Genomic DNA, 53,587 nt, shown 5'->3' with positions numbered 1-53,587 from the left:
CAAATCCAGAAATGCGACATAGTGTTCCTGCAGGACGCGGAACAGGTTGTAGACGTCGCGCTGGGCATCATTGATGAACTCGGCTTTGGCCTGTTTGCGACGGCGCAGGAAGATGCCGCCCATGCCGACGAATGGTTCGGCGTAGGTCAGGTGCGGATCCGCGTCGATGATGGCGCAGATGCGTTTTGCCAGATTGCGCTTACCGCCCAACCAAGGGGCGACAGGATTGGTTTGGTTGATGTCATGCTTTGACATTTGTTCTCGAATCGTTCCATATGCCTACATCTCATGATCATGAGTGCGGGCGGCCTTGATGAGTGTCGGGTCGGCGGGGGTGAGTGAGACTATTCCCCGTGGTTATGGGTGGTGCCCGCCACCCGTGCCTCCGCTTTAGCGGTACGCCTCCAGCACCTCTTCGAGCGATGCATATTGGTCGCGATATTCAAAGCTGCCGAACTGCCCGCCAATGCGAACGGCGAGGTAGAAGAGCAGGCTTAGCACAGCAGCCTCAGATGCAAGAACCAGCCATACAACAGCGGGAGCAATAGGCCCTCCATCCTGTGTCACCGCATCGCGCAGCATGGCCTGCAGGAACTTCCAGTCACAGCGGGCGCGGTCCCAACGGTCGCCGCCGACGGCATAGCCAAAATCATGGTGCCGCCAACTGGCACTGCGAAAGAACCAACTGGCGGTTTTGGTGATCCAGCGGCGGGCACTGGCGGGCAACCAATATGGCCCCACGCCATTGCCGAAATTGCCCTGCTGCGCCGGGGTCAGATCGGAGAAAGACGGGCGACGCATCAGTTACTCTCACCAGTGATAGCTTTCAGTTGCTCCATTGCCTGCACTTGAAGGGACTGCAATTGCGCGACGGCAGCAGAGTACTGCTCGTCATTCTCGGCGGCTGGAATGATGGTCTCGGCCAAGCCTTCCATGCCCTCGACCAACTGAGTTGCGCGGAAAAACTTGGCGTTCTTCTCGATGGTGCGATCCCGCAGGGCGATGGCGGTTGTGCCCTTTACATCCGCCTCGATCTGGAACCCGGCTTGTGCTTCGGCAGCAATAGCGGCAAGCGGCCCGTTTTCGTCGCCACCGTCCTCATGCGCCTTCCACATCAGCGCATAGGGCACCTTGTTGACCCATGAAATCGCCCGCACGATGTGGACGTTTCTTGCAACTTGCTTGCGGATATCGATAGCGATGCCGAAGGCTTCGGAAATCGCAGCAGCCTTGCGTTCTTCAAGTGTCAGTGCGGGCATCGCTTCCAGTGCCCCATCCGGCAGTGGACCGAGATCAGTCACGACATGTTCGGAACGATCCGCGCGCCAGTAAGTCTCGCCCCGGTGATCTTCCACCATCGTCCAGGCGTCGTTCTCGCGCTTGGGCCACTTACCCTCTTCGGGTTCAGGCAAGGGGTCTGTTGTGGTGTTGCCGGGGATCACCCAGCGCTCAGGGTTGCGGGGATCGCGACGGGCTGCACGTTCGCCGAGGAATACGCCCTGCTGATCATACTCATAAATCTTCATAGTCACGCTCCTCAGTAAGCCCGGAAAACAGCCATGTAGGCTACGCTACGGGGACGGGTTTCATCGCCGCCAGCGGCACCAGAGTTCGTGTTGTACGTTCCCTTGTTGCCGGATTCTTCATTGGTGACGTCGTAAGACGCATTGTTACTGTTGGAGCGGACATAGGTGTGGGTGTGCGACCTGAACTCGTCAGCCTGCCATGAGCCAAGTAGTCGTCCAGCATCCACGCCGCGTCCATGATCCCAGAACCGCAGGAACTCACCGCGTGTTTCAGGCATGTCAAAACTGGTCGCCCCATCGCCTGGGCCGAACATATAGACAATTGCTCCAGTTGGATCGTACATCGCCGAGGTCTGAATATATGCCCAGAGCAAGGGGTAATCAGCGCGCAGATAGGTGGCTCGGTCCCCTTCAAGGCTGCCATATGGCGCGGTGTCATCGGTCCAGATTTTGACCTCGCCGATTGGCGATGCCTTTCTCAGTTCATCAAGGATGGTTGCTGCAAAGTTCGGATCATCGCCGAGCGCTTCAGCAAGTTCATTGAATGTGTCCAATGCACCCGGTGCACCATTCAGCATATCGTCAAGCAATGCCCGCAGTGCAGCCGGGTTAATCACCAGATCCGTAGCCAGACCGGCGCGGGCCTGAGCCAGAGAGGCGAAGTTAACAGCCAAAGTCCGGTCAGCAGCCAGATCACCACTACCAGTTAAACCTGTGCCCGCAATAATCTGACGTTCTACAGGCACGTAGGCATCAGTGCCCTGTACCTGAAGGACAAGATTCTGCAGATCCGAGAACACCACGTGGATGCGCACCAGAGCAGACACGGTGTCCTTTGGCTTGTTTACCGGCGGGTCGTAGTGAGCAATGGCAATCAGATCACCATCCTCGTCAAAGAGACCAGATTCCCGGATGATGAAGGGCCCTTCTTCCACATCGAGAAGGATCTCGAAGAAGGCGGTATTGAGAGCGTCGGCGACCGTACCGCTACCTTGAATTGTTTTGCGGCCTTGTTCGTTCTGCAATCTGGTCTCATTGCCGCCTGGAATACGGTCGCCGTCACCCCACGCGATCTCGGTGATGGACAATGTAGTGCCGCCCGCAAGAGCCGCAGCTTCCTTGTTGCGCCCGGTCTGGGTCATGATGGCGAATTGGGCCATGTGTGCGTTTCCTTACGCGGTGTTTACGATTGAAGTGATGCGGGTGATTGGGGCCACGGCCATCCGGGCGGCGGTATCCAGAACCGGCGGCGGGTCGAGCTGAGCGCTGGCAATCGCCTTGATATGCGTCAGAGCAAAAACACCGGCATAAACTGGCGGCCGTGCAGGAATGCCAATGCGGATTTCGCTGTCCTGTGACCAGCGCTTGGTTGCCTCGACCATCTTCAGCGTGGCGCGTGTCTGCCCCTCGGAGAAATACCCATCACCATCGGGATCAATGACGTCATCGATCATGATCGTCAGGCGGTGGGTATTAGGCGCTCCCATCGGTTGCTGCTGATACCACTGCTCGATGATTGCCGTCATGCCCAACAGGCTGAGCCCGAATTTGACGCCAGCATCATATCCTTCAAGCGACTGCAGGAGCCAAGCATTCTTCAGGATACGACGTTGGATGGCCTCGGGCAGATCGGGGTCGATGAACTCCTGCATTGAATATTCGGCGATCAGCGCAGGCAGCGCCTCGGTCGGGCAGGTTTCGGCATCCTTAACCTGAAAAGCGGTAATCGGCTGATCGCCGATGATCTCGTTTAACGCTCTTAGATAGGCCGAACCGCGTTCATCCAAGACTTGTGGCGGCGTGATGCGGTCAAGTTTGTTATCGGGCCAATATCGGGTCATCAGACTGTCACCACCACAACCTGCAGCGCTGTGCAGCTGCGCCAGGACGTTGCTGCAACCGTCGCAAAGTTCTGATTGGTCACATCGGCGTCAACTACGCCGATAATGTCGCGGGCGGCATCGGTCAGTTCGGACGGCGCAATGTAGCCACCCAAGCTGCGTTCCCATTCGTCCAAAACGCCCTGGACCGCTTCTTCGGCCTCAGTCGCGGCCTCCGGGTTTGAAACCACTAATGTCAGCTCAATGGTGAAATCGTGCGCTGTGGGCGGCTTTATCTGGATAAAATCACCCTGATGGGTGTTGCTCTCGTTGAAGACAGACAACAGGGATACGGTCTCTTCAGAGTTCGGCGCGCCAGTATCCATCAGCGGGTAGATATCGACATGACCAGGCTGAGGCCGGGCGACATGGACATCGATGCAGCGCGCATTCCAACCCAACACATCCGCCACATAGCGTTCCCGGTTCAATCCATCACCGATCCGCTCGAAAGCCAAGGGCAGGCGCTCACGGTACCGGGCGTCGCTTTCTGTCTCGGCACCGCCGCCGGTCTCCGTCAAGTTGGTGACTGCCGTGACCCCCGGCACCGGGTCCACTAATGTGGAAAGAGCCCCGGCAGCAAAACCGTTGGCCGCGACGCCGGACTGTGTGGCCGTTGCCGCGATATCCACGCTCGATTGTCCGATCTCGATGAACACGGCCGCCTGCGTGGCGAACTGAACGAGACCACCCGCGTCTGCAGCCCGCGCCCCTGCCGGAATTAGAATCTGGGTCGTCGCAGGTTGAGGCGTTGAAAACCGCAGTGTTGTTGTCGAGGGTGCGGCCTGCAGGCGCGGTGTTTTGCGATCCCCGCCGTGGACGTCCAGATATGAACCGCGCGCCCAGGCGACGAAACAGTTCTCAAAGGCCAGCTGTTCTTCGGTCCCGCGCAAAGCCAGCATGTAGGCGATGGTTTCAAGCAGGTACATTTCCTGCTGACTTTCGGACAGTGTGCGGCCTGTATCGGCCTCAAATTTGGCCTTGGCCAGATCCAGAAGTCTCTGGGCCTCGTAGGTCACGAAATCCGGTGCGCCAGCCTGGTTTAAAGCAGTGATCGGGGCGGTATCAGAAGACATAGGCGACCTCCGTCGTCTGGAAGTCATCCAGCACAGCCTCGATGGGCGACCAGGTTACGGTCAGCGAGATGGTTTCAAAGGTGTTGGCATAATTCAGTTCATGAACCAATACGCGTGGCACCCATAGACGCAGCGCTTCCCGCACTTCTGCCACCACAAACAAGCTGCGCACGTTCATGGGTCGGTCGCGGTATTGCTCCAGATCACATCCTTTTTCCGGATTCAGCGGCACTGATCCCTTGGGCGTGAGAATGCAATGGCGGATTTCCTGAGCCAGATCCTCAAGATCGGGCGCGATCTCCCCCCACACAGGCCCTTCAGCCGTGCGTTTGGACTGCCAATGTACATTTGTGATGGTGTTCCGATCCAGCATGGCATGGTGATGCCGGATCTGAGGCAGCGTAAGATACCTGAACTCAGTTCAGGGGAGCGTACAGCTACCCGAATATGATGGCCCTACCATTTCGACGCAGGACCATCACGTCAAGGGGTCAATCGCTGACCTGTCCGATACCGTTGATTGAGGTGTCTTTCAGGGTCGTATCTCCGCTGACCACCAAGTCGCCGGAGACCATCACGTTTCTCGTGATTTCCAGATCACCATCCACAACCAGTTTGCCACCCGCGATGGTCAACACGAGGCCACTGCTGTGATCGATTGTGAAAGCGTCGCCATCCCAAATTGCAGTAGATCCGTCCGGCATTTCAAAATGCATAGTGCCGTCTCCCCCAGTTGGGGCCGGATCTGCGTCTGAATAGAGTGCGCCCAGGACAACACCAGCCTCGCGATTGCCATCCATTGCGCATACCACCTGACTACCGGGTTTGGGGCGCGTGAACACCCGCATACCGGCCGAGCTGCGCTGCACGACATCGAGCCAGCCGGAAATGACCTGGTCATTATCCTCAAACCGAACTCGGACCTGCGATCCCCGACCGTCCACGACGATGCCACGTTTCATTTGCTCGCTCTGCATCGATTTTTTTCCTTCACTTGGTGCTGAGAACAAAGCGCCCGGCTGGGGTAACGACCATCCGAGTTGTTGATTTATTGATCATAACTAGTCCGCGCAGCGCCAACATGCGGGCAATCTGTTTCTGGTCTTTGCTTTTGAGCTTACTGCCCTTCGGGTCGGCGGCGGCTTCTGCCAGAAAATCGCGTTCTACATCTGAGAAAGGCGGCATCTGTCACCCAACCAGCTTGAGGTTAATGCTCGTCGTGTACCCATCCGCACTGAACAAGTGGCGCGCCATTGTGATCAACCAGCGGCCTGCATAGCGCCCATATCCCGGCCCAAGCGCTACAACCTGACCGGCTAGTAACAACGGGTCTCCGACGGTGGTGATCCGACCTGTGGCAATCTCGTCGTTCTCGCTGGCCAGACGGGCGATGCAATATCGCTCGGCATGCGCCTGCGTTTCGACACGGTCATCCAGCTTCAATGTGTCGCCTGAAGGAACACGCGGATCTTCGACCTCCGCCGACAGAACCGTCTTGCGAATGGGGTGCAGATAGCGCGCCACAGCTTTAGCGTAGAGCTTGTGGGTCGATTTGCGAAACGTGTAGCGTGTGATCGGATCACCTGCGATCAGGTCAAAGGTCCGCACCGGCGCTGCCTGTTCGATAACTTCGCGCCGAGTGAAGACCAGCTGATCGCCTTTCACCGAAAAATAGCAGCCCCAGTCTTCAGCCATTCGGGTCAGAAAGGCCAGGTCGCTCTGCTTATTCTGGCTGATGCGATCAAAGGACAAATCGGGAATCTCTCCGACCACTTTCAGCTGATGGCGATCCGCAACCTTCCGCACGATTCCGGCCAATGTCATCTGATCATAGGCGGCCGAGCGTTCGGTGCGCAGTTCCTTAGAGGTGAAGGCCGAGAGCGCTTTGAACGTCGCGACGTCGCCACCGCCATCACCAGAGGCTTCGGTTTCGTCCACGGCATAAAGACCGCAGGGCACACGCAAACCCAAGAGGCCGCCATAGCCCATCACGGCCGAGACCTCGGTGCCCTCGTCAATACCCCAGTCGCTGCGCCACAGGCCTTGACCGTCTGCCAGCGTAAATCTGATGTCATCAACCTCACCGTGATGTACATCACGATAGACAAAGCGCTTCAACTCTTTACCCAAAAACACACCAGCCGGAGATCCCGCGACCGAGATATCGACAACCGGTTGCTGTGGCCCGATCATGTCGCACCCTGTTTCCACGGCGGCAAACGCACCGCCTCTATCTGAGCCTGCTCAAGCACAGGGATACGCAGAGTGATGCCCGGTTCCAGAATGAGCGGTACAGGACGGTCAGGATTGCACAGCATGTTCGGGTTTGCCTTCAGAATATGATGCAACAATTTGGCGTTGCCGTAATACCGATAGGCGATCAAATCCCACCGCTCACCTGGCTTGGTTATGTGTTCCAGATAGGCTTGGGTCATCTCGGCCTCCGGAGCGCGGGGTTGAATGCCGCACGGGCCGCACCAGCGGCTGCGTCCAAAATGCCGCCGGGGCGAATGACACTTTCGATCAACTCAACCTCGATCTCAACACGGACCAACCGACCCTTTGGCGAAGTTTTCTGGCGTCGGATACGCAGACGCTCGATGATGAACACTCCGACCTCGAAGCCCCTCAGGTCGAAAAACAGCTTCATCGGGACACGTGCCTCAAACGCAGCCTCGATCTTGCTAAGTTCAGCCTCGGCATCACAAAATGTCTCATCGAAGAAAAAGCGCAGCTGCTTGGTTCCGGCGTCATTGCCAAGATCCTGCAGAACAGGCTTGCCACGCAGAACAGAATGCTGGACCAGCCGAGCCGATTTGGCCTCCGAGTCGGCGGTGGGTCCGGTCAGGTGATCGGTGCCAATGATTGAATCACCAAATAAGCCTAACATCAGTCGTGGCTCCTTCGATTGGCATCTCGGACCTCTTCGGCCAATTCTTCCTTGAATTGTTCCAGCGCGGCCTTGAGTTCGGCAATACCTTCTGAATCGACACTGCCGTCTACCCGCACACTCATCGGGGCAGAGATAGAAATCTGATTTCCTGTTCTTGGTGTCAGGTATTGCGAGCCATCAGGGGAAGGGGTTTCCGCAGCCAGAGGTCCACCCACCGCCAACACGCTGGATACAGCGGCGACACGGGCCGCTTTGGCTGCAGTTGCTGCATTGCGTTGAGCATTGATGCCAAACGGTCCACCTTGACGCCCCGCTGGAGCCGGACGGGCGGCAAGCTGTGCGATACGATCCCGCTGCGCAGCTTCGTTGCCCTGCGCCCACTCCCATGCCGATTTCAGCCAGGCGACAACCTCTCCGAGTTTACCAAGCAGCTCGATCACATAGTTCACGACCGCGCCGACAGCCTCACCTGCGGTCTCTCCCCAACGGGTCCAGGCTGTGGCACTGGCGTCGATAGGCCCGACCAGTTTGCCCATCCAATCCCAGAGCGATGCGGCGGCATCGACGATGCCCTGCACAAGCGGGCGGGCCGGACCAAGGCTGGCCATAAAAGCTTCACCAAAGCCCTTGAAGAACGACACCAGACCGGACCAGTTGTTGTAGATCCACGTCCCAGCCATAGCGAGGCCGACCACCAGCGCGCCGATCCCGGTGGAGATGATGGCAAGACGGATAGCGATAAAGGCGGCGCGAACCAGTTTCAGTGGGTTCAGCATAGCGAGCATGACAGAGCCAAGGCGCAATGCGCCGCCCGCAGCGGAGGCGAGACCTATGGTGGCTAGAGAGCGGGCAGCCAACACAGCACCCCAGGCGAATTGGACTAGCCCGGCCGCCGCGCCCAGGATGAACCCGCGCAGCGGAATGGCCAGTACAGCAAGCGCAAGATTGCGCCAACCGCCCAGCGCGTCGGCGGCGGATTGCATGACCGGATAAAGCGCCTGCCAGAATTCGACAGCGGAAGATCCAAAACTCCAGATGGCCTCGAGCCCGACCAGAATATGATCGGCAATGCGTTTAGCCCAAAGCTCCAGCTCTCCGGAGGCTTCCAGCCGGTTGATTTCGTCCAGGACAAGTTTCAGCTTGCTCTTCATCCAATCAAAGACGCCAAAGCCCATGATCATCCGCTGAAACTTGGTCCACTGATCCAGCAGGTTGGCCCCCATGCCGTCAAAAGTCAGGGACAGGCGCTCCATCGCGCCACCATATTTCTCATCGAAAATGCCGAGAATAGCGGCCTGAATGGCCTGCCGGTCGCTGGCCAGAGCGCGGACGATCTTGGTGGTTCCGTCTTTGCCGGTATAGGAATATTCAAAGTGTTTTCCGACCTTGGCGGCTTTGATGCCCAGTTCCTTCAGGCGCTCATTCTCGCCCGTCACCGCGTCCGCCATCGCCTCAACCGATTGCATAAGCGGCTTGTTCATTGCGGCAGACGCATTTCCCAGCTTCTGCAGCATACCGTTGGTCGGATCGAGACCATAGGCACGCAACTGCACAAACGATGCCATGACCTGGTCAAGCTCGTAAGGCGTCCGCGTGGCGAAATCTTCGACCCAACCCATGGCCTTCTTGGCGGCCTGTGCAGATCCTTCGGTCGTAGTCAAAACAGTCTCGAATTTCTCGAATTGGCGGGCCGGGCTCAGCATCGCAATACCTGCGGCCGAGACCGTTCCGCTGTAGGCAGTCCAGAGGCCACCAGCCACAACGGCGGCGCGGCCGAACCCGGCGATTCCGCTGCGCATCATGGCTCCGGAGGACCGCAATCGGGCTGTCTGGGTCGCGATCACCTGATTGGTGCGCCGGACACCTGCGCGAAGCGTGTCCTGGGCGCGATCCAGTCTGCGCACGGCTCCGGCGTAGAGATCAGTTGCCCGCTTTGCTGCCTGTGCTGACCGCGCCGAAACCCGGTTGGCCAGCTCGGCCGCGCGCCCCATGCGTTTTTGCAGGGAGATGAACCGCCGTGCCGGGCGCGTGGCCTTATCGACCAGCTTCAGCACCATTTCGGCTTTGCGGCGGCTCATGTGTCGTCCTTTGGCTTGGTCTGTTTCTTGATGGCCTCAGCGACCAGCTGATCGTATTGGAGGCGCTCATCACGCCAAAAGCAGAACTCCTCCTCGGACATCGCCATCAGTTCGGTGTGGGTGAATCCGCAGTCGACCAGATGGATGTGATCGAGGGGGGTGCTCAGCCTTGGTCGTTTCCCGCGTCATTCTCAAGTTCATCATCACCCATAACCTCGCCGGTCAGGTGCAGCGCATCGCCGGTGGGAACAAGTTCCTTGAACTCGTCAATGGTCAGGCGTTCACCGTTAAACTTGCACAACAGCGCAACGTAGATATCGGCGGTGCCGAACGGATTTTTCCTGGCCAGACGCTGCGCCTTGGTCCAGACATGGTGCGGCTGAAACTTCGGCCAGGTCACCGTGACGCCGGTCTCAGGCAGCGTGGTCTCGTTCACGCCATCCGATTCAGCTTTGTATTTCTTCAGAAGGGCGACAACGCCACCGTCTTCACTCGGTGTTTCGGTTTTGGTTTCCATGTTCGGGATCTCCGTGGGCATGTCATGGGCAAGGGTGGCAGGTTCCGTCGAATGCCCAAAAACGGAACCTGCCGGGGATTGGTGGCGTCCGGAACACACGCCACCAATTCGAAATTAATCGGGCCAGACGTCCTCGCCGTTGACCTTGTAAATGTTGGCGAAAAGATCGATCTCGACCAACGGCACCTCGGAGCTGGACAGGCGTTGCATCAGATAAGTGGCCGAGAATTCACCCGTTGCTTCCTGTGCCTCCCCCTTCTTCACCTCTGCAAAGGCGCTCTTGTTGAAGAGAGCTTTGACATGGGTGACGAGCGTGGTGGATTTCTCTTCGTTCAGGCCATCTGCATCAAAGACATCGATCTTCTGATGCACCTGAAACTTCGCGGCCTTGTTGGGGCGCGAGAAGATCGACACCATCTCCGGTTCCGGGAACATCAGCTTGATGCTGCCCGTGAGACCGGCAAGGCTGCGCCCTGGCAACATCAGCACGCCGACCGATCCCAACGTGTCATGTTCAATCGTCCGGCTTTCCATCTCCGGGATGGTGAACCCATTGCAGATGCCCAGCAGTTCCTTGTCATCAAGGTAGGTCGGAGCGTCCGTGACCTGTCCGTATTGCAACATTACTCAGGTTCCTTTCTTAAGCAGCCAGCTGAAGCGCGTTGCCCAGCAGGTTCAGATCGATGTTGCGGTCGACAGTGATACGCTCCATTACGCCGATGGGCGCGTAGGTCAGACGCCAATAGTACTGCCCCTGCGCCACCGATGCGTTGGTTGTCCTGGTGCGATCAAAGCGGAACTGGCCACCGGACAGGATGGGGTCATCACCGATCATCAGCGACTTGAGCCAGTCGTTGATGCCATCTTCGATGAATTCGATCCGAGCCGGATTGCCATTGCGATCCTTGAACTGGTCAAGGAATGCGATAACGCCTTCATCCAGCACATCCTCGGTCAGTTGCACGTGCAGAAAATTGCGCATGTCGGTATCGGTTGGCCACGCACTCGAACGGTTACCCGAAACATGAGGCCCCTTGCCCCAGCGCTCTTCGACCGTGACGATACCCGCGTCGCGCAAACCCTGTACGTCCGAGGTCGCATCGCCAGGGATGTAGAGAACCGGCGTTTCCGAGTCCTCGATGCCCAGAATCGGACGATTTGACGGGGAATGGTGGTAACCATATTCCATGATGCTCTTGAGCCAGACACCAGCAAAGCGCGCAGAATAGGGGTCCAGACGGGTTTGACCCGCGTTGGCGGTATCCGCCACACGCATGTGGGGCCAGACCGGGACAAGGCGACGGTTCGAAAACTGCAGATCAAAGCTGCCGGATGGGCCACGCGCCTCGCGTACCTGTTGTGGAGTCACACCTGTCGGCGTGTCCAGGATCGCGCGGGCGCGGATCCGGTTGCAGATCGTTTCCAGCTCGGCACGAATACCAGTCAGGCCGGTGAAGCCTGGAGCCAGCAGGATTTTGGAGAACCGGCCAAACCGCTGATAGCTGTCATAGGCCAGCTTCAGGCCGCTGGGTTGTCCAGAAGGCGAGAATGCACCGATGATATCAACATTGGTGACATCTCCGACGCCGCCAGTGTGGACAACCGGATCGTAGACATTGACCACCTCGATCTCGCCGACACCCTTGGGGCCTGCCTGATCGAAGATCGCATCCAGCGCCGAAGGGATTGTGAAACCGGTTTTGTGCGCACCGAAGGCGGCGGCGGCTTCTTCCCGCGTTTTGATGATGATAGGCTTCTGAATGTAGTTGGCCCGTTCTTCGACCGTACCATGCACGTCGTCAATCGGTGCCGTCCCAATCAGGAAAGCCGTTGCCACAGGCTGTATGCGAACTGTCGCCGAGCCGGGGCCTGTTTCAATGACTTCAACGCCATAATAGGGGGCAGGAGGCATCGGTTATCCTTTCTTCGCGGATCTGGTGGCGGGTTTTGCAGGCGCGGGGTCATCCACCTCCTGCAGCAGCTTGGCATCGAGCATGCCAACAACAACGGGGCTGTCAGACGGCAACTCGACCGGTTCGGCGTCGGGGATCAGAGCGACATCCTTGAATTCGGACTGCATCTCCCCCTCGGGGCCTTTGATCTGCCCGACAGCAATCGAGATGTGCTGCACCGGGCCGTGATAGCTGTATCGGGCCATATCAGGCTCCTTCTATCTGGAAGTTGGTCATGAGAGGTGCAGGCGCGTTCTGCGGTCGCGGTACCGCCGGGATTGTGCAGGCGACCTCGATGACATAGCGCCAGTAGTCATTGTCCTGCTCGGCGATGCCATCGCGCACGAGGCGTAGCTCTGCCCCTTCGATGCGAACGGCCTGCAGCGCGAAACGGATTTGCTCGACCTCGCGCGTGCCGCGCATGGTGTGCCCCAAGGTGCGGAGCTGCAGGTGGATAGCAAAATTCGGACTACGCTGCTGCCAACCTGAGCGGGTGCCGTCTGGAGCAGCGTATGTCGATCCGGTGTATTGGACCAGAACAGCCTTTGTGGCCTTGCCCATGTCGAACTCACCAGGGCGGTCAGGAAACAGGTCAATCAGGCAATCGGAGCCGAGATGCTCTTTCAGCGTGGCAACGATGCCGGCCTCGATCTTCTCAAGATGTGTGGGCTTCAGTTTGGTGGGCACGTCAGTATCCTTTCAGGATGGTATCGGCCAGCGGCGCGGCACCTGTGATGGCAGGAAAGTCATCGTTTTCGGCCGGAACCTCGGGTGTGGCCTGCCCGTCATTGCTTTCGCGGATCAGATCCAGCGTCCCGGACTGGATGGCCTCCAGACGCTTCAGGGCGTCCTTGTAGCGGGTCTCCACGGTGTCGCTTATCTGACCCTTACTGCCCTTCTTGTCGCGTAGCCGGTACCGGACGATGTCACCGCCCAGGCCCTTCAGCAGGCGCGGGATATCCTCGACCCAGAGCCGGGCCAGCCAGCCATGACGCGCCAGCACGTAACCGGCGATCAGTTCATCGACAAAGGCGATCTCCGACTCGATCAGCTCCGCGTCGATCTGGCTGCCTTCGAGGCTGTTGAACGCCCCATTGCCCGCGATCAACTGGGCCTCGGCCTCGCCGAATTGGGCGATGAAGTCGTCAGAGGTCAGGAAACGGCCCATGGGAGATTACTCGGCAGCCGGTTTGAAAATGGCGACGGCTGCGGCGGTGGTTTCAAAGCCGAGATGGTCGTTAAGCGCTTTGAGCGCATCCGCACGAATGTCGCCATCTTTCTTGAAGGCGCTTTCCGGCAACTCACTGAGGGCCTTCTTCAACGCCTCGACCTTCGCGTCATCGGTCGGCACCGCGTCTTGGTCATCGGCATCGTCTTCGGGATCCGCCTCACGCACAGCGCCGTCGGGCAGATCAGTCAGTTCATCTTCGGTCAGGTCGATGCGCTCGTCTGCCGCATAGTATTTGCCACCCTTCTTGATGCGGTGGTTGGCAATGTGGGACATCTCAGATCTCCATTGATTGGGGTTTGGGCAGTTTGGCGTCGTGCCCAGGACGTTGTTGGCGAGGTTGCTTCCTCGCTCTTGCTCTCGAGGGGGTAGGCTTAGATCGGGTTGGGGAACAGGAAGCCCGCGTCCGCGCCGGTCAGCTCGGGCGACCACTCTTCCTTGATTTTGTAGACCCAGCTGTCACAGCTATCGTCCGAGTAGGGTTTCATGATCTGCGGGTGACCGCGCAGGCGGTAGGTGTACCCGAAGGACGGAACCATGTAGTTCGTGCCCATCGGCCTGAACGACAGGATCGCATCGTTGCCCCAGATGTCCTGTGCATCGGCGTCATCGGAGGCACCTTCTTCCAGATACACGGCCTTACCAACGATGACCTTGTCGATGTCGAAATACTTGGCCAACATCTCAACCGTGATCGAGTCGGAGCTGGTGTATTTGAACTGCTCCTTGATCTTCGGGTGCTGCTTCAGGACGTTGAAGGTCGGAGCCCCAATCGTCAGCTGGTTCGGATAGCGCCCGATACGGCGACGCACCTGTTCCTTGCCCTCGTTGATATCGGCGGCCGGATCACTGTTGGGATCAGACCACTTGTCAGACCCGGTCAGCGACATCTTGTTGTTGGCGGCATAGTTGTTCGGGTTCCGAACCAAATCCGCAATGTCGGCCTCGCGACCAAGCGCAATGATGTCGAGAACCATTTCGACGCTGCCACGCGCCAGGTCAACACCAGGCACTTTGGATGCCTCTTCCATGTTCTCCCACGGCACCTTGGCGGCCAAGGCTTCCTGCTGCAGTGCGACGGCATTGGACGCATAGCCATACTGCACCGTCTGGTATTGCGCGCCGGGTGCGCGGCGTGTGTTCATCTTGCGGAAGCTGTCCTTGCCAAAGCGCAGGACGCGCACACCGCGTGTCGGAATGTCGGCAACCGGCAGGAGCAGGTGACCGATCATCTCGGAATTGCGATAGCCCTGGGCGTGAGTGGACAGGATCGGGTCAATGACACGGGCCTGAGTGGTGTTCATATTGCGAGACATAGCGGCCCCTTACTTGATCAGAATTTTGACGATATCGCCGGGGTTGGCTGCGGCGGTCAGAGCGCGGCCGGCAGCTGTTCCGGCGGCCCGGGTGATCGGTTGCCCGTTGGCATCCGACTGGACTTCGACACCTTGGGCGATTGCGGCCCCGGCAATCATGTCGCGCACGCCGATCACATCGACCGCAACCGCACGACCGGACACTTCGTCGTTGTGGGACACGCCGAGAACGGCATCGCCGTCACCAGCCTGTGCGCCCGCAACCGTCACGAAGCGGTGCGCGCTGACATCCCCGGTCAGGGTTACGGTGATGGGCAGAATGGAAATCGAAGACAGAAGCGGCCCCATGGATCAGGCTCCCTCTACTGCGACAACGGCGTCGATATAGGCCGTGCCGGGGTTGGCTTTTTGGAAGGCAACAGCCTTGCCGTGAACTGCAAGCCCTTCGGGATCCACGGACAAACCGTCGGTCGAGGCAAAGGACACGTTGCCCGTGCCCGGAGCATTCTCCAGATCGGTTTCGCCCTGGGGAACGATCTCGGGCTGCGCGTTCAGGATGTCCTTCAGCAGGTCGGACGGGTTGGTGGTTTTGTCGGTGCCGTCATCCGAGAAGGAAATCTCGGTCTCGGTCAGACCGCCCAGCTCATCGAGCAGGGCCGCCACACCGTCGCGCTGGACCGGCAACAGCTTGCCTTTGGCGATCAGATCGTCGGCAAAAGCAACGCTTACGTTGTGACGCAAAGCGCGCTCGCGCTTGGCCAGATTAGCCTCGCGCGCAACGAGGTCTTTGGGATCTCCGGGCATGGAGGTCTCCTTTGGTTCGGGTTGGGAAAAGCCGGGGTTGACAGACTCAGGCTCATCGCCCGCCTGTTCGATCCAGCGGATGTGATATTCGGGGACGGCTTCGTTGGCAGCGTCCAGGCCATATTTCTCGATGAAAAACTCACGGATGCGCCGAAAAAGCGAGCCGCTGCTTTCAGCAACGTCTGGCAGCGAGAATGCGACCTCAACCAGTTCATCATCACCGCTCTCGGCGAACTCGACCGGGGTCAGACCGCTGACGGCCGGGGCTGCACCACCCAGAAAACCGAGATGCCGGGGATAGTAACTGCCTGGCACCGGGTTGTTCGACGCATCAGGCGAGAAAAACTTCATCGACACCTTGCGGTATCGGCCCTCTTCTACGGCCGAGACGAACTCGGGGGCCAACCTGTCCAGCTCAGCCACCAATGTACCGCTCTCGTTGACCTCAAAGCCCTGGACCCAGCCAAAAGCCGGATCGTCATGCTTGGGGTGGCCAACAACAACCGGAGCTGGCGCGGCGTCGGGATCGTACCCGGATGCCATAGCTGCCACGTCAGCCTCGGTGAACGCATATTCCTGGCCGTTCATCGCCCGGAAGGTGCCCGGCCGGAACACCTCCACCTTGCGTGTCGTCGCTACATTGCTCTGCCCCGTGGATTTAGTGGACATGGATAATTTGCTCCATCGCATAACTCGTGGAGGCAAATTAACCGGCTGAATTTTGGGGAAATACCTGAACTGAGTTCAGGGGAGCGACCCTGGAGGAGCTGCCCCGATCATGGCGAAGATCGAGGCATTCGCAAGCAATTTGTGTAATTGCGCCCGAGGAGAAGATATCAGGATCGCCACACAGCGTTTTTAACGGTGGGTTTAACGCAGGTAACGGGGCTTCAGGCGTCACGATAGCCGCAAAGCGACTTTAGCACCTCAGTAGCGTGTTTTCGCAACCCGGTTACTCGTCCATGAAATACCCGATGGCCTCCTCTTCAATCAGCTCCATGTCAGCATCCGAGAAACCAAGATACGGGCGCGCCGGGATCACCGCCGTCAGACCTCGACCGGCCTCGCCACCAAACTGGTGGATGGCGGCGTAATCCTCGACCACCTTGCCAGTGCCGATTTTAAGACTGCCGCCAGAGACCTGATAATTGATCGAGCCCGCCAGATGACCCCGCATCCGCAGGATGGTCATCGGGGCGTTGCCGTATTTCTTCTGGCGGCGGCGGATCTGGGACTCTGAGAGCGGTGCCCAGGGCTTTCCGTCCGGACCTTTTTCAGCCTTGAAGCGTTGATTGATGACGCCACCGGCCCCCGCAAACTCTTCACCGATGGATTTCAGGAAGGGATCGGGATTTTCCAGCTTGGTAAGGCGCGAACGCAGATCCGCACGCAGGCGCTTGTCGTTGAAGCTGAATTCCATGCGGGTGCCGGTCATATCAGGCTCCTATGTTTTGTCTTTCATCATCTCAATGCACGAGCGCGCACGACCGAAGTTGGGCCATCCCTGCACTTTGCTGGAGTAGTATTTTCGCTCATTGTCCAAAAGCCGGCGCCACACCCCGTGATACCGACGCCCGTCGACACGATCTCCATCAAGCATCATTCGGATCAAAGCACTTGCATCATTGCAAAGGCTTGCGATTCTTCGATCACGTGAGCGCCAGTACGAAGCGTGAGCCAACATGTCATTAGCGACCTCAGCAGGTGATGCCATCAACCCTCCTCCTATCCATTTCAACAGTCAGGTCGGCCGCGATGGGCACGAAGCTGTGCCGGCGTCACGATATCGCCGTTCATGGCCAGCCAGGACAGCGACCCGTTCTCCCAGCTGAAGGTGTCATAGTGGTCCATGACCGTCTTTGACGGGTTGTCCAGGAAAGCCGGTATCAGCTCGGGATGAGCGCTCAGCACGGATACCACCATGCCCGCGAGTTCGCAGGCACCAACCCCAGCATGGCTGGCGGTGACGGCGCTGTATTCGGCGACGATCCGGAACACCTGTTCCGTTGTATAGATCATGACATCACCCCAGGGATGCACGGACGATGCAATCCTTGGCCTCGAGCAGCTTGCGCAGCCCGACACTCTTTTCAGGCCCGTCATAGGTGTCGGTATCGATCTGACGCGCGAGATCCCCGAAGGGCTTGCTGACTGCCTGCAGATGCTCCGGCAGGTGTTCGTAGTCGAAGTATTTCAGGATGGGATTGGGCGTTTTCATGGATTTTCCCTTTGGTTGAATTTCTGCCCGACCGAGCTTATATTGGTTGGCGTTCAGACGAGAACCGTTGCGGGTCCACCTGCTCGTCTGGCGAAGGGCTGAAGCGCAACATTCGCCCTTTACTCCTCCCTTCGATAGATCAACGCACCGCGCCGGTTCTTCTCGAGATAGGTTCGTGACGGCTTGTTGCGCTTGCCCGCGCGGGGGTCGAAGCTGGTCAGACCGTGCCACCCCGACGAGGACCAGATGAAGGACGAGTATCCGGCAAGGTCCGGCTCCCACCGCAGATAGCGGCGCACCAGGCGTGTGTATCCGGAGCGCTCGGTTTCCCAATCCACCCAAATCTCATCGGGGTCGAATACCGTTTCCGCAAGCCGTTCCATCTGCACGGCCCGCGAGCGTTTCATGGCTTTCCATGCGCCATCCGCATTGCGGAACAACTGATCGGATATCACCACAGCTTGCCCGGCCTTATCCCGATACAGAACACCCCGGCCGAGATCAGCACCAAACCGATGCAGGAACCGCTGGACATAGAATTCCTCATCCCGGCCTTCAGGCAACACAGGCGCGGAAAACGGTCGACCAAGATCCGAAAGCGGTGGTGAGACCGGTAAAGGCAATTCCGGCTGGGTTGGACTTAACGGTTTCTGCAGCTCACGCGGCACGATCCCGCGCTCCCAAGTGTCTCCCGGCTGATAGCCCCAGCCGAAATCGATCCCCTCTGGCACCCAGATTGTCTTGCCAGTCGTCGGGTCCTGAACCTTCCGCATCTCCAGTGTCGGCGGCGTATCCGGGCCGTCCCTACCCAGGCGTTTCAACCCGGCCGCGCTGATTGCACGAACGCCGCAGGAGCATTTCCAACCGTTGGGCGGGTAAATCTGGTCCCAGATCGGGTCATCATGCATGAAGACCTTGCCGTCCCATGCCAGGTGTTCTTCGCGGGGCTGCTTCGGTTCGCGGTTCTCGGCGTGGACATACAGCCAGTAGGGTTTGTTTTTCACCACGTCCGGATCGCGCATCTGTTTCAGACGACCTGCCTGATGCGCCGTGCGCAGGTTGGTGTCATAGATCACCCGCGTGCGCCAATTGCGCCCGCCGTTGTAATCCCAGCCGTGCCGCGTGACGATCTCATCAAAGCCTTTGCGGAACGCCTCCAGGCCGCCTCCGTCATTCACGGCCTTGTCCAGCGCTCCGCGCAGATCCTCGACCAACGATACGGAATCTGCCCCTGCGACGACAAAGGCGCGGTCATGTGCCTGGTGCAACGTATCGGTCCAAACCCGACTAGGCAGGCTGACTTTCTGACGGTAGAACTCCTGCGCTTCTTTGAACGTGACAGTGCCAACCTTTGGCTCCGCCAGCGCGGGTCCATCTTCGCCCAGGATTTCACCGCGGCCGATCAGTCCCGCCAGCGCGAAAGCATCACCCAGAGCTTCGACATAGGGATTTTCACCCACCAACCGAGTCTGCCAGTCCACCAGCGCCTGCCTTACCTCGTCCACGGTATCCGGCAGGCCAGTGGTGGTTTTCAGTTCGTGTATCCAAGCCTCATGCGTCGGGCGGATCGCCGCCTCGGTGGCCGCGATCAGATCCTCGATCGACAACGTACCATCATCGGCAAAGGCTATGTCAGGACTTTTTTTTTGAGCGTCCGGATCTGCCACAGGTGCAACTTCCTGCATCGCGCAGCCAAAGACATCGTCCATATGGGCACCGATATCTTTGGGCTCATATCCGGCATCCCGTGCAGCTTTGAGCGCGTCCATGTCTTTGATACGGCGTTCAGCCCGTTTGCGCTTCAGCTCCTCTTGCGCAATCTCGTTGGCAGGGCGCGGACGCCAGACCTTCGGTAGTGTTACATTGGGATAATTGAACTCGCAGAGCCACCGAATGAAGGTGTTGTTCAGCGTACCCGACAAAAGATCACTGTCGCTGTCGATCAAGGCGTCAAGGATGTCTGCATGGGTTTCGGACGCAGCCCGTGCACCGTTGTCACCCATCTCGGTTGTGAGCGTTTCGCCCAAAACCGCCTTGGACATTTCTGCATTCCAAAACTTGCCCCAGACCGAATAATCCACCGTGCCCGACCGCTTCGCCTCAAAACTATCCAGCTCAGTGCCGATGGGCACAGTGATCGCCGAGCTGTTGTTCATCTTTTTGAGAACCCGCATCAGTTCTTGCTGATGCTGAGACCCGCGTCCCTCTACATATTTGCCAACCGGGATCGGAGCCGAGAAACGCTCGAGATAATGCATCCAGTAGCCGACGCCATTGCGTTTGAACAAAACCGGCCAGAACAAACGGGTGCCCATACCAAGGCCATAGGGATTGTTGCCCTTCACCCCAACGCGGTGGACGACAAACTTGCGCTGCGGCAGTTTTTCTCCCAGCGCGGGCGATGACCAGGTCAAAAGCCGGGGCTGCCATTTCCGATCAAAGACAAAGCGGCGTTGCTCCAGCGCGTTGACATACTCAGGACGGATGTGGCGGCCGTCGCGCGTATAAACGTTCTCGGCGATGGCAAAGCCCTTGTTGGTGGCATCCAGCAGGTCCATACAGATCTGATCGAACGGCAGGCTGCTTAGAACATCCCGAATGAAATCGGCGGCGGCAATGTCCTGTTTGCCCTCACCGCCTGGTTCAACGACCCAATCCCGCCCGATCAGCTTGTGTTTACGTTTCTGCAGGACGGACCAGGCATGTGTGTCGCGCTCGATGGCGTCATAGATCTTCAGGCCTTCGCCGCCGCCGCGCTCGATCAGGGTGTCATCCAGCGGATGCAGTACGTCCGAGTAGTTGGCGATGGTGATGTCATTGGCGACCGTTGCGACGGCGCTGCCTGTGTTGAGGCGTCGGGCTTTCTTTGCCTTTTTCTCTACCATGGTCAGTATCCCGCCGTTGGATCATTGCTTGCGGCCGCAACCGCGATCTGGGTGCTGCCGGATGCAGCACCACCGAATTTGAGCGCGTTGGAATAGAGCATTTCCAGACAGTCCGGCCCGTCATCATGGGGTGCTGTCGGCCATTGCTGCAGTTGGTCGATCAGGGTGCGCTGGTCTTTGTGCAGGCGGATCAGCCCGGCCGCGATGGGGGGCTGCAGGCGCTCGATCCGCAACTCCTTATCGGCGAAGGGCTGGATCGGATAACACGGCATCGCCAGCCCGGCCTTGGCTGCGCGCTTCATGGCCTCGGTCCTGAAGAACTCCTGAAACTGGATGCTTTCCACGAACCACAGCGTACATTCATATTCGCGCTGCATGGCAAGCGCGTCTTCGATGATCACATCCGGCAGACGCTTGCGGATCGACGCCTCGATGACGTCAAGGACGCCGGTCTCGGGTGAATAACCCCCGACCAGAATGGCGCTCGGGTCGCGGCCTTTCTTCTTTTTGCCAAGTGACGGGTCGATGGCCCCGAAATACAGCCAGTCATACCGCGTCATGACCCAATAGGTCAGATCCCGGAATGCGTTGTCACCGTTGATCGGATTGTTCTGGTATTCCGATTCAAAGCTGTCGTGGTCGCCCGCGCGCTCCGTCATCAGGAACAACAGGCTGTGCATCTCGGGCCAGTTCACAATGGCCCCTTTCACCATCTCGGCCTTGTGCTTCAGGAAGAAGGCGTCAGAGGCGGGCTCGTCGTTGAGATACAGCTCTTCCCATACGTCCCACAGGTCCATGCGGTCGGGCCATTTCAGAAGCGCTTGGTACCGCGATACCTTCCAGCCTGGCTTTTTCGAGAACCGGACAATGACGGCATCGAACAACAGCACGGTGCCCGCGTAGAGCACATCCATGGAGCCGTCTGTGGGCCCGAGCTTCAGGACGGCTTTTGAGACCCATTTCTCCAGCTTGTCCCGCTGTTTTGGGCTTTCGACGTTCTCGTCGTTCTCGATATCGTCCAGAACAACTAGATCTGGGCGGTAGGGGCCATGGCGGCGGCCCCGGATCTTCTTGCCGGTACCGAAGCCTTCGACTTTGATGTTGTTGCGGGTGACAATGACGCCCTCGCGCCACGTCCGGCCTGCACCGGTGACTTCGGGAAAATCGTAGGCTATGCGCGGGTTGATCTCCAGCTCTGCCTTGATTGCCTCGATCATCACGGCCGCTTGTTCAAAAGCGTCCATGATCAGACAGATGTAATGCTTCTGCCCGGTCAGGATGCACCACAGGGGAAAGCCCTGGGAAATGTGGGTGGATTTTGCCGAGCCTCGCGGGGCGATGACAAGACGCCGCTCACCCTCCGTGGTTTGAACCATGGCGGGCAGATCGCGATAGAGTTCCTGGTGCAGCAGCGACGGGGGCTTGCCCAGATAGTGCACCATGTAGGTTTCCATGAAGAACCGATAGCCGGTCTCGGGATCGCGCACGCGCTCCAGCCGGTCGGTTTTTGCGGCCTCATCGACCACAAAGGCCTCAACCTCCAACTCGATCTTGGCCCTGAAGCTCTGGGCCAGATCGGCGATGCCATCCAGGAACTCGTTTGCCTTCATGACTGATAGACCTTCACCAGCTCAGCGCCAAACGGCTCCAGAACCTCCTGAAACGCCGTGCCGTGCTGCGAGAATTCGCCCGCAATGAACTCGGCCAATCGCTTGACCACATCCATGGCAATCGCCATTTCATTCAGCTTTGGGGCGGTGCGGCCAGCGGCCAGAACCATCTTGTTGAAACTGTCCGACAGCGAGGCCATCAGCTTGACCTTGGCACCGGGATCGATCTGGCTGTCTTCCTTGACCTGCTCCATTGTGACCTGGAACATCACCGTGAAATCTTCAATCACAGCGGCCACCATGGATTCGAGACCTTCGCCCTTCATCGTGGCGGCGGCGCGGGCAATGTCCCAGTCATCCCCGGACTGCTTGGCCTCGCCCTTCCAGCGGCGCAGGGTGCCCTCTGATACGTCAAGCGATGCGCTGATCGTGGGGATCGCGCAGCGGGTCTGGACATACATAGTGCGCGCTTTGGTGCGCGTATCTTTTGCGTGCGCCATTCTGGATCAGGATCCGCCGGAGAATTGACTCTTGATCAAACCAATGGTGACAGCGACAACGCCACCAGCCACGCCGCCGTTCAATGCGCTCTTGCGTTCGACGGCCCGCAGTCGGTCATCCATTGAATCGAGTTTCGCTGAATGGGCCTGCTGGCCTGCATGCAAATTGTCCAGTTTGGCGCTGATCGAACCCAGCTCACGGGCCAGTGCGGTGGGAAGTCCTGTATCGCTCATGTTGTCTGCTCTTGTGTTTTGCGAGTGGTTGCCGGTCTCTCCCGACTGTCACGTGCTTCAAGGTAGCCCCCACGTCCTGACCCCCTTTTGGTTTGGCGCGGGAACCACCCCCGCACGTCGCGCCCAAACTCGATCATAAGCGCCCCGGCCGTTATCCGTTTGTAGGGTCGCACCGCCGGGTGCCGCACTCCCTTCCCCGTATCGCTAATCGGTGCCTTTACTCTGAGAGGTTTCGCCAGATCGCCACGCTGAAATTGCCGCGTTCCCTGGTTCAGCACGGGTTGCTTGAAGGGTCAGATCACTATCCGCGCCGGTGCTGGCGACACCGGGACTGTCGTAATTTAGGCCCCGTAAGGCGGCGATATTCTCGACCACCACCGGCGCGCGGGAGAGTGTCTCAGCAATGGATTTCTGAAACTGCTGGGTCTTCAGCTGATGCCGCGCACCAAAATAGAAAGAGACCACAACACCCATCAACCACCACAAAGGCTCTGGCACGAGCGCCAGCCCCTGCATACGGGCTGCAAACCAGACCGGGTCGATCATGGCCGCCGCGAACAGAAACACCACCGATAAAGCCATCAGGGGGCGTGGAATGCGATTGATGGCATCAATGAAACTATCAAAGCGGGAGGTTTTGACCGAAGCGAATTCCGCTGCGAACTGAGCCAGAGCTTCCTTGTCGTACTCGAACGACCGCTGCCCGGCAGCTTCGGCGTTCTCTCGGAACACTTCGGCGGTATCGCGCACCACATTGCGGCCGCCGCCAAACAGCAGGCCCAGAAGATTGCTGATCATGCCCATTGGCTGACCCTCCGTTGAAACTGATCATTGGTCAGGTGAAAGCGCGGCGAGATGAACTCTTCAGCCCGCTTGACCCAGCCACCTTTGCCGCCGCGACGGGTTCGCGCATATTTGCGGGAAGCCGGGCGACGATCAGCGAGGCGGAGATAATAATCCCGCCTCGCGATCCCGTAGGCATCGACCAGATACTCGCCCGCCCGAGCAAATACACGGGCCGTGGCAGCAGCTGTCTTCGGACCCAGCACGCCATCAACCGTCACCGGCTCTTGAAACTCGGCCAGCAGCCGTTGCAGGATTCGCACGGCGTTCGCACCGGCATTTACCTGCATGTCAAAAACGCTCGGCTGAAGCTGCACCGGCAACAGGTGGATGCGTGGGCGGCCGTAGTAATGCTGAAGGAAGATTTCTTCCGCCTGGTCACGGCTCAGACGGCGGACATCCGCGACATCGATGTCGCCATCTCGATCCAGATCGAGACCAAGACGGCGCATGGTGTGAATGGTGACGCCGTATTTGGTGGCCCCACCCGGATCGTCGGGATCGTTCACAAAGCCGCCTTCGCGGCCAACGATCTCCTGGGCAATTTGTTCGACGGATTTCAAAAGAAAAATGCTCCTGCAATGTGCAGGAGCAAACTAAACTGTCTATAGGGATAACGTGGCCCGCAATCGAGTTTAGGGCCGGATCAGAATAACGGTAATTGACGAGGGTCTGGCTTGTTTGGGATTTGAGGTGCACCGGCTTTTTTTCGGCACCGGCGTACCCAAGATTCAGTGTAGCCCAACCTCAACGCAATTTGAGGAACGGTCAAGCCTTTATCCACCAGACACTCAATCGCAGCAAATGTCTCCCGAAATGTGGGACGTTGCGATGGTACATAAACTCGATCTCCGCCGAACCCGGCTACCAGACGCTCTGCGATATCGACATCCAGCTTGGTGATGTAACCAGTCTCGATGACAACTTTTGGAACATTGACCACTATTCCAGGCAAACGTTCACAAAGTTGGAGCGCTACGTCTTCACCGCAGATGTCGGCCACATCCGCCATATCCCCTTTCCACACCATCAATTACCCTCCGTCCAGTTGAGCGGCCGCATGTTTCGCCGCCCGAAGATGACCGTAGTGACGACGCCGCCATTCATTCGGTAGTCCGTACCGTTAACCACGGCGCGTTTCGCACCACTGTTTAACGCTTCCCAGGTTTCGCTGTGGATCTGACGGCGCACCGCCTCGATGTCGACCATGGCAACCCTCTCAAGCCAGCTCAGGACGGCATGGTCGGTGACTGGGAGGTTCTTCTTACCCATTGCTCACCTGATTGTGCTCGGGCCTGCCGATTTTTCCTACGGACCCGATGTTGAACCTTCCTGGCTTCAAGACTACCTCCGCGCAAAATCTGAACTTGGAAGAATGACAATGAAGACAATTTTTACGACCATAGCGCTTTTGACCCTCTCGGCTCAGGGCTCGACCTCGGCTCCTGCTGTCACCAAAAACTGGAAAGAAGACGCGATACAAGAAATTGCAACGCTTCAAAATGTCGTCGAAGCCCGATGGAGCGAGAGGGGGTCGCTTTGGTTGTCTACGCTGCAGTCTGATGGTCGCCTTGCAACCTATACGCAAGACGTGGTGTGCACCGAATTGGTTCTCGCGGGTAAGCCTGATGGCGTGGGAGTTTTGGTCAGCTGGTATTCCGCGCAAGCCCTTGACCAACGCCAACTCGTCTATGTCGCAACCGCTTTGTGTATCTAAGATCACCCTCGCGCCCCCATTTTCTTTAGCGCCTCAATGACCACGGTGGCCTGGTTGAAACTCAGCCATTCCGGATCTGCGACGCCGGTCATCTTCTTCACGAATGCGCGTAGCGAGGCGACGTCCGAGTTTTCCCAGACACCGTCGCGCTTCAGTTGGCCCCACAGCGCGAAAATCAGCCGCACGTAAGCCTTGTCCGATTTCTTGCGCTTGGATCCACCAGACCAGCCCATCCGCTTGAACTCGCCGATCAGGGCACGCTTGGATTTGTCCGTCAGACCTTTCGCGCTGCGGGTGCCGGTGACGCGCTCCAACACGTCCCGGTACGTATCTTCGTCCAGACCCAGTTGCTTTTTGGCAATGTGGATCTGGGCAAGTTGCGCATCACGCCCCATGGCTACACCGGGCGCACAAGTCCAGGTTCTCCAGCGTCGGCGTGAAATGACGCGCGCAGATCCGGCATTTGTCCTGCTCTGCCAGCTCCGCGACTGCTGTGGTGACCTTTTCCAGCGGCGTTTTGGTTGGCTCAGCCACCGATACCAAAGCCCCGGCCGACGGCGCAGTTTCCTGCTTGCTCATCTTCTTCTTGTGGAAGGCCCATCTTGAGCGCAGCTTGGTCCAGCTCTTCCCGTGTCTTGCAGCCACGACTTTCAGGGTGTCGCCTGCTGACAGCATCCTGAACGCAGATCCGAGTTCGTCATCTGTCCAGGGATCGTCGCTGATCTCGGGGGCCGTGCCCGCTTCTTCTCCGAGTTTCGTAACCGGTGTGTAGGGAGCGCGTTGGTCCTTCGGCTCTACATCCGGTCCGGAAGCGGCGGTAGGCGCATCGCTGGTCTGCGGTGTAGTTTCCGGCGGTCGGGCTGGCGCGACATCTGCATTGGCCGCTGCCGAGTCCAGCTCGCTCTGCGCGTCGATCTCCTCCTCCTTCAGGAAGAGCATGAACTTTCGCGCGATATCAGGGTCCGTGAATGTGCCCATGACTACAGGCATCGAGCTTACGACTTCAAACTTACCCGGCTGGATTTCGTTTAGTTTGTATTCCATTTCTGCCTCATTCTGGCTGCTCATCAGACCGGGGTCACCACGCCCCGATGACCATCCCGGCGTGAACACCGGGACGGTTTCGCATTCAGTTCAGACGGTTCTTCATCTGCTGACCGCACTTGAAGGTCAGGGTGCTGCTGGCTGCGATGTCGATGCTCTCGCCGGTGGCCGGATTGCGACCCTTGCGTGCGGGCATGTCGCGGCGTTTAAACTTGCCGAAGCCGGGGATCGACACCTCGGTGCCGTTGGCCACAGCTTGCGCGATCCCATCGAGAAACGCATCGATGCTGGCGCGCACGACAGTTTGGTTGGTGCCGTGGGCGTCGGCGATTTCGCGGATCATGTCTTTCTTGGTGATCGTTTTCATGATGATTTTCCCTTCGGGTTATGCGCTGGGTTGCGCGGTTGCTTCTGCGATGTTGAGGAGGGCGATCTGCGCGTCGGCAGGGGAGCGACGGTAGAATTCCAATAGCTTCAACTCGGTCATGCTGCGCAGTTCAGAGGTCTCCGCAGGCTGCTTCAGCCCTTCAAAGAAATACGAAGGGGCGACCTGCAGGGCATTGGCCAGATCGCACAGGCGCGATGCGCTGACGCGATTGGCACCGGTCTCATACTTCTGCAGCTGCTGGAACCTGGTACCAATCCGCGAGGCGACCTCGCTTTGCGTCATTCCCATGACATGGCGGCGCTGGCGGATACGCTGGCCGATATGAATATCTTCGTTTCGGGGCATTTCGATCTCCTTCGGGTTAGATCAGGTTTCGATTTTGGGAGGCGTAACGAGGCCAAGGCGCGCCAAGTGCAACGCTTCGTCGGCCCAGAGCGCTCTGAAATAGCGCCAGTCGGCGCTGGTTTGCAGTTCGCGGATCAGATTGATGGCGCGCTCGATATGACCATGTGTGTCGCTTTCGGGAGCCATGCCGAAGAATACCGAAAGCTCGGCCTGGTACGCGACCCAATCGAACAGCTCGACTTCATGCGGACCGGATTTGCGGGCGACCTGCCATGCGGCGCGGATCTGTCGGTCGAGGCTGCGTTTGGCTCGTTTGGTGCTGTTTTTGATCGTGTAACTATAGTCCGTGTGTTGGCTGATGAACTCCAACGCCGGGGTAATGATGTCACCGATGAACGCCTCATGAGCGTCATGGAGCAGGCCCCATGCTTTTTCCGTCGGATCAGAACATAGGCGAGACACAACGACGGAATGCGCAGCAACCGACCACGGGACCGGAGTGCGCCCGGCGAAACGGTTGATCTTCGCCAGCGTGTCGGCCAGGGAACTGGCGGTCAGCACCGACAAGGGCAATTCCTCAAGGGTGATCGTGCCTTGCTGGGTGTGCAAATTGGTCATTCGAATTCTCCGGGCGCAGGCAGGGCCAGCGGCTTTTTGTTGGTGATCTGGCGGGGTTTGGCGGGGGCTTTCCTGCCGCGCGTGGCGGGTTTGCGCTTGGGCTTCTGGGCGTCGGCGACGCGCTGAAGGCCTTCCAGATCCAACGCCATATCCATGGCACTGCCGTACTCAACCTCGAGCTTAAGGACGTGTTTCCCCGCTCGCGTCGTGCCGCTGAACGTCTTGAGCTTTTTGCGCTCGGCAACTGAGTCTTCGGTCAAAAAGAACATTTCTCTTCCTTGTGGTTGGTGCCGCCGCACGGCGAGCAGGTGCGCGCGACGGCTTTGGGCGGGGCAATATGAGTGGCCCGCCGTATTCGGTTCAGTCCGGTTTTCCGGTACAGACAGCCTTGTGTGCTTTCAGACCTTTCTGTCCGCGCACGGCTTTGCCGCAGGCTTCACAGTCAGTTTTCGTCCCGTCGCTGGCGGTTTTGCTGGTGCGCGCGCCCATGATCAGCCTGCCTCCGCCAGTTCGGTTTCAAACGGCTCTACAATGAAGTCCTCGCCGTCCGAACCGATGGTCACACCCGAGATCGCAGCCGCGATGGTGCGGTTATCCTTCTCCAGCATGGCATCCTTGTTGATTTCCTCTTTGACGCGTAGGAATTTCTTGCTCAGCTTTGCCTGTTTGATGGCCGCGATCACCGCGTCTTTGCCACGGATGCTCACCTTTGCAGGGCGCAGCCGCCAAGAAATCTCACCCGTGGCAAACTTGTGGAATTTGACCTTTCCGCCACCCGTCAGCCGATCCCGGTTGACTTCGCAGAACATCTTCAGGCCTTCCTGTTTCGCGGTGATCAACTCGCGGATCGGCGAGACCATCTCGCCATAATCCTCCTGCAGCTTGGCGATTTTGTCATTCATCTCCGCTTCCAGGCGAAGCGCGTCCCGGCTCAGATCGCCGATCTCGCGGATTGTCGCGCGGGCTTCGCTGTCATCCTGCGGGATTGGCAGGTTGGCGGCTGCGGTTTTGACTTTGCGTGATGCCATTGTTTTTGTCCTTTATGAGTTTATGGTGATGACCAGTTTGGACAGGTCCAAATCGGGCACTGTTTGCTTGAAGATTTCGCGTTCATAGTCGCGCGTGGCTTCTGTCTCCGGGGTGTATCCATGGCTGCCGCCGTCACCTGCTCCCTCTTTCCATTGACGGCCTACAATCCGTTTTTCTTCACCGATTTCGGTCACCGTGATGACGTATCGTTTCTGCATGGCGGCTTTCCTAAGAGCGGTTTTCAGTGAGCGGGCCGAGGTCGAGCTGAAGGCCGGTTTCGGCTTCATCTTTCAGCGCCTGGATGATCGCACCGACCGAGCTGTCGGCGTCGACCATGGTCAGCGCCAGCTGGGCACCGGCGCGAATGCGGCCAAGAGAGGCATTGGCCTCCATGTAATTCTGGGCAATGTGGTTAACGGTCTGCATTGGTTGTCCCTTTTTCGGATGAGATTTCGGCGATTAACGCGAGGCGTTGATCGGCGATCTTCTGCATTTCATCTGCAGCTGATCTCAGACGGTCAGCAGCTGTGATCGGCGCTCCGTCTTCGAAGTAGATCTGCGCCAGATCGATCAGGGCTTGAATGTGTTCAGGCATTCGATGTCCTTTTACGGTCAGGGTTCAGCGGACAGGCCTGACAGGCCGTCCAGCGTTTGAAACGGGTGGGATCGCTGGTGGGCATGGGGCCGGAACGGTAGTCTGCGCACTCGGCCGGGCTGATGGCCTGACCGAGATGCGGGCAGTCGGGACCGTCACCATTAGCCTCAAGGAACGCAGCCTTGATGCGGTCGGTGTTGGCACCATACCGTCCATGGTAGATGTGCGAGATCGCCACGCGGGAGTAACCGATCTTGCGACCGACAGCGGCACAGCTGCTGGCGTCCACAACTTCGCGGAGCTTTTCCATCCAGTCCTTCACGCGGCGATCTCCTCGCCGGTGTTGTGGTCGATCAGGGATCCGGCCTTTGCCCGGTAGCTGGGAGCGATATGCCCAAGATCCCGAACCAGCGTGTACTGAGCGAACCCGTTTGATGTCGGGGCGGAACCAGCCTGCCGCTTTGGCAGCCGGCGCAAGACACCTCCATCGCACAGTGCCTTAAAATAGCGCTGGAGGTTGTTATGTGCGCTTACCTCTGCTCCGGTGGCGGCCGCCGTCAGAATGTCCTGAACCGTGAACCGGCGCTGGATGCGAATGGCGCTCCAAGCGCGTTGGCGCAGAGTGTTCGGCAGCGCACGACGCAGTTTCTCATGCGCGCCATTTGGCCCCGATGTGATCTGCTCGCCCCGCTGGGCAGCTGCCCGGCCAAATTCGGTCAGTTGGAAACACCCCAGCTCGACGCGCTCCAGATAGTCTTTCCGGATCAGCGCCGTGGCGGCATTGCTGATCTGCCTGCGGTCCAGCCCCAGATCTTCAGTCAGCACCTCAATGGTCTTGCAGGTGTTTCCGAGATGATGGAGCAGCATGGTCTGATGCGCCCCGCCGCTCATGCCGCAAGCCCTTCTGCGCCGGGCACCTTGATCGGATAGCCGGATTTACGGTCATTGATCAGATGTTGACCGGCCATCTCGCGCAGGGTGAGACCAAGGTCTGCATCAGCTGGTGCAACACGCAGCCCAAAGCGCTCAATCGACTGGATGGCTTCCTTGATTTCACGATTGTAACCGCCTGTCGCGCGCAGCACGAAGCTGGCCAGACACGACGCAACCGGCACTTCGCACTTTTCGGCGAGGAAATACTCGACATCGCTCTGCGTGGCGGTCGTGAACCGCACCGGCGCGCTGACACGCGAAGCGATCTGCGGAAACTTCGTCAGATTGTCGCGGATCTTGCCCATGCCAACAAGAATGAAGGGCACACCCGACAAGTCTGCCAGATCCCGCATGGTCTCAATGACCTTCTTCTTGCTGGAAACGTGGTCGGCTTCGTCAATCACTACCGCAAACTGCTGGCCCATCTGATCGGCCAGAAGGGCGCGCTCACCGAGCGCCTGCAGGGCGGCTTTGAAGCGAGCTTCGTGGCGGTGCGGCTGCGGGACACGGACTTCGTCCAGAAGTTCACCCATGAACCATGGCGCGGACCATTCGGTCTTTGCGCGCATGTACAGGCAAGAGTTCTCAGCGGCCCACCGGCTGAGGATCGTTGTCTTTCCGAGGCCGGGTTCGCCGTCGACAACGACAAACACGCACTCTTCTGCGCCCCGGCCGTTGAGGCTCTTCAGCGCATTCTGAAACGCATGGTAATTTTGCGTTTTCACAAAGACAGGTTTCATGTAGTCTACCTTCCGTTACTGCTCTTCAGTGATGATTGGGCTGCCGCTAAACGATCCGCTAAATCAGTCAGCGGCAGTCCCACTTCCCTCATCATGTCCACGAAGGCCCGATTGCCCATCAGGGCGCTCATCAGACGGACATGGCCATGTGGAATCTCGTAATCCTCCGGTGCCTCAACGATGTCCCAGGCCAGATCGAGGTCGACATCCTGAAACGGGTTGCGATGATTGGCCCGTGGCGTAGATGCGCTGGGGCCGGGTTGGAATGACAACACCTCTGCGTCCACGGCATCTGCAGGAACCGAAGCGGGTTCGCGCAGGGGTGGCAGGGCCAGTTCAACAACCTGCTGATGTTCCAACTGCGGTCGGGCTTCCGCCTCGATTTCCTCGGTTTTGACCTGGTGGCGACGCAATCGGCCTTTGAGGCGGTTTTCTTCGGCCAGTTTCTGAGCACTGACAGGCACATAGCGCTGTTCGTTGCCGGCAAACTCGGCCACGCAGATCAGCGGGCCCGGCACCTCTGCGCCGTCCACCTTCTCGATCTGACGGACCCAGACCTTCTGAGCGTCGTGAATGTCGAAGCCAACAAACACATACTCGCCGTTCCATGGCTCCAATTGCAGCGAGAAATAGCTATTGGTGTGCATCTCGATGAGTGCGCGCTTGGTTTTGCGCTTCTCGTAGGGCCGATACAGATCATCAGCTTCACCCGGATCAAGCTGAAACGCTTGAAATCCGGTCGCCTCAAACTGCGCCCATACTTCGTTGGGCGAGGCGCTGCGCATCCGGCCATTCTCGGGATCGCGGATCCGCATGCTGGAATGCGGTGTGTCGTTGTATTCGGCAATGGCGGTATCGACGTCCTCGACAAATTGCTGCCAACTGATAATCAGCCGGGCATAAGTGCGCTCTGCCTTCAGCAGTGTTTTGGGGTCTTCGACTTTGCGCTTGCCCTCAATGATCTGCAGCGCACGGCGGGATTCCTTGAAGACCTTCTTCGCGGCCTCGGGATCCATGTCCTTGCCCATATAGCTGGGGTAGTCTTTGGCCAACCGGTTCCAGATAGTGCCGTGAACACGTTCTATCGCCCCGCGCGCCTGGGAATTGTACGGAAGTGAGTGGGTGGCTGTGGTTCCCAGGCGCGCACAAAGACCATGTGCAGTCGTGCTGATCATCTTGTTTTTGTAGCCAGAGCCACGATCAGCATAGAAAATAGCGGGAATGCCATGGTTCTGGACGGCATGAAGGATGGCCTGCGCAACCAGTTCGGCATTCTCATCAAGCCCGACTGACCAGCCCACAGCCTTGCGTGTGGCAACGTCAATGATGGTGGTGATCTCGGGCCGAAACGGTTTGCCATGACGCGGATGCTGCACCTCGGCGTCGAAGGTTTTGCCGTCGCCGGTATAGATCGTACCAGGCTCCAACCCCTCAACCGAGCGCGAGACAAAAGCGGAGCGGGCCTTCAGGGCAAGCGGGCCTTCGCGGCCCTTGTGGGCCATCAGGTGATCCGAGGTGCCCTTCAGAGCCTTCAGGGCGCGGCGCACCTGGTCATAGCTGGGCACATCGCCGATCCGATCATCCGCATCCCGATAGTTTTTTATCGCTGCCGAAATGCTGGGCTTTGATGGCTTTGCATAGTGACGCAGAAACGGGATCAGCCAAGGGTACAGATCGGTGATGTTCTGTTTTATCTTCCGTGTGCCGGGCAAAAGAGCGAGGGCACGATCCGAACCTGCATCATCAGCGTCCGCGTAAGCCGAGCGCCAACGATAAACTGAGCGTTCGGAAGGGACCGCAGATCGGCTGCGGTCAGAAGCGATTTTGAGCAGGTTTGCCAACCGCTCTTCGCACAGCCCAGCTTTGGCTTCCGCCAAAACAAGCTTGATGGTCTTGTCCAGTTTCAGACCTTCAGCCAGCCGTCGCCGGTCAATTTCCAGAATGATGGCAGCGCGTGCTTCCATAACCCGCCGGCGATGTGCGGATACGCTTACTTCAATGGCCTCAGACGTTTCGGCCACAGCGGTTTTCTGAACGACCAGATCGGCTTCAGCCTGCATCGCATCGCACCGACGCCGATACTCTGCCTGTGCTGCCTGCAGTCGGCGGTCAAATTCCGCCTTTTCTGTGGGAGGCAGAGCATTCAAGCTGTATTCCCACCCACCGCCTCGACCGCTGCGCTTACGTGCAACTTCTGATCCGGGATATTGAAGGCCCTCTGCCTTTACCCAGCGAATGAAACCGCTTTCGGTTTGAGGAAGACCGCCTAGCCTGAGTGCGGCCCAATCGGCGGCAACCCCAAAGTTATCATTTTTCGCGATTTTTAAGATCAAGCTGTCAACATCACTCATCGGCCAGCCTTCCAGCGCGCAAGCTTGGCGCTTTTGCGCGCGGCCAGGGCACGTTCCTGTTCTTCGATGTAATGAAGCTCGATCAGGTCGCTGTAGCGCTCTGGAACAACGATCAAACCGAATTGCTCAGCAACAAAGCCCAGCAGACCGTGCTGTCCGCTGACGTGCATCAGAGCGAGAAACCGCTCCAGCGTGATGCGGTGGCTTTCCCGAGCCTCGCTGGCATAGGCATCCAGCATGTTCTTGCTGATATCCTCGCCCAGATACTCGGACATCGCCTCGGAGATCTGATCGCGACTGAGTTCAGACGCCTTCAGGGCCCGGCTCACTGCGCGAGCGATCTGACTGGCGAGATTGCCACCCGTGGTGACCTCCGGCGGCAGTGTCACAGCTACCTGCGGCGGCTGCCAGTCGGTGAACATATCGATGGTGTTGGGGTCGCGAGGCCTAGGCATGATTCGCCCCCTGACACTCAGAATTCATGCCAACAGGCGCGTTAATCATGCGGCATCTCGGGGAGTTTGCCAAACCCCTCAAAACGCGCAAAAAAAAGGTAAGGTGCTTGGCGGGGCTCCACCCCCGCCAAGCGTCCCCACAACGTCCACAACAAGGACCAACGCTATGAGGAATTCCAATGAAACCGAATGAACAATCTGCCGCAATCGCAGGACTCAAAGCGCAACTGACAGATGCCGAGGAGCGGATAGAGTTACTGGAGCGCATCGTCACCGCCTCCGTCATCCTGACCGACGACACTTTGCGGCGCTTCGCTATCGAAATGCAGGATCTCGTCCGCCCTGATGCTCCCTTCCACGGGAAGCTGCCCAGCAACTCCCTGACCAGCAAGATCGTCCAGTTCCAGGCTTTCCTGAGCCGACTTGTCAGCGATGACGAGTTTGCGGAGCGGGTGCGTCTCCAAAAAGGGATGGGAACTGACGAGGGCTAAACGCTGCGCCCGCCGTGCGCGGCGGCGCTCTGCGGCGGCTTTGATGTTGGCAATCGGAAAATAATGCTGGTCAGACATAAGCGCCTCCGATCATTTCCCCTGAACTGAGTTCAGGGGGGTGTGAAACCGGAGAAAACCTATTTAGTCCAAAGTGCTTGGCGGGGTTGCCGCCCCGCCAAGCGTCCCCAAAGCGACCAACACAACCAATATCGCAAAGGAGATTTCGAATGCAGTTGTCCGAAGTCTGGATGTCGTACTGCGCTGACCGTTTCCCAGAAGAAAAAGAATTGCCGCCGCCGATGCCAGTCGATCCATGGGAGGCGCTGGAGCTTCTATTCGAACTGCATCCCATGTTCACCGCAAGATACGATGCGATCAAATCCGCGCCCTTCGACAGGATACATGATGAGGAAACGGACGGTGCACTCTGCCAACTCGCCATGACAGACAGCTTTGCCGGATGGGACGGGCTTTCTGCAGGTGGCTGGCGAGTAATGATCGAGCGGCTTATTTGGTCCGAAACCGTCATCGCTGCAAATGCCGCACAGAATAACCCTGTCATTGCGCACCTACCTGAAGGATTGGATCGCATGAGCTCAGCAAAGGCATTGCTGCTAATGTACTTGCTAGGTGGCGGTAGGGATGTTGACACTCGAACGCTTGACGCACGACCGCGTGGAACTTTTCCAAGTCTTCCTGCTCAGCGACCAATTCGAAAGCAGTAGCCGGATTGCAGTAACACTGCTTCATTTGAGCGCCCCCACAATCTCGGCCTCGACCTTGGGAACGCATCCCAATAGGTAGGGGCCGAACAATACGGCAAGCATCAGCACCACAAATGCACTGCCAGCAACTAACTCGCTGATCCAGAAAAGCGTCTTCGGCCTTTCCTCAGTCAATCGTACGAGATACAGCCGCGCCATGTTCAAACCAGCTCCATTTTTTGACTGGTGTTCGTGCCACAAGGCGCGTTAAACTGTTTACGGATGCGGGGGTGAAGCGGAATACCAGCTTTGTCATACCGGTTTGGCCAGATCTCATGGGCAGCCTTGCCCAGGAACTCTGCGATAACCTGCTCTCCTGAGTAACAAGGCTCCTGCAGGGCCTTGCTTGCGGTACGGGGGGCGATGCCGTTGGCACGTGCTACGGAGGCGAGGTCTCGCCCCCTTTTCTGCACGGCGGCCAAAATATCGGCAGGATGCCAGTTATGGGCATTCTGGTTCATCTGCTCATCCTATGTTCTGCTCTGGGCGGTTTTTCGTGACTGTTTAACGCGCCTCTGAGCATGAGCATGGCACGAACGTGCTTGATCATCAAGCACAAAAGTGCGTCAGAGTTGGGTTGCGTTGATAGAATTGCGCACAGTCATGCTAAATCATTGGTATGAAAGTGCTTATTTTATCTCTGGCCTGAAAAAAACACTGACCGATGTGGTCAGAGATAGAGATTGGGAAGTCTGACGTGGCACTTTCGTTCCAAGAGAGGGTCAGCCGAGTAATTGATCTTGCGGGTGGTCCGAGCGCGACCTCAGACGCAACTGGGCTATCTCGACGTGTTATCGACAAATATAGAAATGGTGATTCAGACCCATCTCGTGAACGCTTGGTAGCTCTTGCAAAGGCAGGAGGTGTCGATATTGGATGGCTTGCATCCGGAGAAGGTGAAATGTGTCAGGAAACGGTCCAGTTGACCTTGCCGAACCTTCTGCAAATGCCTCGGTACCCGGTAAGCGCATCAGCTGGTCATGGCCGCTTCCTGCACGATGCAAAAATCATGGATTATGTGCCGTTTCCAGCTGATTTCTTCACGACACACGTCAAGGGTAATCCTGAAGATATGTTTATCATCAACGCCAGCGGCGACAGCATGGAGCCCACCATGCGTGACGGCGATATGATCATGATTGACCGGAGCGCCGCAGTAAAGCCGATTAACGCTGGCATCTACTGCTTTACCTTGGGCGATCTGAATTTCGTAAAGCGCCTTCAACAACTGCCTGACGGCATTCTTGCGCGCTCGGACAACAGGGAATATACAGAATTCATGATCAAACCCGATCAACGCGATGAGTTTCATCCCGTAGGCCGCGTCGTCTGGATTGGTCGGTCGCTCTAAGCGCCAACCTTTCTCATTTTCCACTCGTTCCTGATCATTCTCTGACAATAAATGAGCCGATTTTGCGCATTCTGCTCATTTTCTCTGCCAACAGCTAAATCAGCGGCAGAACCGTTTAGCCCCTTGTTTTATTGGGGCTATCGGGGCGTTTGACCTTGAGACGGCCTACTGACAATAGAAGTACCCCCCCATACCTGTCTATAAGATCGAATCCTATAGAGCGGCGGCGCTATTGGCAGTATAGCGCGGCGACAGCTTTCGGACAAAGCTGCGGGATATGCCGGACAAATTTGACTACTCCTGCTGAACATTATTGCCCCAACTGCGAGTACTATTGTCTCTCTCAATCGGATGGGTTGAGAGCTATGGCAACAAGTCATGGCTCCGCATCGGTCATAGCATCCGTTTACTTGCAATTGTCGAGCAACTTCATTAGCCGGTTGAAATCTTGATTTTTCGATAAGGATAAACCTTTTCCACCTTTGATCCACATCATATTAAATGATTGAGCAGTCTGAAAAAACTCTGGGTTCGAGGGTACAATGAGAACAAAAATCGCCGGCCGCTTTTCACCGGGCAGCACTCCGGTCTTTGTGTATAGATTGGGTAATTTCTCGATTAATTCCTCCGGGTTGTCGAGCGGTATGACAAGCATTTTAGGCCCATTATCGACGCTTACGAAAGACTTCGCTCCGGGGAAGTCACTCAGCTTACCAACGAAGGTCGATAGTTTAAGCTTGCACCGGACTTGCACGTCTTTGACCGCAACTTGGTTGCCTTCCTCTTTTCCAAATTTGATGCCGACCTTATCATCAACATTGAGAACAAGTTCGTTGAAATCGAGAAAGTTTTGGGGTCCAAGGTTTAATATCGCCTCACTTGTTGCTTTAACAACATCGAAGCCAAAAGGCATCCTTGTATCCACCTTGATGCCATCTTTTCCAGCTTCTGCCAGAGCTACCATATACACGAGATTGTCGTAGTCTAAGACCCTGACATACACCGGTAGTTGAGCAAGGATTTGTGTAGGGAGATTTGCGGCGTCGTCCAATTGATAAAGCTGAATACCCACATTTCTAGCCTTCTTCCTTGCATTTTTGCTGAAACCAGACCGGCTGACCATAACGCCATTACAGATTGGCGTATCGCGGAGCTTGCTCTCGAAACCGTCCACAAAGCCTACGTCTAACGGTCGTTTGTGGTCTTTACATTCGATTGCGGTCAACACTTCTGCCCCGAACAACTCTGCTCTGGCAACAACATCGAACTCGCGTCGACCGTTTGGCGTATCAAAAAAACGTTTGTTTCGACTTTAGAGAAATTGTGGCTTTTGCCCAAAATTTGATAGATCAGAGACACTAAAGCTTCGAAGTCTTTTCCCTTTTTGGTCATTTGCTCTCCGAAGAATTTGACCAAGTCTTGCGATCACAAAGATAGCATTGCCGACGCAGCCTAGCATTCAGGTAGCTTTTCCTGCTCCAGGTTACGAAGTAATAACACGGTCAACTAGGTAAAGAAGCCCCCTCCTTAGCGGCGGCTTACCCGGCATCAATTGAGTGTCTATCGCTGCGATCAAATCCCTAACATGGCCGAGTTCGGTAGACCCAAAGCCGACTTAAGCCCGCGTTCCGAATACCGCAAAAACAGAATCAGCTCCTGTCGAACAGGCACCAGATATCTTGCTCTCCAAATCCCCGGATTTCCCTCGAACCGATATTCTCCAGGTCGAACTGATCCTTGAGAACATGCGCAACCTCGTCTTGCACCGTAATCGTCATCGGTTCGGAAAACTCCTGAAGCCGGGATGCCAGATTCACGGCTGGTCCAAAAATATCGTAAACATATTTCTGAATTCCAACGACAGATCCGACAACCGAACCGGATGCCAATCCTATTCTGCAGCGCCATTGATGCGGGTGGCTCAGGTTGCGGCGGGTCAGATAGCGTACAAAACGGATGGCCGTGCTGGCGATTGCCTTGGCGTGATCCGGTGTCGGATCGGGAAGGCCCGCGACGGTGATGTATGCGTCTCCGATCGTCTTGATGCGTTCACAGCCGAATTGCTCGCCAATGCGATCAAACGCGCTGTATATATCGTTCAGCTCGGTAACGGTAACGCTTGGATCTTGCGAGGCGACCATGTCCGTAAACCCGACGAAGTCCAGCATCAGTACGGACACAGGATCATAGAGCTGCGGCGTAACCACCCCAAAGGTCTTGTATTCTTCGTACACGGAACGCGGCATCAGGTTCAGCAGCAGCTTTTCCACCTGCTCTTTTTCCCGCTTCAGTTCGCGCGTGTTCCGCTCAACCATCATCGAGTAGGAATCGATCATCGATTCCAGTTCTTTGATACGGGTGATGTTCTGACAGACCAGAACAAGCACGTCGTCATGCGCGACCGTAAAATCGAGCGCGATCACCAGCGTTCTGCGTTTCTTCTTGAAAGTGATTTCGGAGGTGTACCGCCCGGTTTCGAACAGGTTCTTCTGCAGCGTGTTGACATCCAGATCAGGAAAGAGCTGCTGCAACGGGTCCGATTGGCTGTCGCCACTGAACCATTCATCAAACGTATCATTGCGGAACCCAAACCGCAGCGTCTGGCGATCCAGCAGTGCGACACCCACGCCAATGGCGCGAAGTAACTGTTCATTAATGGCTTCGATGGACATGGCTTACCTTACAATCAGGGGGCGGCGTTTGCTGAATTCCGCGACGACGACATCGATGTCATCTGCTGCCACCTCGTGCTTCTGCAAAGCATCGCGAAGCACTATTTCCAGCTCGTCGAAATGAGCATCTGTGATGTCGAGATGCGAATGCAGCTGGCGGAGTTGATTGTCGGTGTAAGAGGCCGGGCCGCCCAGAAGCGACGCGATGAACTTGGTCTGGTGATCGACCATGCGGCTCATATCCACATTGTCGAAGAACGGTCCAACCTCGTCATTGTCCAGAAGCGTGTCGTAGAACGAGAACACAATCTTACTGATCTGTGAAAACCCGCCATACTTCTCATAAAGTGTGCGCTCGACCATGACCAAATCCCCCCTTAAACCAACTCATATCAAGAAAACGATCAATCTACTATAAGAGCCATTCCTCATCGCTCTCTGGCACCCGCGGCAAAGAGCGATGAGCACGAAATTTACGCTATCAGCTACGCTGGGCAATGATTTCAGCATACGCAGACGAGATGCACAGGGCATCATTGGTCGAGACATCGAATTTTTCGATAAGGGCCATTATATCGTCCCGCAGAGCCGCTTGCCCCGCCGTATCCAGCGCGTCGAACGCCTTTTGCATGGGACCATAGAATGTTCGGAAATACTCCAGAAAATGCTCGGCGGACCGGTAGCGGAACATGAAGTTCTTGCGGCGGAACGAAACGATCTCGCAATCGGGGCCGAATGTATCTTCAACCCAGTCCCGGCTGCCCCACAAAGCAGGAGAGCTTACGCCTGCCGGCGGGGGCACATGCTTGCCGATCGTCTTGAACAGCAGGCCAATGAAACTCTCCGGGGTCCAGTTCGCCATGCCAATCTTGCCACCTGATTTCACCACGCGCTGAAGTTCAGCTGCGGATTGCTGTTGGTTTGGCGTGAACATCACGCCGAATGTGGACACAACCGCATCGAACGACTGATCCGCGAAGGGCAGATTTTCGGCATCCGCAACCTTATAGGTCACGAACAGACCTTCTGCTTTGGCACGCTTGCCGCTCGCCTCCAGCAGGGTCTCGACATAGTCGGTCGAAGTGACGTCGCAAAAGCGCCGGGCGAAGGCCAGTGTGGCGTTGCCATTTCCGGCCGCGACGTCGAGCACCTTGGTGCCCGGCATCATATCCATGGCTTCCGCAAGCTCTTCGCCGGTAATCTGAAGGGTCACTCCAACCTTGCTGTAATCTCCGGAGCCCCAGGCGACATTCTGTTTCGCTTTAATGGCCGCAAAGTCTGTCGTGGAATTGATAGATGATTGAATACCCATGATCTTGATCCTCTTGATATAGGGCTGGTCAGACACCAGCGGTTTCCCGAAGCGCCGCATCATCGAATGCGGACGGGTTATGCAGCTTTCCGATCTGGCCAGCTGACGGTTTCGACGGGCCGTTCTACATTGGCCACATGCTCGAAGATTCTTGAGTTTATCCATTCCGGCTGGAACACCGGTGCCATATGCCCCAGTTCCGGTAACAGCGCGATCCGCGCGTTGGGCAGGGCATTTGCGATCTCAACCGAGACGTGCTGGACGATCTCCGGCGATTCCAGACCGGTCATGACCAGCGAGGGTATCTCGAGCCCGGACAGGTCCTTGAGTTGCCAGGTTTCCGCGAACCCGTTGGCAAAATCGGACATGACCGAAGAGATCAGCCCGGCAAAGCGATGCCTGGCTGACAGGGGGAGGGAGTCCCAGAACCCCTCTTGGTTCCAGAAATCCAGAAAATGACGCATACCAGCTGCGGCATCGCCGTCTGCCGCTGCAGCCGTCACCACCCCTGACAACAGTTGTATCTGCCGGAACAGCCGCTGGCCGACCCCGTTGCCGTTCTTCAGAAAATGAAAGGCCGCAGGTTCGTAAACCGTCAGACTTTTGACAAGATCAGGACGCATCAGCGCAATCTTGATGGCGATGCCACCTCCGTTGGAATGCCCGACAAGATGCACGGAGCGACCCAGAGCCTCAATTTCCCGGATGACCGCAACTGCGGAAACGGCAGCGCCTTTCCGCGACGCGTCGCCCGACAAAGGAGCATGGCCGTAGCCCGGAAGATCGACGGCGTGAACAGCAAAGCGGCCTTCCAAATCTGCCGCCAGCTGGCCCCATTGCCCGCTGTTGGAGGCCGAGGAATGCAACGCAAAAACTGGTGCGTTGATCATTTCAGAAGTTTTAAATGAAATAGTCATCGTTCTTACCCAATTGCACTTAAGATGGGCAATAACTGACCTTTCATTGTTTCAATGTGATTTCTGAAAGCGGTGCATAGTGTTTCAGTTGTTGCTCTGTGAAGCAGGTCACACAACGCGCTATCCTGTCAGAAAACAAACAGGTTTTTTGCCAAGCTGCGCGGAAAACAGATCCCATTGAAACAATTGAAACACACGACGCTGATTTTGAAATGGCATTGAAACAATGATATCTTAGAAATTCAGGATGACGATGGGCATGGCGAACGACCTCGAAGAAATTGAGAAGGCAAGAGACCTTCTTCGTGATGCTATTGAATCCCTCAAGGAAGGGTTCGCCCTTTACGATGACGACCGGCGCCTTGTCCTGTTCAATCAACGATATGCCGAGATGAATAAGGGGGTTGCGGACCTGCTGGAACCCGGTCTGGACTGGGAAATACTGATGCGTGAGACGGCGCGCAGGGGAATCTACGCTGATGCCATCGGCAATGAACAGCAGTGGGTTTCGGACAGGCTGGCTAACGGGGTCGAGTTCATCCAGGATTTCGAACTGACCGAAACGGACGGGCGAACGTATCTGGTTTCCGTGCATCCCACCAAGTTCGGGGGCTTTGTCGTTACCCGAGAGGATATCACCGAACGCAAACGGGCCGAGGTTGAAGAGCGCGACGGCGATCTTCTGATCCGAAAGGTGCTGGATGCCAGTTCGGCGGTCGTAACCATGGCGCGGATTGGCGATGGTCAGATATTGTACCGCACGCCCGCCGCCCTGCAGATGTTCGGGCCCTCCAGATCAGCCAGGCAGCACTATCTCAATCCGGAAGAACGCGCAGACTTTATTACTCTGTTATTGGCTGACGGGCGCGTGGATGACTACAAGCTCGACCTTGTGAATGCCGCAGGTAAGGTCTTTCCGGCAGCGATTTCATCGCAACTGATCGATTACAAAGGCGAAGAAGTCATTGTAACCAGCGTTATCGATTTAACCGTCCAGAAAGAGGCCGACGCCCTTATTCGGCAGGTCATGGAAGCTTATCCAGCAGCCATCAACATGACCCATGCCGATACAGGCAAAGTGCTGTTTGCAACACCCGAGATAAAGGCGCTGTTTGGCGAGGCTGAAAGCTCCAAATCATACTACGCCGACCCGAACGAAAGAGATCGGTATCTGCGAGACCTTCGGCAGGCAGGGGCGCTTAAAGATCGGCGGATGGAATTTATCGACGCGAATGGCCGAACGTTCTGGGGGGCGGATTCTTCACGCCTGATCGAGTTCAACGGCGAAGAGGTCATCGTTTCCAATACGCGCGATTTGACAGACGAATTGGCCATCGAAGCCGAACTTGAAAAACAGCGAGAGCTGCTTTTTCAGAACGAGAAGATGTCTGCGCTTGGCGAGTTGCTCGCCGGGGTGGCGCATGAGCTCAACAACCCGCTGTCGGTTGTTGTGGGTCATTCTCTTATGCTGAAAGAAGAGATTACGGACCCCGATCTGACGGTCAGGATTGAAAAGATCGGCAATGCCGCAGAACGGTGCGCGAAGATCGTCAAGACTTTTCTTGCGATGGCTCGCCAGCAACCCGGTAAGATCGAGCAGGTCGATGTTCGCAGCATGATCGAAACAGCCGCCGATGTCGCCGGGTACGGCAGCACATCTGGCGAGATAAGCATCGAACTGAATCTACCTGCGGATTTACCGGCAATTGCCGGCGATGCCGATCAGTTAACGCAGGTTGTCCTGAACCTTATTATCAACGCCGAGCAGGCCTTGACCGCATCCGGCACAGGCGACCGTATCGTGCTGTCGGCCGAAGCCAAACCCACCGCAGGAATGGTCGAGGTGACGGTTCAGGACAATGGTCCCGGAATTCCCAAAGCCATTCGCCCCCGTATCTTTGAACCGTTTTTCACCACGAAAGAGGTTGGCGACGGAACCGGGATCGGCCTTGCCTTCTGTCACAGGATTGTTCTGTCACATGGCGGTCAGATCAGGCTTGATCAGGCCCAAAATTCCGGCTCCTGTTTTCGGATCAGCCTCCCTGCAGCCGCAGCTCAAGACGATAAGACCGATGAGCCGGACGACCCCATCCCGACCTTTGTAAAGCATCGAGCACTGGTGGTGGATGATGAGGTTGAAGTGGGTGAGCTGAATGCCGAGATCCTGAGAAAAGAAGGCTTCCACGTTGACTTCGTCACATCTGGAAAAGAAGCGCTGAGCCGCCTGCAAACCGCCAACTACGATATATTTCTGAGTGATATGAATATGCCGGGTGTCGATGGGCGCAAGATATACGAGGCCTTGATGGACAGCTTCCCGGAGATGCTGGCAAAGACGGCCTATGTCACGGGCGACACCATGGGAGAGAGTTCTTTGGGGCTTCTGGAAGAATCCGGTCTGCCCTACCTCGAAAAACCCGTGTCGCCTTCAGAACTCAGAATACTCGTTGGAAAGTTGCTCGCTGACCAGAAGGATCAATCAGATGGATAATCAGAAAACCCATATCCTGGTCTGCGATGACGAGATCGACGTACGCGAAATGCTTCAGGAATACCTGAGCAAACGCGGTTACGCGGTTTCGGCTGCATCGGGCGGCGAAGAACTGCGATCCATTATCTCGGCCCGTACGGTCGACGTCATGATAATGGACATCAATATGCCAAAGGAAGACGGTCTTTCCATTCTAAGATCCCTTCGCCCCGAAAATACCACGCCCGTGATAATGCTGACCGCTGCAGGCGATGTTGTGGATCGCATCATCGGACTTGAAATGGGCGCCGACGATTACCTGGGCAAACCCGTTGATCTTCGGGAACTGGAAGCCCGTATCAAGGCAATCCTGCGTCGCGGAGCTATCGGCGACAAGGCGGTCGTACAGAACTCTGCCGGAGACAGCGCGCGTTTCGGGGACTACACGCTGGACAAAGAGGCGGCAAAACTTCTTGCATCCGATGGGTCCGAAGTCCCGTTGACCGCAATGGAGTATAGTTTGCTAAGAGTTTTTGCGGAAAACAGAGGGCGGGTATTGAACCGGGATCAACTTCTCGAGCAAGCGCATGACAGATCTTGGGACCCGTTCGACCGCAGCATCGACATCAGAATTTCCAGACTGCGCCGAAAGCTCGAAACCAATCCCGAGAAACCAGAAATCATCAGAACCGTGCGCGGAATCGGCTACTTGTACGATCCCAAATAGCTCGCGCAGAGGGGCAGGAATGCCTCCATAGGAAACGACGGTTAGGTTCCGCCCACTGTCACTGATACACCTATCATTGCCCGGCGCAACGCATCTCGAGTGCTGTCGTGAAGGTCAAAGGTCTCGACAACGAGATGCGATCCGAATTCGAAGATGTCGCTCTGATCCCCCGCGCCGGTCCGGGTGAACTGCCCACCGGCGATGATGTCGTCACAGGCATGAGAACCAGATACAATCTGTATTGATCACCGGCGCAAATGCCGGACTGGGTCGCGAGGCAGCCCGGCAGCTTGTGCTGCAAAAGGCATGTCCAAGGTCTATCTGGCTTGCCGCAACCCTACACGGGGTCTTTCGCTGGCGCACCGAAGGCAAAATCTCCGATGACCCAGAGATCGCCCTCAGGCTTCATGATCCTCCACATGTTTTTTAGCATGACGCCGTCCATATGAACGGAGGACTTGAATGGGCGATCGCAGAACCGAATAACGTTTTCATGCCCAAAGTGGGTGTTGGGTCTTCTTTGGCTTGTGCGATGATTTTCTGGAACCACCTTTTCGCCAACTGTAAGCCGTCTTGTTCGAAACCTGACACGTCTTTTGCACCTCTCCGACTGATAGCTCATCGGATCTCATTCTCTGACCCATCGCACGTTTGAATTTTGTCGGCCACAGATGGCGACCATCTTTCCCGACAGGGATTGAGTAGCCGTAGGCGTGGAAAATGTTTTGGGTTTTTTGATCACTTGCGAGCTCACCTAAAGCTTGAGAATTCATGATGCCTGTATCCTTTTGGAAGCATTAAAAACTGCCGACGGCAGACAGATCAGGGACTATTTAGGGGGTCAGATGTAACGCTTACAGTCGGACCCCCTCGTTGAAATCACTAATCCCCATCACGACACACCGCACCTACTTGGTATCGGAGCAACGAGTTTGAATTGTGTCTGAGATAAGAAAATAAGGGGTCTACGGGAATCCCCCAATTTCGGACAAACCGCCCATAGGATAGATTGTATTCAACGGAACAACCTACCACGCCGTATACCCCCTCAAGAGAGAGGGGCTGGCCAAGACCCCCTCATCCAGCCCCTCACCACCTTCACTCTCAATCATTTGTGAGACGGTGGGATCTTCCCCTACTCCCGTAGCGGGAGGCCATTTCAGTATACCACAAAATCCCCGTCAATTTCAGCCCGCCATAAATGCGGGATGTACGGCGGGCCAACTATCAGAACGCTATGGGCTCTGCGCCATCACGCCGGCTTGCTTGGATGTCAGCAATGAGCCCGTTTTTCGAGATGCTGCACGATGCATGAATGGCGGGATAGTGTAAGATATTAATGTGCTCATCCGGATGCAGGTGGGGTATAACTTCCGTCTTCGCGGTGTGTTTCGCTCCCGCTTAGCGGCGGATTGAATACGCAGACAACCCGCAGATCAGCCTCTGTTGCACGCACCAGATGTCGATCATGTTGGTCCAAGGCATAGAGGGTAAATGGCTCAAGGGAATGCCAGGTTTCATCTTCTGACGCTCTGATTTGCCCCTTGCCCTCGATACAGTAACAGGCCTCCAAATGATGTGTGTATTCCAGCTCAAGCACTGCACCTTTTTTGATGATGGTATCTGTCAGCGAAAATCCCATGCCATCTGCCGCGAGTAACAGTCTTCTGCTTCTCCACCCCGGCCCGGCAACGTCCCGTTCGGTATCAAGGATATCTTTGAGTGCTTTAACAATCATGTTTCACCGCCTACTTGCTATCGTACCGCGCGATTCATACCACCATCAGACAGTATACTCTGGCCGTTGATATAACGAGCGCCTTCGCTGGCAAGAAACACGCAAGCCTGCCCAATTTCCTCGAATGTTGCCGGTCGCTGAGCGGGGATCTCCCGACGGGCTTGTTCAGACAGGTTCACGTTCTCGCAGAACCCGGGCAGCAGGTTGTTCATACGAATGTTGTGCCTTGCGTAACGATCCCCGTAAAGCTTTGAGAAACTGTGCAGAGCGCCGCGCAACATACTCATGGGGTAAGGCGCTCGCGGCTCGATTGTGTTCATGGATGAGATGTTTACGAAAGCTCCGCCGCCTTGTTCGATCAGTATAGGCGTGACGATGCGGGCAATCTTGACGACGTTCAGCACGTACATGTCCAGACTTTCGTGCCACAACTCGTCGCTGAGTTCTAAAAGCGGCCCGTCAAAGTCAGGATCGAAGCCGACAGTTTTGATGGCTTCAGGCACTGTTCCACCGTGCCCCATGTTGCTGACGATTGCATCAATCCGTCCATACTTGCTCATGGTATCGTCGATCATCGCCTGAAGATCATCGACATCTAGCACAGAGCCACGGCGGCCAATGCCCCCAAGCTCCTCGGCCAATTCGACTGAGCGACTGGACGGGGACATCAGTGAAACTTTGTAGCCAGCCTTTGCCATTTCAATGGCGCAGCCCCGGCCAATGCCTTGTCCTGTACCTGTCATCAGTGCGACTTTGACTTCGGGCATGGTTTTTCCTTTCTTTCGGCTCATGGCGTGTGAGAAATATTGGGTCAAGTCATTGTACCTTCCTTGGATTATGTAGACCTATCGAGTTTTTGAGGCATTGCTGTTAGGTTTTCTCACATGGCAAAAAACCTTAGGCACCTTCGGGCACTCCAGGCCTTCGATGAGACCGCGACCCAATCGAGCCTGACCAAGGCGGCAGATGTGCTGCATGTCACCCATGGGGCGATCAGTCGGCAAATCAAACTGCTGGAACTGCATCTTGGCGTGGCGCTCTTTCATCGCCGCCCCAATGGCGTTGAACTGACCAAAGCCGGGGAACGCCTTCACCAGTCGACACGTGGGGCGTTTTCTACATTGCAGTTGGGCGTATCCGAGGTGAGACGGTTACATCACCGGCAGTCGCTAACTGTGTCCTTGTCCACTTCGCTGGCACTCAAATGGCTTGTGCCGTTACTTAATTCGTTTCAGCAAGAACATCCCGGTATCGCATTATTGCTGGACACAAACGATGCCTTTGCGGATTTCGATACGTCCGAAGTCGATGTCGCCTTGAGATTTGGGAAACCCGGATGGGACGGACTATATCATGAGCAAGTGAGGCAAGAGGAACTGGTTGTCGTGGCCGCGCCGTCGTTTGTTGAGAGAATACGGCTACCAATGCATGCCGAAGACGTCGCTAGTCTCCCACTACTGCACGATGCCTTCAACGTCGGATGGGAAAGCTGGGCTGCGCAGGTCGGGCTGAGCGCTGATCGGATCAATTCGCAGAGTATCAAGTACGTGGACAGCGCAGTTCTGTTGGAGGCCGCTATTGACGGGCAAGGCGTGGCACTAGCAAGGCATCTCTTGGCCGAGAGGGATTTGAAACTTGGACGGTTGGTCCGCCTTGATGAAAGCCGTGTGCCGCTGGATCGTGGGCTCTATTTCGTCTGCCGACCCGGCGATCAGGAGCAGGTCACGGTGAGAATTTTTAAGAAATGGCTTATGTCGAATTGAGCTCAGTTCCCGGTCTAAACTCCAGGGAGACGGTCGTTGGCCAGCGTTCTGCAATAGTCCGTTCCGCCCACATAACTGACTTTCACATCTCGACATTCCTGATTGGACTCTGACTTCTTGAATGGCACCATCCGCTGAAAGTCGGCGGCGATTGCGATTGATTGCTGGTGGCCTCGTTGTTGCCACCCAATGCTAAACCAAAACACCCCAAACCGAACAAAGTTTAACGTAGCAACAATCTGGCAACACATTAACTTTACAAAGGAAATTTCGGTACCCTCGAGCAGATCGCGCGCAATTTGGACTTGAAATCCGCGTTGCACTGGTACCATTGTACGGGCGACCGTTGAAAGAGAACGAGATGGCCGACGATTCAAAACCCAAGATCGAGCGCGTGCAAACTGGTGTGCGCATCGAGAAGCGCATCCTTAAAGTTCTCAAGACCATCGCAGCCCGGCACGAGATCACGCTCGGGGACCTGCTCGTGGGTATCGTCCTCTACAGCTTTGAGGGCAAATCGCCTTTCGACGAAGAATCTCTGGCTTTCATCGAGCAGATACGCGTCGCCTATGGATTGGATCTGACCGCAGAAGACAGTCATAAACTGTGCGAAGAATAGCGATGCTTCTCTTTCAAGGCGCTATTTTCTCCGGAGGTCGAACAACCAAGGTCACCCCGGAACAGATCAGATTGATACGTTCGCCCAAGCGCCGCGCGCCCTCATAACCCTGACGTCAGGTCTTGACGATTACGCCGAAAAGTTAGTCACAAATACATGTTAGCTCAATGACAGACATCACAAATGAAAATGTGCATCAAGCCCACGTTAGACACCACGCGATGCCGCTCAACCCGGTTCACAATGCGAAGAGACAAACGATGACCGTAAAAAGAACGCCCTTCACCAATCATTGGCACATCTGTTTTAGCCGTGCTTCCATTGTCTTCTCATTCGCCCTGATTCTGGCCGCATGGAGCCCACAGATCGCAGTTGCTGATGACCCGTCCGTTATTGTGGCTCCGGTCAAGAAAGAACAGGTTTCGCCTCAACTGCAGTATGTGGGACGCATTCAACCCCTTGCTCAAGTGGAGCTTAAGGCCCGTGTCGAAGGGTACCTGCAAAAGCCGCAATTCAAAGAGGGCGCGGACGTCAAAAAAGGCCAAACGCTGATCAATATCGACCCGGCTGCATATGAGATCGTGGTTCAGCAGCGTCAGGCCGATGTGGAGGCCGCGCAGGCGACGTTGACCAATGCCACCACAACTTTGAAACGCGACGAAGTTTTGCTGAAGAAAGGGACGATTTCGGAATCGACCTACGATACAGCTCAGGCAAACGAAAGAGTCGCCGCCGCTCAGCTTGAACAGGCCAAGGCGGCGCTGGATGCGGCAAAACTCAACCTCAGTTACACGCATATCGTTTCTCCGATTGACGGGAAGACATCGCTGCTGACCGTCACCGAAGGCAATCTTGTCGGCAACGATCAAACGCTTCTTACCGTCACCAGTCTGGACCCGATCTATGTCTATATCTACGTCAGCGAAAACGCACGGATGGATGCCCGCCAAAAAGGCGTGGAGTTGAATAATCCGAAGTTCCAGCTTGGCCTGAGATTGCCGGACGGGACGGAATACAAGGAGCGCGGCATCTTCGATTACATCGATACCTCGATCAGTACCGAAACCGATACCGTTCTGGTCCGCGCGAAGTTCCCCAACCCGGATCGGGTTTTGTTGCCGGGCGGATTTGTTCACGCATACGTCGTCTCAAAGGACGAACGATATGCGGAAATGATCCCGCAATCTGCTGTTCAAAAAGATCAGAAAGGGTTTTTCGTGCTGGTTGTCGACAAGGACAACAAGGTCGAAAAGCGCAGCGTGGAGCTTGGCGAGCAACAAGCAGGCAACTGGGTCGTCAAGTCCGGCCTCAAGGAAGGTGAGCGTGTCATCGTATCGGGGCTGCAAAAAGTTCAACCCGGCGTAACCGTCAAACCAAGCGAGCGGTAATCGACCGATGTTCTCACTATTCTTTATTCACCGCCCGAAATTTGCGCTGGTTATTGCGATTGTCACGGTCCTGGCTGGACTGCTGGCACTGAAAGCTATCGCGATCACGCAGTTCCCGAACATCACCCCCCCGCAAGTCCAGGTGACGACGGTCTATCCCGGAGCGGATTCCGCAGTCGTCGAACAATCCGTTGCGCAGATCATTGAGCCCGCGGTCAATGGCGTCGACGACATGCTGTACATGTCGTCCCAGTCCGGCAATGACGGCAGCTATACCCTGGATATCACGTTTGCTGTCGGGACCGATCCCGACACTGCCACCATCAATGTTCAAAACCGCGTCGATCAGGTGACTGCGCAACTTCCTGAAGAAGTGCGCCGACAGGGGGTCGTCACCAACAAGCAATCCTCGAACATGCTGATGGTCATCAACCTTCTGTCAACTGATGACAAGGGAGCTGAAGCAAGCGATCTTTTCCTGTCCAACTACATGTCGATCAACATTCAGGATGATCTGGCGCGTATCGACGGTGTGGGTTCGGTGGTTCAGTTCGGCGCCAAGGACTACGGAATGCGGATCTGGCTTGATCCGACCCGCCTGACGGCCACCAACATGACCGCGATCGATGTGATACAGGAGATTCAGTCCCAGAATATCGAAGCCTCGGTCGGTGACATCGGCGCCCCTCCGTTCAAGGGGGACCAGCAGTTCCAGTATTCGCTGCAGGCCGAAGGCCGCCTGAATACAGTCGAGGAATTTGGCAACGTCATCGTGCGCGCCAACACCGATGGTTCGTTCCTCAGGCTGAAAGACGTCGCAAGAATCGAGCTTGGGTCGCAAAGCTATGATGCGAATACGACATTGAACAACAAGCAGTCCGCGACAGCCGCGATCTATCAATCTCCGGGAGCCAACGCTCTGGACGTTGCCAACGATGTCTACGCCAAAATGGAAGAGTTGTCCAAACGGTTCCCCGATGGGGTCGAGTACAAGATTCTGTATGACACGACGGATTTTGTTCGGGCATCGGTCCAGGAAGTTGCAACAACGCTTGCAATCACGTTCGCGCTTGTTGTGTTCGTCACCTTCCTGTTTCTCGGCGACTGGCGGTCGACGCTCATCCCGACGCTTGCCATTCCGGTTTCGCTGATCGGTACCTTCGCGATCCTTTACACGATCGGTTTCACGGTCAACACGATCTCGCTGTTTGCCATCATTCTGGCCATCGGAATCGTGGTGGACGACTCGATTGTTGTTGTCGAAAACGTTCAACACCATCTGTCCGAGGGCAAACTGACACCTGCCGAAGCCACCACCGCGGCGATGAAAGAGATTTATCGCCCCATCATCGCGACCACGCTTGTTTTGCTGGCGGTTTTTGTGCCGGTTGCCTTCATGCCGGGTATTACGGGGAAACTGTATAATCAGTTCTCGGTGACGATCAGTACGGCTGTTGTTCTTTCGGCGATTAACTCTCTGACCCTGTCGCCGGCTCTGGCTGTTTTGCTGCTGAGAAAGCGCACCCATGCGCCACGCGGCCCTCTGGGATGGTTCGCCAAATTGGTCGAGAAATCCCGCAATGGATATGGCAATGTGGTCCGCCGCTTGAACCACGTCTACGCGCTGATGCTGGTTCTGCTTGTGCTTATCGCCGTTGGAATGGGCGCAATGTTCAAGCTCACGCCAACCGGCTTTATCCCGACCGAAGATAACGGGGCCTTCATGGGGAACGTTCAGCTTCCTGCCGGGGCGTCCCTGAACCGGACGATCGAGGTAACCCAAAGGTTGAGCGATCAGATCAGAAAGGTAGATGGTGTCGCCGATCTGATCACCGTGTCCGGATACAGCATTCTGTCCGGTGATGCGCCCAGCAGCGCGCTGATCATTCCAATTCTGACGCCTTGGGAAGAGCGCAAGACCCCCGACCTTCAATGGTATGTCATCCTCGGCAAGATCAATGCAATCCTGCAGAGTGATCCGGCAGCGGAATCCTTTGCCTTCCCCCTGCCCCCGATTGCGGGTCTGGGCAGCGGAGCGGGCATCCAGGGTGAAATCCTGGACCTGGAAGGAAAGAGCGCGGACGAGTTGGCGCAAGCGATACGCAGTCTGATCTACAGTGCCAATCAGGAACCGGGGCTTGGCGGCGTCACGACGACCTTCACCGCCGATACTCCGCGCTATCAGATCGAGGTTGACCGCGAAAAGGTATACACGCTGGGTGTATCCCTGTCGGACCTGTTCTCGACACTGAACGCCAATCTCGGCTCCTATTACGTGAACGATTTTAACCTTTATGGCAAAGTCTATCGCGTGATGCTCGAGGCCGAGGCCGACTATCGCCAGACCATTGGGGATATCTCGCGCCTACATGTCCGCAACAAGGATGATCAGATGGTGCCGATATCCGCACTGGTCACCCTGAAACCCGAACTGGGACCGCATGTCATCAACCGATACAACCTGCGCAAATCGGCTGCCTTCCAAGGTAACCCAACCCAAGGAACAAGCAGCGGGCAGGCAATTGCCAGCATGGAGAAAGTATCCAAGGAAGCGTTGCCCGATGGCTATGAGCTGACCTGGACCGGCACGACAGAACAAGAGCTTGAGGCCGGAAATCTGGTCCTCTACATCTTCGCGCTGGCCGCTTTGTTTGCCTATCTCTTCCTGGTGGCGCAATACGAAAGCTGGACCATACCCGTCGCGGTTATGTGTTCGGTTATTGTCGCGATGTTCGGGGCGATCCTGCCGCTCTATTTCATGCCCTTCCTCAACAACAATCTCTACGCTCAGATCGGCATGGTGATGCTGATTGGCCTGGCCGCTAAAAGTGCGATCCTCATCGTGGAGTTCGCAAAGGAAAAACGCGAACAAGGTCTTTCGATTTTCGATGCTGCAGAGCAAGCCGCAAGGCTGCGCTTCCGGGCGGTCATGATGACTGCAATCGCGTTCATTCTGGGTGTTTTGCCCCTGGCCTTCGCAACCGGGGCCGGGTCGGCCAGCCGGATGTCGATCGGATGGGTGGTCTTGTGCGGTATGCTGCTGGCAACCTTCGTTGGTATTTTCTTCATCCCACCGCTTTTCGTCGCCTTGCAAAAGCTACGAGAGAAATTCCACAAAACGCCGCATGGTGAGAAAACCCCTTCGGACAAGGAGGCTCACGCAAACGCTTAGCGTCCATCGACAAGCGATCACTATGACTATTTTTGGCGAGTCAGGTCACTTCAGAATTCGCGATTGGTTTATTGCGAAGTTCAAGGTGACCGGCGAGCTGGGCTGAATAAAAAGTTGATTATGACGAGATTTAGTCTGTGAACATAGTGTCCAGGTTATCAAAGTGATTTGAAACTCTGGGAAGTCTCGGCGAGGATCATCGGTATAGAAACTCAAGGGTTCCTGTTATCTCACCTTGCGCAGGCTTTTGAGGCTTCACTAAAGATACATCGAATTACCTGTCTTACACGACACCTACCGGCATCCTGCAATCTGCACGGGAAAAGGAAAAGCCACTTGCACGAGCCTTTCTGGAAGGGTTGCAGAACGGGGTACGCGACCTCGCCCGAGAAGATTACAGAGAACATTATTGCGGCATGAATGCGGTT

At 56.6% G+C, this 53,587-nt stretch carries 67 protein-coding genes, 1 other RNA gene and 1 pseudogene (1 of these 69 cut by a window edge); 11 read left to right on the top strand and 58 right to left on the bottom strand.

Annotation, left to right across the window (positions count from 1 at the left end):
* The 33 genes from RA27_RS20625 to RA27_RS20455 form a co-directional block, all read right to left on the bottom strand.
* A protein-coding gene (locus tag RA27_RS20625; protein ID WP_039543381.1) for a DNA adenine methylase crosses the window boundary here: on the bottom strand, nt 1-255 show its beginning. Its footprint begins 555 nt before the window's first position; only the first 255 of its 810 coding nucleotides appear in the window; its start codon is at nt 253-255; the stop codon falls past the left edge of the window.
* A gap of 135 nt (nt 256-390) precedes the next feature.
* On the bottom strand, nt 391-801 hold the full coding sequence (locus RA27_RS20620; protein ID WP_039543380.1) for a hypothetical protein: 411 nt from the start codon (nt 799-801) through the stop codon (nt 391-393).
* Complete coding sequence (locus RA27_RS23340; RefSeq protein ID WP_052265423.1) at nt 801-1,526, bottom strand: hypothetical protein; 726 nt, start codon at nt 1,524-1,526, stop codon at nt 801-803. The genes RA27_RS20620 and RA27_RS23340 overlap by 1 nt, the downstream gene beginning before the upstream one ends.
* Nucleotides 1,527-1,537: 11 nt before the next feature.
* Nucleotides 1,538-2,686 (bottom strand): phage tail protein, encoded by a 1,149-nt coding sequence (locus RA27_RS23335; RefSeq protein WP_052265422.1) that lies wholly within the window; start codon nt 2,684-2,686, stop codon nt 1,538-1,540.
* A gap of 12 nt (nt 2,687-2,698) precedes the next feature.
* Nucleotides 2,699-3,367, bottom strand: a complete 669-nt coding sequence (locus RA27_RS20605; protein ID WP_039543378.1) for a phage tail protein I — start codon at nt 3,365-3,367, stop codon at nt 2,699-2,701.
* Nucleotides 3,367-4,482: a baseplate J/gp47 family protein gene (locus tag RA27_RS20600; RefSeq protein ID WP_039543377.1), complete on the bottom strand. Its 1,116-nt coding sequence runs from the start codon at nt 4,480-4,482 to the stop codon at nt 3,367-3,369. The genes RA27_RS20605 and RA27_RS20600 overlap by 1 nt, the downstream gene beginning before the upstream one ends.
* On the bottom strand, nt 4,472-4,855 hold the full coding sequence (locus RA27_RS20595; protein ID WP_039543375.1) for a hypothetical protein: 384 nt from the start codon (nt 4,853-4,855) through the stop codon (nt 4,472-4,474). The genes RA27_RS20600 and RA27_RS20595 overlap by 11 nt, the downstream gene beginning before the upstream one ends.
* Before the next feature lie 118 nt (nt 4,856-4,973).
* Nucleotides 4,974-5,459, bottom strand: a complete 486-nt coding sequence (locus RA27_RS23330; protein WP_052265421.1) for a phage baseplate assembly protein V — start codon at nt 5,457-5,459, stop codon at nt 4,974-4,976.
* 211 nt (nt 5,460-5,670) lie between these two features.
* Complete coding sequence (locus RA27_RS20580) at nt 5,671-6,675, bottom strand: contractile injection system protein, VgrG/Pvc8 family (RefSeq protein WP_039543371.1); 1,005 nt, start codon at nt 6,673-6,675, stop codon at nt 5,671-5,673.
* Nucleotides 6,672-6,917 (bottom strand): tail protein X, encoded by a 246-nt coding sequence (locus tag RA27_RS20575; protein ID WP_039543370.1) that lies wholly within the window; start codon nt 6,915-6,917, stop codon nt 6,672-6,674. Before RA27_RS20575 ends, RA27_RS20580 begins: the two co-directional genes overlap by 4 nt.
* Nucleotides 6,914-7,372 carry a phage tail protein gene (locus RA27_RS20570; protein WP_039543369.1) on the bottom strand — a complete coding sequence of 153 codons (459 nt, stop codon included), beginning with the start codon at nt 7,370-7,372 and terminating at the stop codon, nt 6,914-6,916. Before RA27_RS20570 ends, RA27_RS20575 begins: the two co-directional genes overlap by 4 nt.
* Nucleotides 7,372-9,453, bottom strand: coding sequence for a tape measure protein (locus tag RA27_RS23325; RefSeq protein WP_052265420.1), 2,082 nt, complete (start codon nt 9,451-9,453; stop codon nt 7,372-7,374). The genes RA27_RS20570 and RA27_RS23325 overlap by 1 nt, the downstream gene beginning before the upstream one ends.
* A 163-nt stretch (nt 9,454-9,616) precedes the next feature.
* Nucleotides 9,617-9,970, bottom strand: a complete 354-nt coding sequence (locus RA27_RS20560) for a hypothetical protein (RefSeq protein WP_039543368.1) — start codon at nt 9,968-9,970, stop codon at nt 9,617-9,619.
* Nucleotides 9,971-10,084: 114 nt separating this feature from the next.
* Nucleotides 10,085-10,594, bottom strand: coding sequence for a phage major tail tube protein (locus RA27_RS20555; RefSeq protein WP_039543366.1), 510 nt, complete (start codon nt 10,592-10,594; stop codon nt 10,085-10,087).
* Between the two features lie 16 nt (nt 10,595-10,610).
* Nucleotides 10,611-11,882, bottom strand: a complete 1,272-nt coding sequence (locus tag RA27_RS20550) for a tail protein (RefSeq protein WP_039543364.1) — start codon at nt 11,880-11,882, stop codon at nt 10,611-10,613.
* 3 nt (nt 11,883-11,885) lie between these two features.
* On the bottom strand, nt 11,886-12,128 hold the full coding sequence (locus RA27_RS20545) for a hypothetical protein (RefSeq protein ID WP_039543363.1): 243 nt from the start codon (nt 12,126-12,128) through the stop codon (nt 11,886-11,888).
* Between the two features lies 1 nt (nt 12,129).
* The gene (locus RA27_RS20540; protein ID WP_039543362.1) at nt 12,130-12,609 is read right to left on the bottom strand and encodes a Gp37 family protein; all 480 of its coding nucleotides are present in this window, start codon (nt 12,607-12,609) and stop codon (nt 12,130-12,132) included.
* A gap of 1 nt (nt 12,610) precedes the next feature.
* On the bottom strand, nt 12,611-13,090 hold the full coding sequence (locus RA27_RS20535; RefSeq protein ID WP_052265419.1) for a DUF1320 domain-containing protein: 480 nt from the start codon (nt 13,088-13,090) through the stop codon (nt 12,611-12,613).
* Nucleotides 13,091-13,096: 6 nt separating this feature from the next.
* Complete coding sequence (locus tag RA27_RS20530; protein ID WP_039543361.1) at nt 13,097-13,426, bottom strand: hypothetical protein; 330 nt, start codon at nt 13,424-13,426, stop codon at nt 13,097-13,099.
* A gap of 98 nt (nt 13,427-13,524) precedes the next feature.
* Nucleotides 13,525-14,466, bottom strand: coding sequence for a major capsid protein (locus tag RA27_RS20525; protein ID WP_039543358.1), 942 nt, complete (start codon nt 14,464-14,466; stop codon nt 13,525-13,527).
* A 9-nt stretch (nt 14,467-14,475) separates the two neighbouring features.
* Nucleotides 14,476-14,814 carry a DUF2190 family protein gene (locus RA27_RS20520; protein WP_039543356.1) on the bottom strand — a complete coding sequence of 113 codons (339 nt, stop codon included), beginning with the start codon at nt 14,812-14,814 and terminating at the stop codon, nt 14,476-14,478.
* 3 nt (nt 14,815-14,817) lie between these two features.
* Entirely contained in the window at nt 14,818-15,939 is a 1,122-nt protein-coding gene (locus tag RA27_RS20515; protein WP_039543355.1) for a hypothetical protein, read from the bottom strand.
* A gap of 283 nt (nt 15,940-16,222) precedes the next feature.
* Nucleotides 16,223-16,705, bottom strand: coding sequence for a phage virion morphogenesis protein (locus RA27_RS20510; RefSeq protein ID WP_052265417.1), 483 nt, complete (start codon nt 16,703-16,705; stop codon nt 16,223-16,225).
* Nucleotides 16,706-17,004: 299 nt separating this feature from the next.
* Nucleotides 17,005-17,289: a hypothetical protein gene (locus tag RA27_RS20505; RefSeq protein WP_052265416.1), complete on the bottom strand. Its 285-nt coding sequence runs from the start codon at nt 17,287-17,289 to the stop codon at nt 17,005-17,007.
* 4 nt (nt 17,290-17,293) lie between these two features.
* Entirely contained in the window at nt 17,294-17,488 is a 195-nt protein-coding gene (locus RA27_RS20500; RefSeq protein WP_039543352.1) for a hypothetical protein, read from the bottom strand.
* A gap of 119 nt (nt 17,489-17,607) precedes the next feature.
* Nucleotides 17,608-20,373: a DUF935 family protein gene (locus RA27_RS23320; RefSeq protein ID WP_052265415.1), complete on the bottom strand. Its 2,766-nt coding sequence runs from the start codon at nt 20,371-20,373 to the stop codon at nt 17,608-17,610.
* A gap of 2 nt (nt 20,374-20,375) precedes the next feature.
* On the bottom strand, nt 20,376-21,983 hold the full coding sequence (terL, locus tag RA27_RS20485) for a phage terminase large subunit (RefSeq protein ID WP_039543350.1): 1,608 nt from the start codon (nt 21,981-21,983) through the stop codon (nt 20,376-20,378).
* The gene (locus RA27_RS20480) at nt 21,980-22,483 is read right to left on the bottom strand and encodes a DUF1804 family protein (protein ID WP_039543348.1); all 504 of its coding nucleotides are present in this window, start codon (nt 22,481-22,483) and stop codon (nt 21,980-21,982) included. The genes terL and RA27_RS20480 overlap by 4 nt, the downstream gene beginning before the upstream one ends.
* A 6-nt stretch (nt 22,484-22,489) precedes the next feature.
* On the bottom strand, nt 22,490-22,717 hold the full coding sequence (locus RA27_RS20475; protein ID WP_039543346.1) for a hypothetical protein: 228 nt from the start codon (nt 22,715-22,717) through the stop codon (nt 22,490-22,492).
* A 204-nt stretch (nt 22,718-22,921) separates the two neighbouring features.
* A complete protein-coding gene (locus RA27_RS20470; RefSeq protein ID WP_193746557.1) occupies nt 22,922-23,521 on the bottom strand; it encodes a holin family protein in 600 nt (199 codons plus the stop codon).
* Nucleotides 23,512-24,123, bottom strand: coding sequence for a holin-associated N-acetylmuramidase (locus tag RA27_RS20465; RefSeq protein ID WP_039543342.1), 612 nt, complete (start codon nt 24,121-24,123; stop codon nt 23,512-23,514). The genes RA27_RS20470 and RA27_RS20465 overlap by 10 nt, the downstream gene beginning before the upstream one ends.
* Nucleotides 24,124-24,206: 83 nt before the next feature.
* Nucleotides 24,207-24,572 carry a hypothetical protein gene (locus RA27_RS20460; protein ID WP_152610756.1) on the bottom strand — a complete coding sequence of 122 codons (366 nt, stop codon included), beginning with the start codon at nt 24,570-24,572 and terminating at the stop codon, nt 24,207-24,209.
* A gap of 17 nt (nt 24,573-24,589) precedes the next feature.
* Entirely contained in the window at nt 24,590-24,832 is a 243-nt protein-coding gene (locus RA27_RS20455) for a hypothetical protein (protein ID WP_039543337.1), read from the bottom strand.
* Between the two features lie 109 nt (nt 24,833-24,941).
* On the opposite strand from RA27_RS20455, the gene RA27_RS20450 reads away from it, so the two are divergent.
* Nucleotides 24,942-25,277: a hypothetical protein gene (locus RA27_RS20450; protein ID WP_152610755.1), complete on the top strand. Its 336-nt coding sequence runs from the start codon at nt 24,942-24,944 to the stop codon at nt 25,275-25,277.
* Nucleotides 25,278-25,279: 2 nt separating this feature from the next.
* On the opposite strand, the gene RA27_RS20445 is transcribed toward RA27_RS20450, so the two are convergent.
* From RA27_RS20445 to RA27_RS20375, 16 genes are all read right to left on the bottom strand, one after another.
* Nucleotides 25,280-25,672, bottom strand: coding sequence for a regulatory protein GemA (locus tag RA27_RS20445; RefSeq protein WP_039543332.1), 393 nt, complete (start codon nt 25,670-25,672; stop codon nt 25,280-25,282).
* The gene (locus RA27_RS20440) at nt 25,662-26,321 is read right to left on the bottom strand and encodes a hypothetical protein (RefSeq protein ID WP_039543329.1); all 660 of its coding nucleotides are present in this window, start codon (nt 26,319-26,321) and stop codon (nt 25,662-25,664) included. The genes RA27_RS20445 and RA27_RS20440 overlap by 11 nt, the downstream gene beginning before the upstream one ends.
* Nucleotides 26,322-26,331: 10 nt before the next feature.
* Nucleotides 26,332-26,406: hammerhead ribozyme type II (locus RA27_RS23825), an RNA gene on the bottom strand.
* Nucleotides 26,407-26,688 (bottom strand): HU family DNA-binding protein, encoded by a 282-nt coding sequence (locus tag RA27_RS20435; protein WP_039543327.1) that lies wholly within the window; start codon nt 26,686-26,688, stop codon nt 26,407-26,409.
* An 18-nt stretch (nt 26,689-26,706) separates the two neighbouring features.
* The gene (locus RA27_RS20430; RefSeq protein WP_039543326.1) at nt 26,707-27,054 is read right to left on the bottom strand and encodes a helix-turn-helix transcriptional regulator; all 348 of its coding nucleotides are present in this window, start codon (nt 27,052-27,054) and stop codon (nt 26,707-26,709) included.
* 21 nt (nt 27,055-27,075) lie between these two features.
* Nucleotides 27,076-27,672, bottom strand: a complete 597-nt coding sequence (locus tag RA27_RS23315; RefSeq protein ID WP_052265414.1) for a hypothetical protein — start codon at nt 27,670-27,672, stop codon at nt 27,076-27,078.
* Complete coding sequence (locus RA27_RS20420; protein ID WP_039543323.1) at nt 27,669-27,941, bottom strand: hypothetical protein; 273 nt, start codon at nt 27,939-27,941, stop codon at nt 27,669-27,671. The genes RA27_RS23315 and RA27_RS20420 overlap by 4 nt, the downstream gene beginning before the upstream one ends.
* Before the next feature lie 222 nt (nt 27,942-28,163).
* Nucleotides 28,164-28,700 (bottom strand): host-nuclease inhibitor Gam family protein, encoded by a 537-nt coding sequence (locus RA27_RS20415; RefSeq protein ID WP_039543320.1) that lies wholly within the window; start codon nt 28,698-28,700, stop codon nt 28,164-28,166.
* Between the two features lie 12 nt (nt 28,701-28,712).
* Nucleotides 28,713-28,919 carry a hypothetical protein gene (locus tag RA27_RS20410; protein WP_039543317.1) on the bottom strand — a complete coding sequence of 69 codons (207 nt, stop codon included), beginning with the start codon at nt 28,917-28,919 and terminating at the stop codon, nt 28,713-28,715.
* Between the two features lie 10 nt (nt 28,920-28,929).
* Complete coding sequence (locus tag RA27_RS20405; protein ID WP_039543314.1) at nt 28,930-29,127, bottom strand: hypothetical protein; 198 nt, start codon at nt 29,125-29,127, stop codon at nt 28,930-28,932.
* Nucleotides 29,114-29,296 (bottom strand): hypothetical protein, encoded by a 183-nt coding sequence (locus RA27_RS20400; protein WP_039543312.1) that lies wholly within the window; start codon nt 29,294-29,296, stop codon nt 29,114-29,116. Before RA27_RS20400 ends, RA27_RS20405 begins: the two co-directional genes overlap by 14 nt.
* A complete protein-coding gene (locus RA27_RS20395) occupies nt 29,289-29,618 on the bottom strand; it encodes a LacI family transcriptional regulator (RefSeq protein ID WP_152610754.1) in 330 nt (109 codons plus the stop codon). The genes RA27_RS20400 and RA27_RS20395 overlap by 8 nt, the downstream gene beginning before the upstream one ends.
* The gene (locus RA27_RS20390; RefSeq protein ID WP_039543306.1) at nt 29,615-30,187 is read right to left on the bottom strand and encodes a winged helix DNA-binding protein; all 573 of its coding nucleotides are present in this window, start codon (nt 30,185-30,187) and stop codon (nt 29,615-29,617) included. The genes RA27_RS20395 and RA27_RS20390 overlap by 4 nt, the downstream gene beginning before the upstream one ends.
* Nucleotides 30,184-30,969 carry an ATP-binding protein gene (locus RA27_RS20385; RefSeq protein WP_039543302.1) on the bottom strand — a complete coding sequence of 262 codons (786 nt, stop codon included), beginning with the start codon at nt 30,967-30,969 and terminating at the stop codon, nt 30,184-30,186. The genes RA27_RS20390 and RA27_RS20385 overlap by 4 nt, the downstream gene beginning before the upstream one ends.
* Before the next feature lie 5 nt (nt 30,970-30,974).
* A complete protein-coding gene (locus RA27_RS20380; protein ID WP_052265413.1) occupies nt 30,975-33,320 on the bottom strand; it encodes a Mu transposase C-terminal domain-containing protein in 2,346 nt (781 codons plus the stop codon).
* Entirely contained in the window at nt 33,317-33,775 is a 459-nt protein-coding gene (locus tag RA27_RS20375; protein WP_039543300.1) for a hypothetical protein, read from the bottom strand. The genes RA27_RS20380 and RA27_RS20375 overlap by 4 nt, the downstream gene beginning before the upstream one ends.
* A gap of 179 nt (nt 33,776-33,954) precedes the next feature.
* Between RA27_RS20375 and RA27_RS20370 the strand changes: the two genes are divergently transcribed.
* Both RA27_RS20370 and RA27_RS20365 read left to right on the top strand, forming a co-directional pair.
* The gene (locus RA27_RS20370) at nt 33,955-34,266 is read left to right on the top strand and encodes a hypothetical protein (protein WP_039543297.1); all 312 of its coding nucleotides are present in this window, start codon (nt 33,955-33,957) and stop codon (nt 34,264-34,266) included.
* 227 nt (nt 34,267-34,493) lie between these two features.
* On the top strand, nt 34,494-34,991 hold the full coding sequence (locus RA27_RS20365) for a hypothetical protein (protein ID WP_039543295.1): 498 nt from the start codon (nt 34,494-34,496) through the stop codon (nt 34,989-34,991).
* Nucleotides 34,992-35,012: 21 nt separating this feature from the next.
* On the opposite strand, the gene RA27_RS24490 is transcribed toward RA27_RS20365, so the two are convergent.
* Entirely contained in the window at nt 35,013-35,189 is a 177-nt protein-coding gene (locus tag RA27_RS24490; protein WP_193746556.1) for a hypothetical protein, read from the bottom strand.
* A 2-nt stretch (nt 35,190-35,191) separates the two neighbouring features.
* Complete coding sequence (locus RA27_RS20360) at nt 35,192-35,491, bottom strand: helix-turn-helix domain-containing protein (RefSeq protein WP_082025214.1); 300 nt, start codon at nt 35,489-35,491, stop codon at nt 35,192-35,194.
* Between the two features lie 236 nt (nt 35,492-35,727).
* Between RA27_RS20360 and RA27_RS23310 the strand changes: the two genes are divergently transcribed.
* Complete coding sequence (locus RA27_RS23310; RefSeq protein ID WP_193746555.1) at nt 35,728-36,381, top strand: helix-turn-helix transcriptional regulator; 654 nt, start codon at nt 35,728-35,730, stop codon at nt 36,379-36,381.
* Nucleotides 36,382-36,787: 406 nt separating this feature from the next.
* On the opposite strand, the pseudogene RA27_RS20350 reads toward RA27_RS23310, so the two are convergent.
* From RA27_RS20350 to RA27_RS20330, 5 genes and pseudogenes are all read right to left on the bottom strand, one after another.
* A pseudogene (locus RA27_RS20350) lies at nt 36,788-37,648 on the bottom strand (restriction endonuclease); the annotation flags it as partial.
* A 382-nt stretch (nt 37,649-38,030) separates the two neighbouring features.
* Nucleotides 38,031-39,053 carry an adenylate/guanylate cyclase domain-containing protein gene (locus RA27_RS20345; protein WP_039543290.1) on the bottom strand — a complete coding sequence of 341 codons (1,023 nt, stop codon included), beginning with the start codon at nt 39,051-39,053 and terminating at the stop codon, nt 38,031-38,033.
* 3 nt (nt 39,054-39,056) lie between these two features.
* Nucleotides 39,057-39,416, bottom strand: coding sequence for a group 1 truncated hemoglobin (locus RA27_RS20340; RefSeq protein ID WP_039543286.1), 360 nt, complete (start codon nt 39,414-39,416; stop codon nt 39,057-39,059).
* A gap of 118 nt (nt 39,417-39,534) precedes the next feature.
* Nucleotides 39,535-40,365 (bottom strand): class I SAM-dependent methyltransferase, encoded by an 831-nt coding sequence (locus RA27_RS20335; RefSeq protein ID WP_039543497.1) that lies wholly within the window; start codon nt 40,363-40,365, stop codon nt 39,535-39,537.
* Between the two features lie 77 nt (nt 40,366-40,442).
* Nucleotides 40,443-41,255: an alpha/beta hydrolase gene (locus tag RA27_RS20330; RefSeq protein ID WP_241484120.1), complete on the bottom strand. Its 813-nt coding sequence runs from the start codon at nt 41,253-41,255 to the stop codon at nt 40,443-40,445.
* A gap of 286 nt (nt 41,256-41,541) precedes the next feature.
* On the opposite strand from RA27_RS20330, the gene RA27_RS20325 reads away from it, so the two are divergent.
* From RA27_RS20325 to RA27_RS24485, 3 genes are all read left to right on the top strand, one after another.
* Complete coding sequence (locus RA27_RS20325; protein ID WP_241484119.1) at nt 41,542-43,773, top strand: ATP-binding protein; 2,232 nt, start codon at nt 41,542-41,544, stop codon at nt 43,771-43,773.
* On the top strand, nt 43,766-44,479 hold the full coding sequence (locus RA27_RS20320; RefSeq protein WP_039543283.1) for a response regulator transcription factor: 714 nt from the start codon (nt 43,766-43,768) through the stop codon (nt 44,477-44,479). The genes RA27_RS20325 and RA27_RS20320 overlap by 8 nt, the downstream gene beginning before the upstream one ends.
* 107 nt (nt 44,480-44,586) lie before the next feature.
* The gene (locus RA27_RS24485; protein ID WP_193746554.1) at nt 44,587-44,724 is read left to right on the top strand and encodes a hypothetical protein; all 138 of its coding nucleotides are present in this window, start codon (nt 44,587-44,589) and stop codon (nt 44,722-44,724) included.
* Nucleotides 44,725-45,824: 1,100 nt separating this feature from the next.
* Here the strand turns inward: RA27_RS24485 and RA27_RS20315 are convergent.
* On the bottom strand, nt 45,825-46,217 hold the full coding sequence (locus tag RA27_RS20315) for an ectoine synthase (RefSeq protein ID WP_039543279.1): 393 nt from the start codon (nt 46,215-46,217) through the stop codon (nt 45,825-45,827).
* Between the two features lie 17 nt (nt 46,218-46,234).
* Nucleotides 46,235-46,984: an SDR family oxidoreductase gene (locus RA27_RS20310; protein WP_039543277.1), complete on the bottom strand. Its 750-nt coding sequence runs from the start codon at nt 46,982-46,984 to the stop codon at nt 46,235-46,237.
* A 117-nt stretch (nt 46,985-47,101) separates the two neighbouring features.
* Here RA27_RS20310 and RA27_RS20305 point away from each other — a divergent pair, with 117 nt between their 5' ends.
* The 4 genes from RA27_RS20305 (at nt 47,102) to RA27_RS20285 (ending at nt 53,159) form a co-directional block, all read left to right on the top strand.
* Nucleotides 47,102-47,980, top strand: coding sequence for a LysR substrate-binding domain-containing protein (locus RA27_RS20305; RefSeq protein ID WP_039543274.1), 879 nt, complete (start codon nt 47,102-47,104; stop codon nt 47,978-47,980).
* 361 nt (nt 47,981-48,341) lie between these two features.
* Nucleotides 48,342-48,599 carry a hypothetical protein gene (locus RA27_RS20295; protein WP_039543269.1) on the top strand — a complete coding sequence of 86 codons (258 nt, stop codon included), beginning with the start codon at nt 48,342-48,344 and terminating at the stop codon, nt 48,597-48,599.
* Nucleotides 48,600-48,859: 260 nt separating this feature from the next.
* On the top strand, nt 48,860-49,987 hold the full coding sequence (locus RA27_RS20290) for an efflux RND transporter periplasmic adaptor subunit (protein ID WP_193746553.1): 1,128 nt from the start codon (nt 48,860-48,862) through the stop codon (nt 49,985-49,987).
* A gap of 7 nt (nt 49,988-49,994) precedes the next feature.
* Nucleotides 49,995-53,159 carry a multidrug efflux RND transporter permease subunit gene (locus tag RA27_RS20285; protein WP_039543266.1) on the top strand — a complete coding sequence of 1,055 codons (3,165 nt, stop codon included), beginning with the start codon at nt 49,995-49,997 and terminating at the stop codon, nt 53,157-53,159.
* Nucleotides 53,160-53,587 lie beyond the last annotated feature (428 nt).

Source organism: Ruegeria sp. ANG-R, assembly GCF_000813985.1.
In the GTDB taxonomy this organism is placed as follows: Bacteria; Pseudomonadota; Alphaproteobacteria; order Rhodobacterales; family Rhodobacteraceae; genus Ruegeria.
This window is presented reverse-complemented; position numbering and strand designations above follow the sequence as displayed.

What these genes read in the sequence shown, in the direction of transcription:
- RA27_RS20385 (WP_039543302.1), bottom strand. Translation starts at nt 30,969, where the DNA reads ATGAAACCTGTCTTTGTGAAAACGCAAAATTACCATGCGTTTCAGAAT.
- RA27_RS20380 (WP_052265413.1), bottom strand. Translation starts at nt 33,320, where the DNA reads ATGAGTGATGTTGACAGCTTGATCTTAAAAATCGCGAAAAATGATAAC.
- RA27_RS20475 (WP_039543346.1), bottom strand. Translation starts at nt 22,717, where the DNA reads ATGAGCGATACAGGACTTCCCACCGCACTGGCCCGTGAGCTGGGTTCG.
- RA27_RS23330 (WP_052265421.1), bottom strand. Translation starts at nt 5,459, where the DNA reads ATGCAGAGCGAGCAAATGAAACGTGGCATCGTCGTGGACGGTCGGGGA.
- RA27_RS20510 (WP_052265417.1), bottom strand. Translation starts at nt 16,705, where the DNA reads ATGACCGGCACCCGCATGGAATTCAGCTTCAACGACAAGCGCCTGCGT.
- RA27_RS20420 (WP_039543323.1), bottom strand. Translation starts at nt 27,941, where the DNA reads ATGTTCTTTTTGACCGAAGACTCAGTTGCCGAGCGCAAAAAGCTCAAG.
- RA27_RS20530 (WP_039543361.1), bottom strand. Translation starts at nt 13,426, where the DNA reads ATGTCCCACATTGCCAACCACCGCATCAAGAAGGGTGGCAAATACTAT.
- RA27_RS20620 (WP_039543380.1), bottom strand. Translation starts at nt 801, where the DNA reads ATGCGTCGCCCGTCTTTCTCCGATCTGACCCCGGCGCAGCAGGGCAAT.
- RA27_RS20455 (WP_039543337.1), bottom strand. Translation starts at nt 24,832, where the DNA reads ATGGGTAAGAAGAACCTCCCAGTCACCGACCATGCCGTCCTGAGCTGG.
- RA27_RS20340 (WP_039543286.1), bottom strand. Translation starts at nt 39,416, where the DNA reads ATGGTCGAGCGCACACTTTATGAGAAGTATGGCGGGTTTTCACAGATC.
- RA27_RS20305 (WP_039543274.1), top strand. Translation starts at nt 47,102, where the DNA reads ATGGCAAAAAACCTTAGGCACCTTCGGGCACTCCAGGCCTTCGATGAG.
- RA27_RS20570 (WP_039543369.1), bottom strand. Translation starts at nt 7,372, where the DNA reads ATGTTAGGCTTATTTGGTGATTCAATCATTGGCACCGATCACCTGACC.
- RA27_RS23320 (WP_052265415.1), bottom strand. Translation starts at nt 20,373, where the DNA reads ATGGTAGAGAAAAAGGCAAAGAAAGCCCGACGCCTCAACACAGGCAGC.
- RA27_RS20310 (WP_039543277.1), bottom strand. Translation starts at nt 46,984, where the DNA reads ATGCCCGAAGTCAAAGTCGCACTGATGACAGGTACAGGACAAGGCATT.
- RA27_RS24490 (WP_193746556.1), bottom strand. Translation starts at nt 35,189, where the DNA reads ATGGCGCGGCTGTATCTCGTACGATTGACTGAGGAAAGGCCGAAGACG.
- RA27_RS20505 (WP_052265416.1), bottom strand. Translation starts at nt 17,289, where the DNA reads ATGATCTATACAACGGAACAGGTGTTCCGGATCGTCGCCGAATACAGC.
- RA27_RS20460 (WP_152610756.1), bottom strand. Translation starts at nt 24,572, where the DNA reads ATGGCGGATGTGGCCGACATCTGCGGTGAAGACGTAGCGCTCCAACTT.
- RA27_RS23315 (WP_052265414.1), bottom strand. Translation starts at nt 27,672, where the DNA reads ATGACCAATTTGCACACCCAGCAAGGCACGATCACCCTTGAGGAATTG.
- RA27_RS20390 (WP_039543306.1), bottom strand. Translation starts at nt 30,187, where the DNA reads ATGAGCGGCGGGGCGCATCAGACCATGCTGCTCCATCATCTCGGAAAC.
- RA27_RS20545 (WP_039543363.1), bottom strand. Translation starts at nt 12,128, where the DNA reads ATGGCCCGATACAGCTATCACGGCCCGGTGCAGCACATCTCGATTGCT.
- RA27_RS20345 (WP_039543290.1), bottom strand. Translation starts at nt 39,053, where the DNA reads ATGTCCATCGAAGCCATTAATGAACAGTTACTTCGCGCCATTGGCGTG.
- RA27_RS20555 (WP_039543366.1), bottom strand. Translation starts at nt 10,594, where the DNA reads ATGTTGCAATACGGACAGGTCACGGACGCTCCGACCTACCTTGATGAC.
- RA27_RS20445 (WP_039543332.1), bottom strand. Translation starts at nt 25,672, where the DNA reads ATGGGGCGTGATGCGCAACTTGCCCAGATCCACATTGCCAAAAAGCAA.
- RA27_RS20415 (WP_039543320.1), bottom strand. Translation starts at nt 28,700, where the DNA reads ATGGCATCACGCAAAGTCAAAACCGCAGCCGCCAACCTGCCAATCCCG.
- RA27_RS20325 (WP_241484119.1), top strand. Translation starts at nt 41,542, where the DNA reads ATGGCGAACGACCTCGAAGAAATTGAGAAGGCAAGAGACCTTCTTCGT.
- RA27_RS23340 (WP_052265423.1), bottom strand. Translation starts at nt 1,526, where the DNA reads ATGAAGATTTATGAGTATGATCAGCAGGGCGTATTCCTCGGCGAACGT.
- RA27_RS20335 (WP_039543497.1), bottom strand. Translation starts at nt 40,365, where the DNA reads ATGGGTATTCAATCATCTATCAATTCCACGACAGACTTTGCGGCCATT.
- RA27_RS20515 (WP_039543355.1), bottom strand. Translation starts at nt 15,939, where the DNA reads ATGTCCACTAAATCCACGGGGCAGAGCAATGTAGCGACGACACGCAAG.
- RA27_RS20520 (WP_039543356.1), bottom strand. Translation starts at nt 14,814, where the DNA reads ATGGGGCCGCTTCTGTCTTCGATTTCCATTCTGCCCATCACCGTAACC.
- RA27_RS20525 (WP_039543358.1), bottom strand. Translation starts at nt 14,466, where the DNA reads ATGTCTCGCAATATGAACACCACTCAGGCCCGTGTCATTGACCCGATC.
- RA27_RS20535 (WP_052265419.1), bottom strand. Translation starts at nt 13,090, where the DNA reads ATGGGCCGTTTCCTGACCTCTGACGACTTCATCGCCCAATTCGGCGAG.
- RA27_RS20370 (WP_039543297.1), top strand. Translation starts at nt 33,955, where the DNA reads ATGAAACCGAATGAACAATCTGCCGCAATCGCAGGACTCAAAGCGCAA.
- RA27_RS20285 (WP_039543266.1), top strand. Translation starts at nt 49,995, where the DNA reads ATGTTCTCACTATTCTTTATTCACCGCCCGAAATTTGCGCTGGTTATT.
- RA27_RS20405 (WP_039543314.1), bottom strand. Translation starts at nt 29,127, where the DNA reads ATGCAGACCGTTAACCACATTGCCCAGAATTACATGGAGGCCAATGCC.
- RA27_RS20400 (WP_039543312.1), bottom strand. Translation starts at nt 29,296, where the DNA reads ATGCCTGAACACATTCAAGCCCTGATCGATCTGGCGCAGATCTACTTC.
- RA27_RS20410 (WP_039543317.1), bottom strand. Translation starts at nt 28,919, where the DNA reads ATGCAGAAACGATACGTCATCACGGTGACCGAAATCGGTGAAGAAAAA.
- RA27_RS20290 (WP_193746553.1), top strand. Translation starts at nt 48,860, where the DNA reads ATGACCGTAAAAAGAACGCCCTTCACCAATCATTGGCACATCTGTTTT.
- RA27_RS20580 (WP_039543371.1), bottom strand. Translation starts at nt 6,675, where the DNA reads ATGATCGGGCCACAGCAACCGGTTGTCGATATCTCGGTCGCGGGATCT.
- RA27_RS20295 (WP_039543269.1), top strand. Translation starts at nt 48,342, where the DNA reads ATGGCCGACGATTCAAAACCCAAGATCGAGCGCGTGCAAACTGGTGTG.
- RA27_RS20330 (WP_241484120.1), bottom strand. Translation starts at nt 41,255, where the DNA reads ATGATCAACGCACCAGTTTTTGCGTTGCATTCCTCGGCCTCCAACAGC.
- terL (WP_039543350.1), bottom strand. Translation starts at nt 21,983, where the DNA reads ATGAAGGCAAACGAGTTCCTGGATGGCATCGCCGATCTGGCCCAGAGC.
- RA27_RS20365 (WP_039543295.1), top strand. Translation starts at nt 34,494, where the DNA reads ATGCAGTTGTCCGAAGTCTGGATGTCGTACTGCGCTGACCGTTTCCCA.
- RA27_RS23335 (WP_052265422.1), bottom strand. Translation starts at nt 2,686, where the DNA reads ATGGCCCAATTCGCCATCATGACCCAGACCGGGCGCAACAAGGAAGCT.
- RA27_RS20375 (WP_039543300.1), bottom strand. Translation starts at nt 33,775, where the DNA reads ATGCCTAGGCCTCGCGACCCCAACACCATCGATATGTTCACCGACTGG.
- RA27_RS20595 (WP_039543375.1), bottom strand. Translation starts at nt 4,855, where the DNA reads ATGCTGGATCGGAACACCATCACAAATGTACATTGGCAGTCCAAACGC.
- RA27_RS20575 (WP_039543370.1), bottom strand. Translation starts at nt 6,917, where the DNA reads ATGACCCAAGCCTATCTGGAACACATAACCAAGCCAGGTGAGCGGTGG.
- RA27_RS20480 (WP_039543348.1), bottom strand. Translation starts at nt 22,483, where the DNA reads ATGGCGCACGCAAAAGATACGCGCACCAAAGCGCGCACTATGTATGTC.
- RA27_RS20435 (WP_039543327.1), bottom strand. Translation starts at nt 26,688, where the DNA reads ATGAAAACGATCACCAAGAAAGACATGATCCGCGAAATCGCCGACGCC.
- RA27_RS20550 (WP_039543364.1), bottom strand. Translation starts at nt 11,882, where the DNA reads ATGCCTCCTGCCCCCTATTATGGCGTTGAAGTCATTGAAACAGGCCCC.
- RA27_RS20500 (WP_039543352.1), bottom strand. Translation starts at nt 17,488, where the DNA reads ATGAAAACGCCCAATCCCATCCTGAAATACTTCGACTACGAACACCTG.
- RA27_RS20315 (WP_039543279.1), bottom strand. Translation starts at nt 46,217, where the DNA reads ATGATTGTTAAAGCACTCAAAGATATCCTTGATACCGAACGGGACGTT.
- RA27_RS23325 (WP_052265420.1), bottom strand. Translation starts at nt 9,453, where the DNA reads ATGAGCCGCCGCAAAGCCGAAATGGTGCTGAAGCTGGTCGATAAGGCC.
- RA27_RS20360 (WP_082025214.1), bottom strand. Translation starts at nt 35,491, where the DNA reads ATGAACCAGAATGCCCATAACTGGCATCCTGCCGATATTTTGGCCGCC.
- RA27_RS20470 (WP_193746557.1), bottom strand. Translation starts at nt 23,521, where the DNA reads ATGGGCATGATCAGCAATCTTCTGGGCCTGCTGTTTGGCGGCGGCCGC.
- RA27_RS20440 (WP_039543329.1), bottom strand. Translation starts at nt 26,321, where the DNA reads ATGGAATACAAACTAAACGAAATCCAGCCGGGTAAGTTTGAAGTCGTA.
- RA27_RS20320 (WP_039543283.1), top strand. Translation starts at nt 43,766, where the DNA reads ATGGATAATCAGAAAACCCATATCCTGGTCTGCGATGACGAGATCGAC.
- RA27_RS20560 (WP_039543368.1), bottom strand. Translation starts at nt 9,970, where the DNA reads ATGGAAACCAAAACCGAAACACCGAGTGAAGACGGTGGCGTTGTCGCC.
- RA27_RS20430 (WP_039543326.1), bottom strand. Translation starts at nt 27,054, where the DNA reads ATGCCCCGAAACGAAGATATTCATATCGGCCAGCGTATCCGCCAGCGC.
- RA27_RS20450 (WP_152610755.1), top strand. Translation starts at nt 24,942, where the DNA reads ATGAAGACAATTTTTACGACCATAGCGCTTTTGACCCTCTCGGCTCAG.
- RA27_RS20605 (WP_039543378.1), bottom strand. Translation starts at nt 3,367, where the DNA reads ATGACCCGATATTGGCCCGATAACAAACTTGACCGCATCACGCCGCCA.
- RA27_RS20600 (WP_039543377.1), bottom strand. Translation starts at nt 4,482, where the DNA reads ATGTCTTCTGATACCGCCCCGATCACTGCTTTAAACCAGGCTGGCGCA.